This is a genomic window from Parashewanella spongiae (genome assembly GCF_004358345.1).
In the GTDB taxonomy this organism is placed as follows: domain Bacteria; phylum Pseudomonadota; class Gammaproteobacteria; order Enterobacterales; family Shewanellaceae; genus Parashewanella; species Parashewanella spongiae.
Window position 1 is genome coordinate 5,421,123 of record NZ_CP037952.1, and the last position, 47,627, is coordinate 5,468,749.

The 47,627-nt window shown below is 39.6% G+C and carries 51 protein-coding genes and 2 pseudogenes (1 of these 53 only partly in view); 12 read left to right on the forward strand and 41 right to left on the reverse strand.

Going from position 1 to position 47,627, the window contains the following annotated elements:
- Positions 1–236: the 3' end of a hypothetical protein gene (locus E2I05_RS21600; protein WP_121853195.1), read on the forward strand. 1,180 nt of this gene lie to the left of the window's left edge; only the last 236 of its 1,416 coding nucleotides appear in the window; its start codon lies beyond the left edge, outside the window; it ends in the stop codon at positions 234–236.
- Between the two features lie 57 nt (positions 237–293).
- Here the strand turns inward: E2I05_RS21600 and E2I05_RS21605 are convergent, their stop codons facing one another.
- The 14 genes from E2I05_RS21605 to mioC form a co-directional block, all read right to left on the reverse strand.
- Positions 294–722 carry a F0F1 ATP synthase subunit epsilon gene (locus E2I05_RS21605; RefSeq protein ID WP_121853196.1) on the reverse strand — a complete coding sequence of 143 codons (429 nt, stop codon included), beginning with the start codon at positions 720–722 and terminating at the stop codon, positions 294–296.
- Between the two features lie 53 nt (positions 723–775).
- Positions 776–2,164, reverse strand: a complete 1,389-nt coding sequence (gene atpD, locus E2I05_RS21610; protein ID WP_121853197.1) for a F0F1 ATP synthase subunit beta — start codon at positions 2,162–2,164, stop codon at positions 776–778.
- Between the two features lie 32 nt (positions 2,165–2,196).
- The gene (gene atpG / locus E2I05_RS21615; RefSeq protein WP_121853198.1) at positions 2,197–3,063 is read right to left on the reverse strand and encodes a F0F1 ATP synthase subunit gamma; all 867 of its coding nucleotides are present in this window, start codon (positions 3,061–3,063) and stop codon (positions 2,197–2,199) included.
- 50 nt (positions 3,064–3,113) lie between these two features.
- Complete coding sequence (gene atpA / locus E2I05_RS21620) at positions 3,114–4,655, reverse strand: F0F1 ATP synthase subunit alpha (RefSeq protein WP_121853199.1); 1,542 nt, start codon at positions 4,653–4,655, stop codon at positions 3,114–3,116.
- Positions 4,656–4,669: 14 nt separating this feature from the next.
- Entirely contained in the window at positions 4,670–5,203 is a 534-nt protein-coding gene (atpH, locus tag E2I05_RS21625) for a F0F1 ATP synthase subunit delta (protein ID WP_121853200.1), read from the reverse strand.
- A gap of 15 nt (positions 5,204–5,218) precedes the next feature.
- A complete protein-coding gene (gene atpF, locus E2I05_RS21630) occupies positions 5,219–5,689 on the reverse strand; it encodes a F0F1 ATP synthase subunit B (RefSeq protein ID WP_121853201.1) in 471 nt (156 codons plus the stop codon).
- Between the two features lie 37 nt (positions 5,690–5,726).
- Positions 5,727–5,978 (reverse strand): F0F1 ATP synthase subunit C, encoded by a 252-nt coding sequence (atpE, locus tag E2I05_RS21635; RefSeq protein WP_006083840.1) that lies wholly within the window; start codon positions 5,976–5,978, stop codon positions 5,727–5,729.
- Between the two features lie 65 nt (positions 5,979–6,043).
- On the reverse strand, positions 6,044–6,838 hold the full coding sequence (gene atpB / locus E2I05_RS21640; protein WP_121853202.1) for a F0F1 ATP synthase subunit A: 795 nt from the start codon (positions 6,836–6,838) through the stop codon (positions 6,044–6,046).
- A 12-nt stretch (positions 6,839–6,850) separates the two neighbouring features.
- A complete protein-coding gene (locus tag E2I05_RS21645; protein ID WP_121853203.1) occupies positions 6,851–7,234 on the reverse strand; it encodes an ATP synthase subunit I in 384 nt (127 codons plus the stop codon).
- Positions 7,235–7,461: 227 nt separating this feature from the next.
- Positions 7,462–8,361 (reverse strand): ParB/RepB/Spo0J family partition protein, encoded by a 900-nt coding sequence (locus tag E2I05_RS21650; RefSeq protein WP_121853204.1) that lies wholly within the window; start codon positions 8,359–8,361, stop codon positions 7,462–7,464.
- Positions 8,362–8,404: 43 nt separating this feature from the next.
- Complete coding sequence (locus E2I05_RS21655; RefSeq protein WP_121853205.1) at positions 8,405–9,175, reverse strand: ParA family protein; 771 nt, start codon at positions 9,173–9,175, stop codon at positions 8,405–8,407.
- Between the two features lie 94 nt (positions 9,176–9,269).
- Positions 9,270–9,902 (reverse strand): 16S rRNA (guanine(527)-N(7))-methyltransferase RsmG, encoded by a 633-nt coding sequence (rsmG, locus tag E2I05_RS21660; protein WP_121853206.1) that lies wholly within the window; start codon positions 9,900–9,902, stop codon positions 9,270–9,272.
- Between the two features lie 113 nt (positions 9,903–10,015).
- Positions 10,016–11,905: a tRNA uridine-5-carboxymethylaminomethyl(34) synthesis enzyme MnmG gene (gene mnmG / locus E2I05_RS21665; protein ID WP_121853207.1), complete on the reverse strand. Its 1,890-nt coding sequence runs from the start codon at positions 11,903–11,905 to the stop codon at positions 10,016–10,018.
- Positions 11,906–12,349: 444 nt separating this feature from the next.
- Complete coding sequence (mioC, locus tag E2I05_RS21670) at positions 12,350–12,790, reverse strand: FMN-binding protein MioC (RefSeq protein WP_121853208.1); 441 nt, start codon at positions 12,788–12,790, stop codon at positions 12,350–12,352.
- 177 nt (positions 12,791–12,967) lie between these two features.
- On the opposite strand from mioC, the gene E2I05_RS21675 reads away from it, so the two are divergent.
- The gene (locus E2I05_RS21675; protein WP_133309849.1) at positions 12,968–13,213 is read left to right on the forward strand and encodes a hypothetical protein; all 246 of its coding nucleotides are present in this window, start codon (positions 12,968–12,970) and stop codon (positions 13,211–13,213) included.
- A gap of 403 nt (positions 13,214–13,616) precedes the next feature.
- Here the strand turns inward: E2I05_RS21675 and E2I05_RS21680 are convergent, their stop codons facing one another.
- The 6 genes from E2I05_RS21680 to E2I05_RS21705 form a co-directional block, all read right to left on the reverse strand.
- A complete protein-coding gene (locus tag E2I05_RS21680; protein WP_121853209.1) occupies positions 13,617–15,104 on the reverse strand; it encodes a Fic family protein in 1,488 nt (495 codons plus the stop codon).
- Between the two features lie 128 nt (positions 15,105–15,232).
- Positions 15,233–16,639, reverse strand: coding sequence for a Fic family protein (locus E2I05_RS21685; RefSeq protein ID WP_121853210.1), 1,407 nt, complete (start codon positions 16,637–16,639; stop codon positions 15,233–15,235).
- Between the two features lie 191 nt (positions 16,640–16,830).
- Positions 16,831–17,157 (reverse strand): helix-turn-helix transcriptional regulator, encoded by a 327-nt coding sequence (locus E2I05_RS21690; protein ID WP_243641067.1) that lies wholly within the window; start codon positions 17,155–17,157, stop codon positions 16,831–16,833.
- A 46-nt stretch (positions 17,158–17,203) separates the two neighbouring features.
- A complete protein-coding gene (locus tag E2I05_RS21695; RefSeq protein ID WP_121853211.1) occupies positions 17,204–19,861 on the reverse strand; it encodes a toprim domain-containing protein in 2,658 nt (885 codons plus the stop codon).
- 41 nt (positions 19,862–19,902) lie between these two features.
- On the reverse strand, positions 19,903–20,157 hold the full coding sequence (locus E2I05_RS21700; RefSeq protein WP_121853212.1) for a helix-turn-helix domain-containing protein: 255 nt from the start codon (positions 20,155–20,157) through the stop codon (positions 19,903–19,905).
- A 304-nt stretch (positions 20,158–20,461) separates the two neighbouring features.
- Positions 20,462–21,106 (reverse strand): hypothetical protein, encoded by a 645-nt coding sequence (locus E2I05_RS21705; protein WP_121853213.1) that lies wholly within the window; start codon positions 21,104–21,106, stop codon positions 20,462–20,464.
- A 183-nt stretch (positions 21,107–21,289) separates the two neighbouring features.
- Here E2I05_RS21705 and E2I05_RS21710 point away from each other — a divergent pair, with 183 nt between their 5' ends.
- A complete protein-coding gene (locus E2I05_RS21710) occupies positions 21,290–21,592 on the forward strand; it encodes a flagellar transcriptional regulator FlhD (RefSeq protein WP_121853214.1) in 303 nt (100 codons plus the stop codon).
- On the forward strand, positions 21,589–22,125 hold the full coding sequence (locus tag E2I05_RS21715) for a FlhC family transcriptional regulator (RefSeq protein WP_121853215.1): 537 nt from the start codon (positions 21,589–21,591) through the stop codon (positions 22,123–22,125). The genes E2I05_RS21710 and E2I05_RS21715 overlap by 4 nt, the downstream gene beginning before the upstream one ends.
- Here E2I05_RS21715 and E2I05_RS21720 read toward each other — a convergent pair whose 3' ends face one another.
- Entirely contained in the window at positions 22,126–22,839 is a 714-nt protein-coding gene (locus E2I05_RS21720) for a queuosine precursor transporter (RefSeq protein ID WP_121853216.1), read from the reverse strand.
- Positions 22,770–23,270: a hypothetical protein gene (locus E2I05_RS21725; protein WP_121853217.1), complete on the reverse strand. Its 501-nt coding sequence runs from the start codon at positions 23,268–23,270 to the stop codon at positions 22,770–22,772. The genes E2I05_RS21720 and E2I05_RS21725 overlap by 70 nt, the downstream gene beginning before the upstream one ends.
- Positions 23,271–23,531: 261 nt before the next feature.
- Here E2I05_RS21725 and E2I05_RS21730 point away from each other — a divergent pair, with 261 nt between their 5' ends.
- From E2I05_RS21730 to E2I05_RS21745, 4 genes are all read left to right on the forward strand, one after another.
- Complete coding sequence (locus tag E2I05_RS21730) at positions 23,532–23,975, forward strand: IS1096 element passenger TnpR family protein (RefSeq protein WP_121853218.1); 444 nt, start codon at positions 23,532–23,534, stop codon at positions 23,973–23,975.
- Positions 23,976–24,100: 125 nt separating this feature from the next.
- Positions 24,101–24,397: a hypothetical protein gene (locus E2I05_RS21735; RefSeq protein WP_121853219.1), complete on the forward strand. Its 297-nt coding sequence runs from the start codon at positions 24,101–24,103 to the stop codon at positions 24,395–24,397.
- Between the two features lie 283 nt (positions 24,398–24,680).
- A complete protein-coding gene (gene mobC, locus E2I05_RS21740; RefSeq protein ID WP_207805275.1) occupies positions 24,681–25,223 on the forward strand; it encodes a plasmid mobilization relaxosome protein MobC in 543 nt (180 codons plus the stop codon).
- Positions 25,216–25,851: a relaxase/mobilization nuclease domain-containing protein gene (locus E2I05_RS21745; RefSeq protein WP_243641068.1), complete on the forward strand. Its 636-nt coding sequence runs from the start codon at positions 25,216–25,218 to the stop codon at positions 25,849–25,851. Before mobC ends, E2I05_RS21745 begins: the two co-directional genes overlap by 8 nt.
- Positions 25,852–25,857: 6 nt before the next feature.
- Here E2I05_RS21745 and E2I05_RS21750 read toward each other — a convergent pair whose 3' ends face one another.
- Positions 25,858–26,637, reverse strand: a complete 780-nt coding sequence (locus tag E2I05_RS21750) for a M48 family metallopeptidase (protein WP_121853221.1) — start codon at positions 26,635–26,637, stop codon at positions 25,858–25,860.
- Positions 26,637–27,635 (reverse strand): hypothetical protein, encoded by a 999-nt coding sequence (locus tag E2I05_RS21755; protein ID WP_207805276.1) that lies wholly within the window; start codon positions 27,633–27,635, stop codon positions 26,637–26,639. The genes E2I05_RS21750 and E2I05_RS21755 overlap by 1 nt, the downstream gene beginning before the upstream one ends.
- A 103-nt stretch (positions 27,636–27,738) precedes the next feature.
- Here E2I05_RS21755 and E2I05_RS21760 point away from each other — a divergent pair, with 103 nt between their 5' ends.
- Positions 27,739–28,866, forward strand: a complete 1,128-nt coding sequence (locus E2I05_RS21760) for an IS4 family transposase (protein WP_133309613.1) — start codon at positions 27,739–27,741, stop codon at positions 28,864–28,866.
- A gap of 55 nt (positions 28,867–28,921) precedes the next feature.
- Positions 28,922–29,107 (forward strand): hypothetical protein, encoded by a 186-nt coding sequence (locus tag E2I05_RS21765; protein ID WP_133309406.1) that lies wholly within the window; start codon positions 28,922–28,924, stop codon positions 29,105–29,107.
- Between the two features lie 3 nt (positions 29,108–29,110).
- On the opposite strand, the gene E2I05_RS21770 is transcribed toward E2I05_RS21765, so the two are convergent.
- From E2I05_RS21770 to E2I05_RS21810, 9 genes are all read right to left on the reverse strand, one after another.
- Positions 29,111–31,423: a type I restriction endonuclease subunit R gene (locus tag E2I05_RS21770; RefSeq protein ID WP_243641158.1), complete on the reverse strand. Its 2,313-nt coding sequence runs from the start codon at positions 31,421–31,423 to the stop codon at positions 29,111–29,113.
- Positions 31,424–31,429: 6 nt separating this feature from the next.
- Complete coding sequence (locus E2I05_RS21775; RefSeq protein WP_121855095.1) at positions 31,430–32,230, reverse strand: retron system putative HNH endonuclease; 801 nt, start codon at positions 32,228–32,230, stop codon at positions 31,430–31,432.
- A complete protein-coding gene (locus E2I05_RS21780; protein ID WP_121855096.1) occupies positions 32,230–33,609 on the reverse strand; it encodes an AAA family ATPase in 1,380 nt (459 codons plus the stop codon). The genes E2I05_RS21775 and E2I05_RS21780 overlap by 1 nt, the downstream gene beginning before the upstream one ends.
- 96 nt (positions 33,610–33,705) lie before the next feature.
- On the reverse strand, positions 33,706–34,332 hold the full coding sequence (locus E2I05_RS21785) for a DUF6933 domain-containing protein (RefSeq protein ID WP_133309850.1): 627 nt from the start codon (positions 34,330–34,332) through the stop codon (positions 33,706–33,708).
- A 201-nt stretch (positions 34,333–34,533) separates the two neighbouring features.
- On the reverse strand, positions 34,534–35,001 hold the full coding sequence (locus E2I05_RS21790) for a hypothetical protein (RefSeq protein ID WP_121855098.1): 468 nt from the start codon (positions 34,999–35,001) through the stop codon (positions 34,534–34,536).
- Positions 35,001–35,699, reverse strand: a complete 699-nt coding sequence (locus E2I05_RS21795; protein ID WP_121855099.1) for a DUF3800 domain-containing protein — start codon at positions 35,697–35,699, stop codon at positions 35,001–35,003. The genes E2I05_RS21790 and E2I05_RS21795 overlap by 1 nt, the downstream gene beginning before the upstream one ends.
- On the reverse strand, positions 35,699–35,878 hold the full coding sequence (locus E2I05_RS21800; RefSeq protein ID WP_243641159.1) for a restriction endonuclease subunit S: 180 nt from the start codon (positions 35,876–35,878) through the stop codon (positions 35,699–35,701). Before E2I05_RS21800 ends, E2I05_RS21795 begins: the two co-directional genes overlap by 1 nt.
- A 17-nt stretch (positions 35,879–35,895) precedes the next feature.
- Positions 35,896–36,081 carry a hypothetical protein gene (locus E2I05_RS21805; RefSeq protein ID WP_133309851.1) on the reverse strand — a complete coding sequence of 62 codons (186 nt, stop codon included), beginning with the start codon at positions 36,079–36,081 and terminating at the stop codon, positions 35,896–35,898.
- A gap of 55 nt (positions 36,082–36,136) precedes the next feature.
- On the reverse strand, positions 36,137–37,264 hold the full coding sequence (locus E2I05_RS21810; protein ID WP_133309407.1) for an IS4 family transposase: 1,128 nt from the start codon (positions 37,262–37,264) through the stop codon (positions 36,137–36,139).
- Between the two features lie 92 nt (positions 37,265–37,356).
- Between E2I05_RS21810 and E2I05_RS21815 the strand changes: the two are divergent.
- A pseudogene (locus tag E2I05_RS21815) lies at positions 37,357–37,626 on the forward strand (ATP-binding cassette domain-containing protein); the annotation flags it as partial.
- A 24-nt stretch (positions 37,627–37,650) separates the two neighbouring features.
- Positions 37,651–37,956, forward strand: a pseudogene (locus E2I05_RS21820) (integrase core domain-containing protein); the annotation flags it as partial.
- A 435-nt stretch (positions 37,957–38,391) separates the two neighbouring features.
- Here E2I05_RS21820 and E2I05_RS21825 read toward each other — a convergent pair.
- The 8 genes from E2I05_RS21825 to rpmH form a co-directional block, all read right to left on the reverse strand.
- Positions 38,392–39,000, reverse strand: a complete 609-nt coding sequence (locus tag E2I05_RS21825; protein WP_121853583.1) for a hypothetical protein — start codon at positions 38,998–39,000, stop codon at positions 38,392–38,394.
- Positions 39,001–39,863: 863 nt separating this feature from the next.
- On the reverse strand, positions 39,864–40,904 hold the full coding sequence (locus tag E2I05_RS21830; RefSeq protein WP_121853582.1) for an IS110 family RNA-guided transposase: 1,041 nt from the start codon (positions 40,902–40,904) through the stop codon (positions 39,864–39,866).
- 1,091 nt (positions 40,905–41,995) lie between these two features.
- Entirely contained in the window at positions 41,996–43,135 is a 1,140-nt protein-coding gene (locus tag E2I05_RS21835) for a site-specific integrase (protein WP_121853581.1), read from the reverse strand.
- A 182-nt stretch (positions 43,136–43,317) separates the two neighbouring features.
- Positions 43,318–44,709 (reverse strand): tRNA uridine-5-carboxymethylaminomethyl(34) synthesis GTPase MnmE, encoded by a 1,392-nt coding sequence (gene mnmE / locus E2I05_RS21840; RefSeq protein ID WP_207805282.1) that lies wholly within the window; start codon positions 44,707–44,709, stop codon positions 43,318–43,320.
- A gap of 89 nt (positions 44,710–44,798) precedes the next feature.
- Entirely contained in the window at positions 44,799–46,433 is a 1,635-nt protein-coding gene (gene yidC, locus E2I05_RS21845) for a membrane protein insertase YidC (RefSeq protein WP_121853580.1), read from the reverse strand.
- Between the two features lie 3 nt (positions 46,434–46,436).
- Positions 46,437–46,691 (reverse strand): membrane protein insertion efficiency factor YidD, encoded by a 255-nt coding sequence (yidD, locus tag E2I05_RS21850; protein ID WP_121853579.1) that lies wholly within the window; start codon positions 46,689–46,691, stop codon positions 46,437–46,439.
- Positions 46,658–47,014 (reverse strand): ribonuclease P protein component, encoded by a 357-nt coding sequence (rnpA, locus tag E2I05_RS21855; RefSeq protein ID WP_121853578.1) that lies wholly within the window; start codon positions 47,012–47,014, stop codon positions 46,658–46,660. Before rnpA ends, yidD begins: the two co-directional genes overlap by 34 nt.
- An 18-nt stretch (positions 47,015–47,032) precedes the next feature.
- Positions 47,033–47,170, reverse strand: coding sequence for a 50S ribosomal protein L34 (gene rpmH, locus E2I05_RS21860; RefSeq protein WP_006083827.1), 138 nt, complete (start codon positions 47,168–47,170; stop codon positions 47,033–47,035).
- Positions 47,171–47,627 lie beyond the last annotated feature (457 nt).

Sequence of the window (47,627 nt, forward strand, 5' to 3'; positions counted from 1 at the left end):
TTCCACCTAAACCCGTAGAAGAAACTGCTCCTTTAAGTCGCGCACAATGTAATTCAATTGAACAAGCCCTCGCTTCATACATTGAAAAGCAGGGGCAAGAAATTCAGCAAACCACAGAACAAGCTCAGCAAATTCTCACTGACAGTAAAGCCACAGCTAGTCAGTTGAGTGGAGTGCAAAAAGATTTACCTAATTTGAGCGGGTTAAGTGAAATAGATAAGATTTTGAACTTTTAATGACTTAAAAACAAAAAGGGTGACTAATCGTCACCCTTTTTCATTCAAACAATAACCTTATCTGGCAATGTTTTTCTTGATGGTTTCAACAACGCGGAGCTGCGCCATGGCTTTAGATAACTCAACCATTGCGGCTTCATAGTTAAAATCTGCACCGGCTTCTGCCATTAAGGCTTCAGCACGTTTTTTAGATTCCAACGCTGCTTGTTCATCAATTTCGTCGGCACGCATAACGACATCAGCCAAAACAGAAACTGAAGAGTGTTGTACTTCTAGCATTCCGCCAGATAAATAAAACACTTCTTCTTCTTCGTTTTGTTTGATGATGCGCGCCATGCCAGGTTTGATCATCGTTAGTAGCGGAGTGTGACCAGGCATAATGCCCAATTCACCTTCAGCACCTGAAACCTGTAAATGACTTACTCGGCCATTAAAGATGCTTTTTTCTGCACTAACAATATCAAGATGTACTGTCATGGCTGCCATCGGTTCTCCTTAAGAAATCAGGCTTAACTCCGTAAGCTAAGCCCAAACTCTAATTATTTCTTGTTGGCTTTCTCAACGGCTTCGTCGATTGAACCAACCATGTAGAACGCTTGCTCTGGAACATGGTCATAGTCACCCTTCAACAAGCCTTTAAAGCCTGAGATGGTATCTTTCAGAGAAACGTACTTACCTGGAGAACCAGTAAAGACTTCTGCCACAAAGAATGGTTGCGATAAGAAACGCTCAATCTTACGTGCGCGGAATACGGTTGTCTTATCTTCATCAGATAATTCGTCCATACCCAAAATCGCGATGATGTCTTTTAGCTCTTTGTAACGTTGCAATACAGTTTGCACACCGTTTGCTACATCATAATGCTCTTGACCAACAACCAATGGATCAAGCTGACGTGAAGTCGAATCCAATGGGTCAACCGCCGGGTAAATACCCAGTGACGCAATTTGACGTGACAATACAACCGTTGCATCTAAGTGAGCGAACGTTGTAGCTGGCGATGGATCCGTTAAGTCATCCGCAGGTACGTATACAGCTTGGACAGAAGTAATCGATCCTGACTTCGTCGACGTAATACGTTCCTGAAGTACACCCATCTCTTCAGCAAGAGTAGGCTGATAACCTACCGCAGAAGGCATACGGCCCAATAGTGCAGAAACTTCTGTACCAGCCAAGGTATAACGATAAATGTTGTCCACGAACAACAATACGTCTTTACCTTCATCACGGAATTTTTCCGCCATGGTTAGACCGGTCAAAGCAACACGTAAACGGTTACCTGGAGGCTCATTCATCTGGCCGTAAACCATGGCTACTTTATCAAGTACGCCTGATTCTTCCATCTCGTAGTAGAAGTCGTTACCCTCACGAGTACGCTCACCTACACCAGCGAAAACAGATAAACCTGAGTGGGCTTTTGCGATGTTGTTAATTAATTCCATCATGTTGACGGTCTTACCAACACCAGCACCACCGAACAAACCAACTTTACCACCTTTAGCAAACGGACAAACAAGGTCAATAACCTTGATACCGGTTTCTAAAAGTTCAGTAGAACTTGATTGATCTTCGTATGAAGGAGCGTCACGGTGAATCTCATAACGATCATCAGCGCCGATTTCGCCAGCTTCATCAATTGGCTCACCTAAAACGTTCATGATACGACCAAGCGTGGCCGTACCAACAGGAACAGTAATTGGTGATCCAGAGTTTTCAACCTCGATACCACGACGCAAACCATCTGATGAACCCATTGCAATGGCACGTACTACGCCACCACCAAGTTGCTGCTGAACTTCTAGCACCAACCCGTTACAAGTTCCTTCACCAGTGATTTTTAAAGCGTCATATATCTGAGGTACAGCAACTTGTGGAAACTCAACGTCCACAACCGCGCCAATAACTTGGACAACAGTACCTGTGCTCATGATTAATCCTCTAAATATCTATTTAACCTTGCTTAAACCGCAGCTGCACCGGAAACAATTTCCGACAATTCTTGCGTAATCGCAGACTGACGAGCCTTGTTATAGACCAGTTGCAAATCGTTGATGAGATCACCCGCATTGTCTGTCGCCGACTTCATTGCTACCATTCTGGCAGCCTGTTCAGAGGCAATATTTTCGACAACACCTTGGTACACTTGAGACTCAACATAACGAACCAATAACGTATCCAAAAGGCTCTTTGGATCTGGCTCATAGATGTAATCCCAATGATGTCCGATGTACTCATCTTCTTTCTCAGGTTTAGGCAAAGGCAGCAGCTGTTCGATCACAGGAGTCTGTGCCATAGTATTCACAAATTTGTTGAATACTACATACAGACGATCCAATTTGCCTTCATTGTAAGCTTGCAGCATAACGCGCACTGTACCAATCAAGTCAGCCAATGCCGGAGCATCACCTAAACCAGAGGCATTAGATACGATATTGCCACCAAAACTTTTGAAAAACTGAACACTTCGAGCACCGATTGGACAGAAGTCCACTTCGACGCCTTTGTCTTGCCAATTTTTCACGTCTGCCGCAACTTTCTTAAATAAGTTAACGTTCAGACCACCACAAAGACCACGGTCGGTTGCCACAACAATGTAACCAACTCGCTTGGCCTCTCTCACCTCTAAATAGGGGTGTTTATACTCGAGAGAACCTTGTGCTACGTGACCGATCACCTTACGCATGCTATCCGCATAAGGACGACTAGCAGACATGCGATCCTGCGCTCTGCGCATTTTGCTTGCTGCTACCATCTCCATCGCGGAGGTGATCTTCTGAGTGTTTTGTACACTCGCGATCTTAGTTTTAATCTCTTTAGCGCCGGCCATCTTTACTCTCCAATCTGGACCAGAGGTGCCTTAAGACACCTCGGTAGTATTTACCAGGTTTGGGTTGCTACGAACTTGTCGAGGCCAGCCTTCAAACCAGCTTCGATGTCAGCGTTATAGTCGCCAGTCTCGTTGATGGTTTTAAGAAGATCTGCATGCTCGCTGTTCATATAAGAAAGCAGAGCGGCTTCGAAATCACCGATTTTATTCAGCGCAATCGCTTGAAGGTAACCTTTTTCAGCTGAGAAAATTGACACAGCTTGATCGGCAACGCTCATAGGGGCATATTGCTTTTGCTTCATTAGTTCGGTAACACGTTCACCATGCTCAAGTTGAGCACGAGTTGCATCATCTAAGTCAGATGCAAACTGAGAGAACGCGGCAAGCTCACGATACTGTGCAAGTGCAGTACGAATACCACCTGACAGTTTCTTGATGATTTTGGTCTGCGCTGCACCACCTACACGAGATACTGAAATACCTGGGTTAACCGCTGGACGTAGTCCTGAGTTAAACAGATCAGTTTCAAGGAAGATCTGACCATCAGTAATCGAAATTACGTTAGTCGGTACGAATGCAGATACGTCACCTGCTTGGGTTTCAATGATAGGAAGCGCGGTCATAGAACCGGTCTTACCTTTCACTTCACCTTTGGTAAATTTCTCTACGTACTCTTCGTTGACGCGTGATGCACGCTCAAGTAAACGAGAATGTAGATAGAATACATCACCTGGGTAAGCTTCACGGCCTGGTGGACGCTTAAGCAGCAATGAAATTTGACGGTAAGCAACAGCTTGCTTAGACAAATCATCATATACGATTAGCGAGTCTTCACCACGATCACGGAAGTATTCACCCATTGAGCAACCAGAATACGGTGCCAAGAATTGAAGAGCGGCGGCTTCAGAAGCCGTTGCTACTACAACAATGGTGTTTGACAATGCGCCATGCTCTTCCAATTTACGAACTACGTTCGCAATGGTAGAAGCTTTTTGACCAACCGCAACATAAACACAAGCAATACCTGAGTCTTTTTGGTTGATGATGGCATCAATTGCCATCGCTGTTTTACCAGTCTGACGGTCACCAATGATCAATTCACGTTGTCCACGACCAATTGGGATCATGGAATCAACGGCTTTATAACCGGTTTGGATTGGTTGTGATACTGACTTACGTTCAATAACACCTGGTGCAATCACTTCAACAGGAGAGAAACCATCATTATCGATAGGTCCTTTACCGTCAATAGGTTCGCCCAGTGTATTCACAACACGACCAAGTAGACCACGGCCTACAGGTACTTCCAGAATACGACCAGTCGTTTTTACTTTTACGCCCTCTGCCAATCCGGCATAAGAGCCCATCACTACGGCACCTACAGAATCACGTTCTAAGTTCAACGCGATTGCATAACGGTTACCTGGCAATTCGATCATCTCACCTTGCATCACATCGGCTAGGCCGTTGATGCGGATGATGCCGTCACTTACCGCAACGATAGTACCTTCGTTACGTGCTTCGCTGACAACTTCGAACTGCTCGATCCGCTGTTTAATCAGATCGCTGATTTCAGTGGAATTCAGTTGCATGCTCAAACTCCCAATTACGACTTAAGTTCATCGTTCAGTCGCGATAATTGACCGCTTACTGAACCATCGATGACTAAATCGCCTGCTTTGATGATGACACCAGCCACTAAGCTAGCATCAGTGCTGCAATTCAGCTTTACTTTGCGTGACAAACGTTTCTCTACAGAAGCGCTGATCTGCTCGAGTTGTTCTGAGCTAAGTTCTGTTGCTGAAATGACTTCAGCTTCGACTTCTTTAGCCCACTCATTACGATATTGAATGAATAATTCAGACACCGCAGGCAGAACTTCTAAACGTCCGTTTTCAGCCATTACCTTGACCAGATTTTGACCGTGCGAGTTGATTTGCTCACCACAGATCCCGATAAAAAACTCGGCGACTTGTTGAGGGGCTACTGCACCTTTCAACATAGGTTGCACCTGTGGGTGTGCACTTACCACTGCAATAAAATCAAGCATTTCAGCCCAATTATCTACAGTGTTTTTCTCAACCGCAACATCAAATGCTGCCTTTGCGTAAGGGCGAGCAATGGTGGTTAATTCAGCCATAACTCAACTCCCTTATCAAATTTCAGCAACAAGTTTTTCAACAATGTCACTGTGAGCTGCTGGATCAATTGAACGAGCAAGGATTTTTTCAGCACCTTGAATGGCTAAAGAAGCAACTTGCTTACGCAGGTCTTCTTTCACACGATTACGCTCAGCTTCAATTTCTGCGTGACCTTGAGCGATTATTTTCGCACGCTCAGAGTCTGCTTCAGCTTTTGCTTCGTCAACGATTTGAGCTTTACGCTTGTTAGCAGCTTCAATAATTTCGTTAGCATTAGCTTTAGCTTCTTTTAGTTGGTCAGTAGCTCTCGCTTGAGCCAACTCTAGGTCTTTTACTGCACGATCTGCATCGGCAAGACCATCAGCTATTTTCTTTTGACGATCTTCAATGGCTTGCATTAAAGGTGGCCAAACAAACTTCATGCAAAACCACACGAAGACGAGAAAAGCGACTGACTGACCGATTAGGGTAGCGTTGAAATTCACAACAGCCTCCTAGTTAGAGTTAAGACAGAAGCGCGTGTTACAGCATGGCACCCAAAGGGTTTGTAAATAACATAAACAATGCAATACCAACACCGATCATAGTTACGGCATCAAGAAGACCCGCTACAATGAACATCTTAACTTGAAGCATAGGTGCCATTTCTGGTTGACGAGCTGCGCCTTCCAAGAACTTACCACCCAATAAACCGAAACCGATTGCTGTACCTAATGCACCCATACCAATCAGTAGAGCAACAGCGATAGCTGTCATGCCTAAAATCGTTTCCATCATTATCTCCGATATCTAAATCTAATTTAGTTGTTGATTTAGTTTTAAAATTTCTTCAGCGATCCTTAGTGATCTTCATGCGCCATGCTTAAGTAAACAATGGTCAACATCATGAAGATGAACGCCTGTAGGGTAATAACCAAAATATGGAAAATTAACCAGCCAAGTTGTAATGAAACACCTAAAGCGGATAACGCCAAGTTAGTACCATACATCAACGCAATAAGGATGAAGATCAACTCACCTGCGTATAAGTTACCAAACAAACGCAATGCCAATGAAATCGGCTTTGCAATCAAGGTAACAGACTCTAGCAAGAGGTTGACGGGTATCATTGCCTTATGGTTAAAGGGCTGTAACGTCAATTCTTTAACAAATCCTGATACACCTTTGACTTTAATGCTGTAATAAATAATCAGCACAAACACACCAATAGCTAAGCTAAAAGTAATGTTAACGTCAGTAGTCGGAACTACTTTCATGTATTCGATACCCATTAATGAAGCTAACCAAGGCAGCCAATCAACAGGAACCATATCCATGAAGTTCATCATGAAAATCCACACAAAAATAGTCAGAGCAAGAGGTGCAATCACAGGATTGCGACCATGGAAAGTTTCTTTCACGCTACTATCAACAAATTCCACTATCATTTCGACAAAACATTGAAGTTTGCCAGGAACGCCAGTGGTTGCTTTTTTAGCAACACTACGGAATAACCATAGAAACAAAACGCCAAGACCAACCGAAAAGAACAATGAATCAATATGCCACGTCCAAAAACCTTCACCAGCACTTAAGTTGGTAAGGTGATGTTGGATATAGCCTTGCGAAGTTAGTTCTTCACCAGTTGAAGACATGATTCATCCCACTTAACTTTGCTTGAAATATAAAGGAGCCGCCCAATGAACCATCAAACACAACACATAACCAACAAATATCGGCGTAAATGCCGCTTTCAGTTGACTAAATGCCAGCGAGAACAATCCAATTGTTAACAGCAACTTTACCGCTTCCCCCCAGTAAAAGTTTTTTAAGACTTTATCTGTTTGACTTGCTCCCGAATGAGAGAAAGCGAGGGTTACGAATACAAAATTAGGAAGCACAGCAATCAGGCCACCTGCAAATGCAGAATAACCGAACTGAACTCCCCACACGGTGAAAAAGAAAACTGAGCAAACCACTGCCATAGCAGCTTGAGCTAACACTAATTTATAGGCAGCTAAGCGACCTCGACGAGCTATTTTATTGGTCAATTTACCTTCTCCACATTGGTACTTTTTAGCTCTGCTAAATCAGTTTTATTTGACTGACAACAAGGCAAAGGCTAAAAAGCTTGCGAAAGTATACCCTTTCAAGCTTTCAATGCAACTTTGAGATGAGTAAAAATGAGACTTTCCTGATGGAATAGGGAGCTACAGAGTGTCATGTCACATTAACAATTGCTTGTTATGTTTCACTAATCACTGTAACAAAGCCTTTCCTAGTTAATTTTACTGAGAATACCGTCTAATTCAGCGAGATCTTGGTAATTAATGACAATTTTTCCTTTTCCCTTGCGGTTATGACTAATTGAAACTTTAGCACCTAGTCGCTCAACTAACTCTGACTCTAGGCGGGTCACTTCATGATCTTTTACTTGAGTTTTCGCTGTTTGAGCAGGATTAAGAGCTTTAGTCACTAAACGTTCGGTTTCTCGCACCGTCATCTCTTTAGCTACAACGGTTCTAGCCATTAAGGTTTGCTGTTCACCTTCAATGGCGAGTAACGCCCGAGCATGTCCCATATCTAAATCGCCATGTTCCAATAATCGCTTAACCGGATCATTCAATAAGTTAAGACGCAGCAAATTGGATATTGTTGCCCGAGATTTTCCAACCGCATCGGCTGTTTGCTGATGAGTTAAATCAAATTCTTCAATTAATCGATTTAAGGCCACCGCTTCTTCCATAGCATTTAAATCTTCACGTTGAATATTCTCAATCAAAGCGATGGCTACAGCAGAGTCATCAGCAACTTGCTTAACTATACAGGGCACTTTTTCAATGCCTGCCAACATTGATGCACGCCAGCGCCGTTCACCAGCAATAATTTCATAATTGGTAGAAGCATCAAGTTTGCGTACCACAATGGGTTGAATGATTCCTTGGACACGAATTGATTCCGCTAACTCATCTAACGCATCGGCAGACATGTCTTTACGTGGCTGATATTTCCCTGGCACTAATTTATCAATATCAAGCTGTAGCAAATCACTGTCAGCTGCGACTTCTATAGGTTCGGAGACTTGCTTATCCGCTTGTTGACGTTTTTGAGTCGCGGCATGGCTAGTACTGAGTAAGGCATCCAATCCTTTACCTAATCCACGTTTTCTTAATGTCATCTTGTTCCCTTAACTATATTTTATGCCAACTCAATAATTACAATTACTTTTGCTCAGCGCGACGAATAATTTCTCCCGCTAATGCCAAATATGCTTTAGCTCCTGGGCTACTTTTGTCGTAATACATGGCTGGTGCACCAAAACTCGGAGCTTCGGCTAAACGGACATTTCTCGGGATCACGGTACGGTACACCTTGTCACCAAAATGGTTTTTAAGTTGATCAGATACATCATTGGCTAAACGATTGCGTGGATCATACATGGTACGTAATACGCCTTCTATGCCAAGCCCAGGATTCACCATACTAGCTAATTGTGAAATAGTATCCATCAACGCTGTAAGGCCTTCGAGAGCATAATATTCACATTGCATTGGAACCAATACTGAATCCGCGGCAGACATGGCATTAACCGTCAACATATTTAACGAGGGTGGGCAGTCAATAAAAATAAAATCATAATCATCTTTTATCGGGGCAAGTGCGCTACGTAATCTCACTTCCCGAGCAAAAAACTCCATTAATTTTATTTCAGCCGCAGTAACATCACCATTTCCGGCGATTAAATCGTATTTCCCTACGGTATCTTTTACCACAACTTTGTCGAAAGGTTTTTCATCAACCAGTAAATCAAAAGCGGTTGTCGCCACATCATATTTATCAATGCCACTGCCCATGGTTGCATTACCTTGGGGATCTAAATCTATTAATAACACTCGGCGCTTTGTGGCTGCTAATGAAGCAGCAAGATTTACACAGGTTGTAGTTTTCCCTACACCACCTTTCTGATTGGCTACGGCAATTATTTTTCCCACAAGCGTTTCCTGTTATTTTTCAGCCTGTAACTGCGGCGATAAATGTTGTTTAATAATAAATACTGAGACGATTCAGAATTGAATATAACAAAGATTATTTATTTTTAACTAATTTTAATAGATGACGTTGCTCTATTAAATTAGGAACTTTGAGCTCGATGGTATCAATTACAGTAAATTCTTGAGGAATTTGTTGCATTTCTTCTTCAAGTAATTGTCCCTTCAAGGCGTAAAATACCCCATCAGTATTGGGTAAGTGCTTACACCAATCTAACATATCTTTTACCGATGCAAAGGCTCGACTTAATACACCATCAAAACCGTGCTCTACAGTATAGTCTTCAACTCGATTTTCTACCGAAATGATATTATGAATCCCCAACTCAAACTGAACTTGCTTTTGAAAACGGATCCGTTTTCCCAAACTGTCGAGTAATACAAATTCTTTATCTGGGTTAATAATAGCCAACGGCAAACCAGGAAAACCAGGCCCAGTACCTACATCAATAAATAGCTCTCCTTTAAGATAAGGAGAGACAACTAGACTGTCCATGATATGGCGGATCAACATCTGCTTAGGATCCCGTACCGAAGTAAGGTTATAAGCTTTATTCCATTTATTGAGCATGGCGACTAAACCAAGCAACTGCTGTTGCTGCTGCTCAGTAATCGATAATCCTGATTGTTGTAAATAACTGGAGAGTAGCTGTTTTAACTCAGATGTCATGTTGAGCGCCTGATCTGCTAATACTGATTATAATGTCAATGATATTATGAAGTGCCTAAAACAACAAAGGAAGCCTTATGCTTCCTCTGTTCGTCATTTTTGCGATAAGAATATCACGCGCTTTTACGTAACAGTCCTCTTTTTTTCAAATGTACCAGCAAAATAGAAATGGCGGCCGGAGTGATCCCCGAAATCCGAGAAGCTTGACCAATCGTTTCTGGTTTACTGTCATTCATTTTAGCGATCACTTCATTCGATAATCCAGGCACTTCGCTATAATCAAGATCTAATGGCAATCTGGTTTTTTCATTTCGAGTCGCTTTTTCAATTTCTTCTTGTTGACGCTGAATATAACCCGAATACTTCACTTGAATTTGCACTTGCTCGGCAGCCAATTTATCAACAACTGCAGGGCCAAATCCTTCAATGTTGGTTAATTTGACATAGTCCATTTCAGGACGGCGTAATAATTCTTCGAATGTCGCTTCACGTGAAATAGGCGTATTTAAGTGTGGATTTAATTTTTCAACCAATGGAGAATTTGGATGTATCCATTGACTGCGTAGACGCTGAAGCTCAGCTTCAATCGCCTGTTGTTTATCATTAAATGCTTGCCAACGCTTATCATCAACCAAGCCCAATTCACGGCCTTTCTCTGTTAACCGCATATCTGCATTATCTTCACGTAATAACAAACGATATTCAGCACGGCTGGTGAACATACGGTAAGGTTCTTTGGTGCCTAAAGTGGATAAGTCATCAACCAGTACGCCAATATAAGCCTCATCACGACGTGGACACCAACTCTCTTTACCTTGTATTTGCAATGAAGCATTCATACCAGCCAATAACCCCTGCGCGGCAGCCTCTTCATAACCAGTCGTGCCATTGATCTGTCCAGCGAAGAACAAACCTGAGATGTATTTAGTCTCTAATGAATTCTTTAAATCCCGCGGATCAAAATAATCATATTCGATCGCATAACCGGGACGAATAATTTCAGCTTGTTCCATGCCTTTAATTGATCGAACAAGATCAAGTTGAACATCAAAAGGTAAACTAGTTGAAATCCCATTAGGATAAATTTCATTTGTATGAAGACCTTCAGGTTCAATAAAGATCTGATGCGAATTTTTATCGGCAAAGCGCATGATTTTATCTTCGATTGAAGGACAGTAACGCGGTCCAATACCTTCAATCTCACCTGAATACATAGGGCTGCGATCAAGCCCACTTCGAATAATATCATGGGTTTTTTCATTGGTATGAGTGATATGACAACTCACTTGAGAAGGATGTTGATCCACATGGCCAATGAATGACATTACAGGTAATAGAGCATCGCCTTCTTGTTCTTGCATTTTAGAAAAATCAAGACTATTTGCATCTAATCGAGGTGGTGTTCCTGTTTTTAATCGTCCAACTCGCATTGGTAATTCACGTAATCGTTTAGCTAAACTGATGGCGGGTGGATCACCAGCACGACCGCCACTGTAGTTTTCTAAACCAATATGAATTTTACCACTGAGAAAAGTACCGGTAGTTAACACAACACTCTGTGCTGTGAAGGTTAATCCCATTTGGGTCACTACTCCGGTAACTCGAGCATTATCTATGATCAAATCATCAACTGATTGCTGAAATAAACGTAAATTAGGTTGCTGTTGTAAAATGGTTTGAATTTTTTGACGATATAAGGTTCGATCGGCTTGTGCTCGTGTCGCTCGAACTGCTGGCCCTTTGCTTGAATTTAAGGTGCGAAATTGGATGCCAGCATGATCCGTTGCGATCGCCATCGCCCCACCTAATGCATCGATCTCTTTGACTAGATGTCCTTTTCCAATACCACCTATGGCTGGATTGCAGGACATTTGCCCTAAAGTATCAATGTTATGGGTAAGTAATAATGTTTTTGATCCCATTCGAGCAGCCGCCAAAGCGGCTTCTGTACCGGCATGACCACCACCAACAACTATAACATCAAACCGTTCATTAAATTGCATTAGAAACCTTAAATCTACATCGACGATCAACTAAGTTTGAGTTGAGTAGTTTACCACTTCAAAGCAAATAGGTGAATGATCAGTTTCAAGTCAAAATATTAAAGCGATCGAGTTAATAGATCTTAAGATCTTTTTAAAGATCTATTTATTATGTTTATTATTAAGGAAGCTCTTTTCTGTGGGTAACTAAAATAGTTGTTTATAATCAATAAATAGAGTGTTTTTGATCTTGTGATCAATCCGCGATCAACTTTCCTATAAGTTGGGGATAGATCGTTAAGTTATCCACAGATGCGATCGTAAGTTTTTTGAGGATTTTATTAAACCCAACTTGATCAAGGGATGATCAAAGATTACTCACAGAGTTATCCTATAGTGTATAACTCTGTGTAAAATGATCCGGTATGTTGTGGGAAATATTGATCGTGTTTGGAGTTAAAGCAATTAAATATTTTCGATCCATTGCTGTAACCACTCAATGGCAAGGTCTTCTGGCAAAGAAGATTTTTGTATGTCGATTTGGATCTTATCCACAAACTGGGTAGCACCTTGCTGTTGAAAAAGTTCGATCAAGACTTCTGGTCCTTTACAAAAAGTATCGTAACTTGAGTCTCCGATCGCACAAACGGCAAAATTAATTTTAGAAAGATCGGGTTTTTGAGTGCGGATCTGTTCGAAAAGTGGCTGAATATTGTCTGGAAGATCTCCGGCTCCATGTGTAGAACAGACTAATATCCAATATTCATCAGCTTGTATTTCATCTAAATTAGGTTGTAAATGTTGCTCGGTTTGATGGTTCTTTTGTGCAATATGAGTGATTAATTCATCGGATACATACTCTGCGTTACCTAATGTTGTGCCGACTAATACTGCTATTTTGGTCATAAATTTAACTCCATATTGTTTAGTTGGATATTAACATTGATAGATTGAATCGAAGATGATTAAGGAAGAGATGTGTAAAGGTAATAACAAAAATTGTTGTTTATTTTGGTTTATATTCAAGCAAAATTAAGCTTCTAAATGTTAAAATTTTTTATCGTTCTAAAGATAATACTATTTATGTCACTATGTTTAACCACAGAGTCAAGTCGGCGCATAGAAGCTTATTGTAATAACCCTACTCGTTTATGTAGACCTATGATTGTGTCTGTGATTAAAGGCTTTGATCGAAGCAAAGCCTACTATTATTACATCGCATTACACGGTAAAAGAGTGCTAACAGTATCAAATAGTGTGAGTAATTTTTTTGAAAATAGCCCAAGTCCTAAACATGTAAAAGGTTTAGTTAATAACAAAATGTGTTAATTGAACGTTATTTGCCAATACATAAAGTGTAAAAGCCTTATATATCAAGGTGGTTATATAGTGTCAGTGGGGCATTGGTGGGACACTTTGAGAAAAAAGCCCAGATGAAAATAAATCATGTGAGTATTTCAGCTTCATGCCTGAAGCTATAAATTTAGAAATTGTGTACTCAGTGTTGGTAAAGGCTTTTTTCTTTTACTCAAATTTGCTATTGCCCTATTTCTTGAGTCTGAGTGTTTATCCATCACTGATATAAATACTTGTATAGGGGGAGCGCAAACCAGTAATTTAGGTGATTTTGTGATAAACCTAATATTTACTTATTTAAAATCAGCATCATATTTTTGAAAAACGATCACCTATAAAAGGTGATTTACAGTGATCAAAAGGGAATTTTTGACTCTTATCCCACTGGTAGTTCAATTCTGTATTTGGATATTTGTTTATTGAAAACAGCTACACCTTGATCAGGCAATTTATCGGCGTAGTCTTTTTCTAGCTGATATCTGGCTTCGGCATAGTCACTCCAATTGACACTGCTGGTATAACCATGAAGATCAGAAAATACTTTAGTCAACGTTCGGAACTTACCATTGCGAGTAGCTTGCCTTAATCCATTCAAGTAACTTTCTCTGTGAACTGTTGGTACTATTATTTTAAATTGCTCAGCATAGGCCAACTCTGCATTCATCATTATTCGAGATAACCTTCCGTTACCATCATCAAATGGGTGACACTCTGATATTAAAAACTGCATGAAAATGGCTCTTGGTAAACCTTCAGGTAATTCACTGTAAACTGAAAATGCCTGCGATATTGTTCCTTCGACCTGCTCTGGTTTAACAAACACAGAATCACCGGCTTTATTAATACTTAATTTGAGTTTGCCTGGTCTCTTCTCTGGCCGAGCCTCCATAATTAATGCATGTCTTTGTGAGAGTAAGTTCATCAATTCATCGGCATTATTGGGTACTGTAATCATTTCGGTATAGTCTTGAACCACATCAAAAACTGACATTACATCATGACTATCTTGATGGCGGTGGTTAATCTCATTTTTTTCAAAAATGATTTTTTCTGCTTCATCTATTTCAAACTCAGTGCCTTCAATATAGTTTGAGAAATAGCTTTCAAAAAATGATAAATGACGCCAACTTGCTGTATTGTAGTTATAAGGATGGCCTTTCAAGCTACATTGTTTAAGGTAATCAGCCAAAGCATTAAATAAATTTATTCTATTAGGATCAAAAGGTTCATTTTTTGCTGTTGCAATGGCGGTTGCGGTTGAAAGTGTATCAATAGGTTGAGTGGATAAAATAGCTCCAATCAAACCGCATAAAATATCAGACTCTTTCTTCATATTCAGTGATTGGGCGTGGCTTCGTGCTGTATCACGAATTCGGTTTAACTCCTGCTCACCATAGCGCTCAAGCAGTCGGCAAAGTTCTTTTTCTACCCAAGCTTTTCCTAGTGACTTCACTGAATCGACATCTTTATGACTAATCTGCAAGTTTTCCAGCAAATAACGGGCTGGTGAGCTTCTGAAGGCGTTCGGCTGGAATGGCTCTTTTAGTAACTCTACATTTCCCGGTAAAACTTCAATCGTCAGTAGATCACTGATCTTTACCTTTTTACGGATCTTAACTGGGGCGGTAATGAAAATGACATTTTCTTTAGGGAGCAAATAAACGGCAGAAGAATGTGAAACCATTGCATCTGGGTATAAATAAGTCACAATTTGGTGCCACTTACTGTTAATCAGATTTGGAATATCTTCCCATTTGGCATCTGTGTAAATCCCTGCTCTAAGTCTTTTAAGCTTTCCCTCTGCAACAGATTTAGCCAGTTTTTTTGATTCGACTGTATTTTCAGCAAAGATAAGTTGAGACATATTTATTTAGGAATAATTTGATATAAAACGTAATTTTAGTGAAAAACTTGATATAAACAACTGTTTTTGTGAAAAACTTGATATAAACAGTGCTCTTTATCTGAAAAACTTAATATAAACTGTAATTACTACGTTGATTGACCTACAAAACGGTCGTTATTACGCTTCCATTCATCAAACGTATTTTTTGTTATTCCTAAACCGATAATGGCTCCGCTGTGCAGTTGTTTTAAGTCATTCTCGGTCATCACAATAAATTTATCAGGCGATTCAATATTATTTTCGATACAAAATTGCTTTAAAAAATCTTCTATCGCTTTCCCTTGTAATTGTTGGCGAATGACTTCACCCATTGCTTGTTTGCGTTCGTTTCTATATTGAATACGATAAGTGTCGATTTCCCCAAGTGATGCTTTAACTACTTCGTATTGTTGACAAGATCTTGAATATGCCCACTCAAACAATTCTAATGCGGGTTGGACATTATTCTTTTCATAAAAATAGAGTAGGGCTTTAAAGTAATCTTCATTTGGGACATCAATAAAGCTTAAAGGACATAAGTTGTCCTTAATAAAGGCAATGTTGCAAGCCAGTCGTGCAGTACGTTTATTTACATCTTCAAAGGTTTGTAAATAGGATAAATGCAGCAATAAAAAGAAGCTTTGCTCAAACGGATCAACAATCTGCTGGGCTTTTCTAAGTAAAACCTCAAGATACTCTCGCAATTGATGAGGGTTATTCAGCGGCAGATAAGCACTCTTTCCTATTGTCACTTCAACTTGCCTTACGTTTCCGCAGGCTTCAGGATTTTTGAGTAAATCCTGCGATAATAAATAGTGGAGATTGCGGATGGTAAAACTATTTAGATCAATTTCTTCTGCATTTTCAACTAAAAAAAGAATGGCCTCTTTGTGATTAAGGATCATCACTGTTTCTTCGTGGATCTTACCATCAGCCGTTAGTCCACTTTCAATTAGTCTTTCTGTATCAAGCTTTGAGTAGGTATTTCCTTCCAATCGGCTTGAGTTATAAGACAAATCAATGAGTAAGCGTTGCTCAATATTTTTGGCATAAGTTCCCGCAGCCAAGCGTTTATCAAATCGTTTCCCTAATGAAAGCAGTTTAGCTCTCAAATCATCAGAAACATATTGGGTTTCATTGGGGATGTAGTCATTCAGTAAGTTAGGATTGTAACCACTTTGTACTCTTGCATAAGAAGGTGTGTCTAAATAACTGAGTAGTGACAATGCTGTTTGTGAATAAATTGGGTGCTCAATTATCTGATATTCAGCTTTATCTTCAGATAATTGTCCTAATAATTCTGATTTTTTGTCCTTATTAAAAGCATATTTGGTATTTCGGCGTTCACCTGTCTTTAAAACGAATCCATCATCGACTAATTGAACTAAACGACGTTGTAGTGTTTTTTTATGGATAGAAATAGCAAGCTTATCTTCTAGCTGTCCAATACTCAGAGGAACACCTGACTTTTCAAGTGATTCTAATATTAATATATTTTCTTTTTTTAAGGACATTGTATAAGACATTGTTTTTTGTAGTTGTCCTAATTATAAGGACATACCACCGGTTTTTACAACTTTTATACTTAAGTTTGTCCTTATTATTTATTTCTGCAGTAGTTTTAGTCATGATTGCTAATGGTAAAAATAGCCTGAGATATTTTCTATTTTATAAACTCAGGCCACAGTCACAGCGAGGTATATTTTCATGGCTTTATCAGCTCATTAAGTTCAAAGACTTTTTCCATTGCACGTTCATCAAAATCATTTTGAGAATCGACTTTATTACTGAGTAGCCAGTTATCGATATCTTGCCTCTTAAAAAAGAGCTTTTTGCCATTAGGTTTGAAGTGAGGGATCTGTTTATTATGAGTAAGCTTATACAGGTAATTTTTTGTCAATCCGGTGTATTCACTGCACTCATCCATAGACAGAACGGTTTTAATGTTCAATGACATTTTATAAAACTGAGCTTTGATAAGTTTCTCTAAGTCTTGCTGGGTTTGGTTAAATTCATTGGTGTCAGTCATCATTTTATCTCTCAGGTTGTAATCCGTTAAATTGATTGGAGGTCGTCGGTTATTCGTCTTTTCTTTTGAATATCCAGCATTTCGCCGTTAATGGTTTTTTTGCGTTGGGGTAGGATCTATTCAGCCTTGAATTAACAGCACTGTTAACAGACTTTATTTCGATAAATGGATAAGTCTTGCCAAATTTCAATAATCGTTTGAGGTCGACAAGCAGTGGGATATTTTGCTTTCTGTGGAGTGCTTCTTCCGTAAATTGGTTCAGGTTAATAGCAACAAGCTGCGGATCTTTTGAATGGTCTACAGTATGTGGTTGTTCAGATTCTAAAAAATCAACAACATCCCAGAAGGTCTGAACTTCAGGAGGATCGACAGCAATTGCTTGTTGTCGGTCTCTGGCAAGTTTTGGGATAAGTTCATTTACGCAAGCGACCTGTTGTTTACTCAATGGTATCACTAACTTTAAAGCATCAAATATTGCCCAAAGTTGGGCATGGACTTTTAATATTCTCTCTGTACGAATTTTTGGATCATTAGCCAGTGTTTGATAATGAATAGGAAATTTACGTTCAATTTCCTGTAAGACTTTATGCTCTGATTTTATCGCTTGCAAAATAAACCCTGAAACCTGCCTAATATCGATTCGCTCTAGCCATTCAGCTGCTTTCTTTGTTTCAGTGGAATAACTTATTTTGTCAGTTTGTACGTGAATAAGGCGCTGAAGTATTGCTTCAGATGCTTGTACTGCGGTGTTTTGGCTAATCACTACAGAAGCCTTAAATGGCGGCTCGTAGGTATCATTGCCGCAGTTTTTTATCCCTCTAGCAAAAATACATCGGCCGTTATAAATATCTTTTAAATCTTCCCAATGAAAATCACTTTTCTTGGCATCTTTTCCCATGCTCCGGTCGCCTTCGTTAAGAACCACTGGAATATTAGCGACCCGAGCTAAATTTCTACCAATCGCTGAACTGGTCGATTTACTCGGATCGAAACCTTCATAGTTACTCCTTCCAAGCAATTTCCATAAAAACTCGATCATCGTCGATTTACCTGTTCCCGGCGCACCAATAATCTCAAGAAAAGGATAGGTCTTATGAAGTTGCCTAATTTGCTCAGCGAATAAGCTACCAAACCAAAAACTGAGAGTGATTAATCCTTTTGCGCCGAAGGCTAACCAATATTGGTTGAGCCAATAAGGGCTATACTCACTTTCTATGGTGTTTATGGATAGTTTAATGGGTTGTTGCGATTTTATGCCCATTGACCTTATATCAAAAAAATCTTCTTCATTGATGGAATATTCGATACCGTCTTTTACGGCTACACTATTGAATACATAACACTTGTGCTCACGACTGTAGCCGATAAAATCGATTACATTGACTCGCTTGATATTGAATAAGTGCTTACGAAACCATTTGTTGAGTTGATGAGTATTACCTTCATAAATTGCGCCTGCAGCAACACTAGATAACCGTTTTTTAAATTCAATATGGGAAGTGATCTGTGCTCCAGTAAAGGTTTTTTTAACACTTAAACCGTGAGAAAAATCAATTTGAAAGTAATACCAGCTTTCGTCTGTAGTTAAGTTTTCTTGGAAGTACAGTGCATGGGGATAACACATACACAGCAGTTGTACGCTGGTAGCTTCATTTAGTGCAGCTAAATTATCATCAACTTTTGTGGTCTTATCATATTTATTCGCATGAAATTTAAACCAATACATACAAAGCTGAAACTCAAACGGAAACTCGTGTTGATTGGTTTTCTGGTATATTAAAACGCTTTTAGCTTTGGCCGAAGGCGCTATCAACAGCGCACCCAAATAGCGGTAATGCTGTATGTGTTCAGGTGTTAATAGTTCCCGTTGCAGTAATTCATTCCAATCCAACCTAGATTTACCTGATGACGGCTGAGCTGCGGTGGCATTCCAACCCAATTTTCTGGCTTTTTCCACAAATTTTATAGTATGATATTCACCTGCTTTACCAGCATCAAAGGCAAACACTAACGTTGGTGGAGTAGTATGGCGCAACTGGTCTCGGAGTGTTTTTAGCGATTCAGAGGGAAAGTTATTGCAGCTCATCACACTGACAGCGGATATGCCAACTTGAAGCAACGACAAAGCATCAAATATGCCTTCAGTTAGCCACAACTCTTTAGCTGTTACGACTTGGTTGAGATCAAAATCAGGTGCTTGCCACCAATAACCTTTATAACTTCCTGAGAAACGAGCCTTCATAGTGCCAAATCGTTCAGGCTTATCGATAAACCGTTCCCACGTAGCGCCATTCGTTAAAGTAAACTTTACCGTAGCCGTCCCAATCTGCTTTTCACCACAATAATAAGATCCTTGTTGATACCAGCCTTTAATCTTAAAAAACTTTAAACCTCTGCCGTGAGAAAGGTAAGCATCTGCGGCCGCATTAGGGTTAGTTACAAAGCCTGTTTTTTCATCTGTTTTGCTTGGAAAACGTTCACTCCATGACTCGAACAAATCATGATAAATATCTTTGATATGCAGCTCATTACCACACTTATTCAAACGACCACAACGCAATAACCAAGGGTGTTCTTTGTGGGTGTAAAGCTCACGCTCTCCACAGTTGGGACAAACTCCTTGTTGTAAAAAATCACCACTCTGTTTTTTAAAGTCGAAATCAAGCGGCAGTCGACGCAGTATTTCTGAATGGAGTTCTGAATACATTTCTTGCCTCCTTTAAGCTAAGGTTTAAGGAGATAAGTTTGTTAGGAAAGCTGTAACTTATGTAAAAAACGCTCAATCTTACGAATGTCATATCGCCCAGTGCATAAATCTTTCAGTTCCATCAATGGGAATCTCTTATGTTTTTCCCAGCGCTTTAATGTGTTGTAAGTGATGCCGAAATGGCGACATAAATCGGCTTTGGTGTACCAAATTTGTGGTACTTCATTTTGTAACTCTCGTTGAGCTTTGAGCTGTTCTAGTGCGTTGATTAAGTCGTTTGTATAGGCTGTTCTCATGGCATGTTTCTCCGCAATTGGATTCAAATATAAACTGGTTTCCAAAGTTAAAATAGAAATAACACAGAAATAAGAAAAGTCAGAGCACGAAAATTGACCGTTTTAGCCGTTTTAGATTAATTCAAACGTTACCTATTGTATTTTAAGTAAAATAAATAGCACTCTTGTTCAGATTTTGTTCAGTATATAGGCTTGATTTTGTAGATATTAAGCGGAAATTAGAAAAAAACTGTATACTCGTTAGTGCTGGTGATTCTTTAATTTATTTCATTTCATAAACTGGAAGCTTGCGAAATGTTATCAATTAAACATGAGTTACGTAGGTTGAAGATTGAGTAACAATGATAGGTAGAAGAGTTTCGTTATTTTTGAGTTTAACTACATCACCATTATTGGTTGTTAGATGATGGTCATCCTCATAGCGGACGATCTGTGGTTCATTACCGACTAGAATGCAAAAGTAGCCTTTAATTTTGTTGGCGGTCACATTGAAGTACAACGTATCACTTGCTGAGATAGAAGGTTCGAAGTCGAGACCACTGGATACTACGGAGTAAGTTTTTTCGATTTGTCTTATGTGCTGGACTAACTGAGGGCTGAAGTTGATGGTAAGCCTGCCCTGCACTGGTAGGGGATCGATACCTTGTAAGCAAGGCAGTTGTGAAAGCGAAAGCTCAGGGACGAGATAGCAATTCAAAGACTCGTCATATTTCGTGATTGGTAAGCTGTACGAAGCATTGCCAAACAGATAATCGTTGTCGACACCAAACTTATCAGCGACACTCAAGCGTCGGCCTCTTGACGGCATTTTATAGTTGAACAGCCAGTTACGAACGGTTGTCTCTTTCTCTCCACTTACCTTGGCCACACCAACTTGCTTACTTTGAATTTCAGGCGCAAGCTTTTTTGCAATGGCAACTGCTTTAATGTGAAAGTCGTAGTTTGACAATATGTGACCTCGTTCAAATTTGTAGCCGTTTCTATTGTTTACTCAGAAATGGCATGTTACCAGTAAAGTTTGGCTTAAAATGGTCTACAACCATTTATGATTCAATCGCCGTTTTCATTTGTTACAACATGGAAGTCTATCAAGTAAACCGCGATTTGGCTGTGTTTGCTAGGAGTGTTAACCATGTTTAATGACAATCTATTATGCGATCTTAATCTACGCTACCTTTCTGTGGCAAAAGATTTAGCGCTTACCGATCCTAAACTCGCTCAACTCAAGCTTGGCTTATCTGAGTTTCTAATTAGCATCATAGCAAACAGTAGCTTTCAACAGCTGAATAATATGGCGAAACAAAAAGCCATCTATTTCCATTTTCTTCCTAATGAAGAGCTCTTTGCCCGTTTGCTGGATGATCCAGACAACGAATTACTACAAGTATCACTGGTTGTGTCGAGTAACCTTGCTGTATTTAGAGTAAATCAATGAACCATCTACAGCAAAGCCAACAAACGCTTAAAGCAGCTAAGTACATAGAATACGGGCTCAAAACCAGTATTATTGAGCATTACACTCAGCTACCTGTTAAATACCTTCGGACTCTATGTAAAGATGTCACAGGCAAATCGCCCACGTCAGGGCAACTCATTACCGTCCCTCGACTGTTTAAAAATAAACGTGCAGCTATTGCTTGTATCTTGTTTGTGTCTATTTATTTAAAAGCGAATCATTCCTCAAGTCGAAGAGTAGATCTAGAATTGCTGCTTAGTGCATTTGACTGTTTTACAAATCAATTAGTTCAACTGGATGAAATGAATGAAGATAAATTAAGTTTTAATATTAACGATGCGTGGGTACTGATGAATGCTTATATGAATCACATTATTGAGTTTGTGCCTTGTTGCTGTGGCAGTGTTTCTGTCTCGTCACAAGTTTTTGATGTTGAAACCAAATGCCCATTTTGCGCCTTTGGTGGGCATTTTCGTTATGGGCTAGAAGATCTTGATGTTTTATTGGGATAATTAAGCTTCTCGTATCTTCATAGCCTCACTTTTCTTCAGGTGTTTCATCAGGACCATAGTGGGAAATACAAATATCAGGCTGTATATCACTTTCAAAGACCAAGTAGATATCATCATATGGAGCAATTCAGCGTGACTCAATTTGTCATAAAAGCCGATAGCGTCGACGATGATACTTAAAAAAGCCTGACCGATGGCAGTGCTGCAAATACTTCGCAAGATGAAATATTTGCCTGATAATCTAATTCTCCAATTGTTCATCAAGTAGATATTAAAACGTTCACCAACATAAAAACCAGCCAGCGCTGCCAGCGATAAACGAATAGTAGGATCAAAAACAGCATGGTAAGCCGAACCATCACCTGCAGCATCAGACGTTGGCATCAATAAAAAGAGTTGGGCAAGTAGGACAAACATCCCTTGGGCAATGAAACCATACCAAATGAATGCCTTTGCAAGAGCATAACCATAGGCTTCACTAATGATGTCGCAAATCAAAAAAGTAAGTGGAAATACATAAATTCCACCGGGTAACACCATGCCAGCAATAACGTTGACATTGTTCCCAAACGCAAGAGAAATACACAGCATCACGATATAACAAACCAGCAGAAGTGACAGTTTATCTAACTGTACAAGTTTAATTAGTGCATTTTTTTGTTGTTGCTCTCTCTGCCCTTGCTCTTGTCTTCGCTCTTGTTTTTGTCGCCACATAGAAACCCCACCTTGAATTGGTCGCCGTCTTTAATCTTGTTGAAAATGTCAGGATTATTTAATATACCTTCAGTAGTTAGCTGAATGAATGAGTCAGTTTTTTTATCTTTGAAGTTGAAGTATTTTTCGTCTGATTGATGGTATTCCACTGTGTCGAGTTCATAACGACGTTGGAGCTCAAGGAATAACGTATACATGGATAAGTTTTGGACATCTCGAGGTGATAACCCTGCTAGTATCTTGTCGTCATCTGCCGCCTCTTCTAGCGGAACTATGCGGTAATAATGGGAGTAGCGCTGGCCAATGACTACCATAGGTATATTGTCTTTTTTAATGAATTCCACTATAGGGTATGGAACTTCGCAATCTTCATGACATTCAACATAAGCCGATTTTATTTTTGCGAAAATCCCTTTGTTCTTTTTGGACATGTTCACCACCTTGAGTAACGAACTCACGTTTTAATGTAAATAAAGCTGTGAGATATACTGATGGTTGAAAAAAGTACATCTAGTGAAAATAAATAAACGATTTCAGCTGGATAATACAAGTTAATTTTTACTTTTAGAAGGTTCGTTCAGTTTGTATTCAATATGTTGTGTTGGAGAATTGAAACATTGAGATATTGCTAGTAGTAACGACAAAATGCCAGCAACGCATATACTCAAGTGCTTTAATAAATTGGTGCCACTATGATCATCACACTTTCAATAGAATGTTTGCCACACCCCTTTTTTGATGATGAGTTTCAACGGGTCATCGAAATTGATGAAAGTACCACGCTTGAAGAGCTTCATCATTGTATTCAGGAAATCATTGATTTTGAAAATGATCACATGTACGAATTCTTCATTGCTAGAAATCCTCATGAAAAGCGAACGGTCGTTTTTTGCGATGAAGAGATGGTATATCATGATAATGTTATGAGCATTGATGATACCCAACTTGATGGTGCTTTTCCTTTGGAGTCAAAGCAGAACTTTTTCTATTATTTCGATTTTGGCGATAGCTGGATCTTTCAAATCAAACGAACTAGGCATAAGGCGAAAACTGTTGAGAAAGGCATCAACTACCCAAGAGTTGTAAAGAGTATTGGCGAAGCACCAGTGCAATATCCTGATTGGGATGATGAATAGATTAACCATAATAATGACAAAATCATCGCTTAAAAGTGCGTCATACAGTTAATATTTAGTTGTTGTTTGGGAAATAGCCGCTTAATATCCGCTTTAAATAAGCACTATTCCAACAGGATGTTGAAATGAACAACAAGGAATCGTTTATAAAAAACGACGGTGAGATTTGTAATTTTAGAACGGCCAGATCAAACTCGGCTGACAAAGAAGTCGAAAGAAGCAGTAAAAATCCAACGTGCATTTGTAACAATCAAGAAACATCAGAGCTAGAAGCAATAAACTATCTTGAGCAAATGGAATCAGCACAAACCATCATTATTGATACTCAAGCGTCGTTTTTGGATAAAATTTCCGACATGAAACGCCGTCGAAACCTTCCCTTTAATCGCTTCAAAAAGTGGGTCGTCAGCAAGTTTAAATAGTCGATTTATGCCTTTTTTGGCGTAAAAGCGGTCACACCAATCCGAGTTAATGAAATACAGGCTAAAAGTGGGAAATTGTACTTAATTGACTAATGCAGAATTCGCAACTTGCCAGTAAACCGACCCACTTCTGCCAGCGAATAGACCCAATATCGCCAGCCAGTGGTACCAATAGTCACCATTTCAGAAAATATTTACCTCACCTCAATCTAAGCACTAGCAATTCGATTTTAAAAGTGAAATAACGGATGAGTAGTATGAATATCACACAAAGGTGCTGCTTGTGGCAAAGCATATTGTAAAAACAAGATTGGATGATGAAGATAAACAAAAATGGCAACAATTTTGTCAGCTCAATGGCATGATCGAATCCGGCATGGTGCGGATGATGATCAATCAAGTGCTCCCAGATACTGGAAATGATGAAGAATTGCATCAAGCAAAAAGCAATAAAGTCACTATCCGATTATCAGAACATGACATACAAAAGCTCACAACCCAAGCCATCGAAGAAGGCTACGTTTATCGCACCAGTTGGGTAACTGCTTGTGTTACTGCAAACCTTACTCGAACGCCAGTGTTAACCAATGAAGAGATAAAAACACTCAGAGAATCAAATCGACAACTGGCTGCCGTTGGCCGTAATCTAAATCAAATCGCCCGAGTGCTTAACATTGACTTCAGACACAGCGATAAGGTCACCAGAGAAATGATTGAAATACTCGACAACAAAATCAGCGACCATAAAACGATGGTGAATACTCTTATCAACAAAAACTGCCGCCGCTGGGAGTTAGAATTAACAGATGAGCAAAGCGATGGCTGATTCTATTTCATGTCTACTCAACGGCGATGTAAGAACCAAATCCAATCGAGTTAGGGCAAATGGTAGATACAATAAAAAGCCACCGGAAGTCATGGTTAAAATTAGCGGCTTTGGTTACAGCAAGATCCATACAGCAAACCACTTTGATTACATCAGCCGTAATGGAAAACTAGAGATTGAAGATGAAGCAGGGCAAGTTTATCAAGAACAAAATGCTATCAATCAACTGGCACAAGATTGGAGCGATACTGATGTCCAACAACGTAAAAGAACTCGACATAGTACACATCTTATATTCTCTATGCCGGATGGCACTGAACCTAATGCCGTAAAACAAGCAGTAAGATCACTGGCTAAAAAGACCTTTGCACAGAATCATCAGTATGTATTTGCACTGCATACTGACACTGACAGCCCACACGTTCACCTCACCATTAAAAATTTGGGTTTTGATGGTAGGCGACTACATGTCAGAAAAGGCTTACCACAAGTGTGGCGAGAGCAGTTTGCAGTGGAATTAGAAAGGTTAGGCGTAGCAGCTGAGGCGACACCTTGTTTTAACAAAATAAGACCTATTAAAACCATTCAAACGATGCAAAGTGATTCTTTTGCAACTCATGAGCATTGAACCTAATCACTCATTTAAATACAGTTCCGCCATACCATCTAATCGAGTTTTAACCTGTTTCCAGTTAGGCATTACACTGGTTAGTAAACGCCAGAATTTTTCACTATGGTTATATTCTGAAATATGACAAAGCTCGTGCAGGATCACGTAATCGATGCACTCTTTAGGCGCTTTGATTAAGTGAGGGTTAAACATCAAATTGCCCTTGGCTGAACAACTTCCCCATTGTTTTACCATTGTAAGCACACGAAAGCTTGGAATACCTTTAATCCATGTTGTTTGTGGTAACAGTTCAGCAAGCCGCTCATGAAAGATGATTTCTGCGCGAGTTCGATACCATTTGTTCACTAATGTCTTAACTTGGTTTGCTTTGTCTTTATTCAGCGTTGAAAGTGTAACCAGCAACTTTCCTCGGTATAACTTTATTGATGATGTCGCTGTATCGGAATCTTCAATGACTTTTAATACATACCTTCGTCCCAAATAAAACTGCATTTCACCACTAATGTATTGTTTAGATTGAATGAACTCTAAATGGCTACGAAATTCTTTAAGGGCGACGTAAATCCACCTTGCCCGTTTCATTACCGCTTCGTGAATATCGCTTCGCTCGGCATCTTCGGGTGAGGTAACAATAATTTCGCAATTAGGGTGAACTTTGATAATGATCTTGCGTTTTTTATCTTCAGACTGAGGTTTTCTTATCACCTCATAAGTGACAGCCTCATCACCATAGACAAAACTGTATTCCTCTTTAATTACGTCGTTAACGCACATTGAAGTCATTATTGATAACCTGCAACACCTAAGCGAGTGATTTGAATGACATCAGTGATCACTTTCTTTGCCGCATCCATTCCGATGGACTTATACAACATAGGCAGTAATTGGCGATTGATTTGTTTTTCAATTTCTTGTGGATTAATGGAAAATTCAGCAACGGCTGCGGTAACGATACTGTCAATCTCAATCGAAAAATCAAATCGTTCGTCTTCTGATAGCGCGTTTGCATCGCTTAAGTGTTTTAAAAACAACCCATAATAAGCTTGAACATGACGTTTGATTTTGGGTGCTAAGTGAGAAAAACGATTACTCGGTAAGCCTTCGACCTTTCTCTCTTTCACTTGTTCTTCAAAGTCAGCAAATAAAAGATACTGTTTTACAGGCGCATCGAACATTTCTTTCGCTTGTTGTATGGCTTGCTTCAGAAGCTTTGAAAAATATTCTTGAGCATAAGGATCATCCGCTAAATCTTGCTCAATCATTTTGGTAACACGGCCAGTGATGGCATCTTTCTTATTGCGAGCTTCGTCGTCCGTCATTTCTTCGGGTTTGGCTTCTTTCCCCATATTGCCTACAAGGTATGCGCCTGCAGATTCTTGAATCTCAACACCGCCAATATGTTTATCTAACATAGTACGAATGTTCTCAGCGTATTCATCGTAATTAACCGTTTCTTCGGCATCTTCACGAACTTGCTTCCTAAGCTCTGACATAGATTTCAATGTTTTTTTATACAATTCACGCTTATCGTCAAAGCTCTTATCTTCAAAATAGGTTGCTGACTGCAGTGCTACCTTTAAACAGTTTGAAAATGAGGTAAGTACAGAATAGAAATCTTCACGTTTTTTCTGGTTTGTATCAGTAAGCTGATCATCAACAGTGTCAATTTTAGGCGCCAATACTTGACGAAGCGCTTGACCATCTTGCTTATTCTGAACTTTGTCAAAAGTTGCCCAAAGCTCACGATATAAACTCGGTAATTTCTTATATTCAGTATCCATTCGGCTATAAAGCAATGGCACTAACTTAAGATTTAGCTGAAGGTTTACTAATTGAACAATAGAGAGTAAATCATACAGATTAAGGTTTTTCTAGTGTCATGCCATGAATACTACAACTCGCCAATTCTTCAATGATGCCCCAGAATTGTTACGTCGCTTTGCTCAAACGGAAGAAGATGAACTTTCTTCAATTCTCACTCTGCAAGATTTAGAAGATTTTCAAAAAGATAATACTCAAAGAGTACGCAAATATCCCGCTTGCCACACTCTTTCGCTTTTCATGAAGCAAGTTGCCAGTGAAAACAAATCTTGTCGTTGCACACTAATCAGTGACGCTAGAGATCAAATTGCTATAGGTCGAGAGAAAAACAGCACAATTACAGGTCCCTACTGCAAAGCAAGAAAACGGTTATCTCCAGAATCAATTAAATCGCTATTGAAGAAATCAGGAAAAAACTTAGATGAAGCGATTCAAGGGAAATACTTATGGCATGGCCGTAGAGTGCTATTAACTGACGGCTCAACACTATCTATGCCTGATACGCACGAGAACCAAGCCCAATTCCCTCAACCTAAATCACAAAAAGAAGGGCTGGGCTTTCCTCAGCTGCGGATTTTAGTGTTAATTTCTTTGGGAAGCGGTGCAGTCATTGACTCGGCTGTTTCACCTTGTAAAGGGAAAGGTACTGGCGAGCAGGCACTATTAAGAAGTATGCAGTCAGACTTGAAACAAGGTGACATTGTGCTGGGAGATGCTAATTTCGAAAACTACTTTGTTCTTGCAGGACTAATGGGGTTAGGCGTTGATGCTGTTTTCGAAAAAAACGGAGCCAGAAATGTCGATTTCAGAACCTGTGAAGAAAAGCTGGGTAAGCGAGATGGTTTATTTAAGCTAATTCGTCCATCCTGTCCAGAATGGATGACCCCAGAGGATTACGCTCAAGTGCCAGAAGAGCTTATCGTCAGAATGGTAGGAACAAAGAAACGTATCATTGTTACCACGCTCACGGATAAAGAAGTCTATCCGAAGCAAGATATTATTGATTTATACGTTTCACGATGGCATATCGAGTTGGATTTTAGGTCAATCAAGACCATGATGAAAATGGATATTTTAAGGTGTGGTAGTCCAGATATGGTGCGTAAGGAAATTGATGTTCATTTGTTAGTTTACAACATGATAAGGGCACTTATGTGCCGAGCGGCAGAAAAAAAAAGGAATATCGCCTAGAGAGGCAAGTTTTAAAGCCGCACATGACGCATTACAAGATTTTCAGATATTACTTTTGCAAGCCACCGAAGGGATCATTGACACTTTATTGGATGTGATAGCAGATATTATCGGCGAGCATATCGTTGGCAATCGCCCAGGGAGAAAAGAACCGAGAGCAAAGAAAAGGCGACCGAAACCGACACCAAGGTTACAACATTCAAGAAAGCAAGCACGTAGGCTTAAGGTATATCAGAAGTAATTCTTAAGTTAGTGCCATTGGGCTATAAAGACCTTTAAGATCCTCAATGTCGAATCCACCTTGAGTTCGTTCAGCCAGATCTTGGTAGTCAGCTATCGTAGAGTCTAACTCCTTAAGAATACCCCTATAATCAATCAAATAGCCAAACTGCTTCTTTTGATGCAAGCGATTAACACGGGCAATGGCCTGAATTAAATTGTGTTGTTTTAAAGGCTTATCGATGTAAAGTACAGTGTTTTTGGGTTCATCAAACCCAGTTAGAAGCTTATCGACCACAATCATAATATCCGGGCCTTCTTCCTTACTGAACTCATCGATGATGTGCTTGGTATAAGCTTTTTCATCATTGCCAAAATCAGAAGAAAGCACATGCTTTTTCCACCAGTTTTGAACTAAGTCTTTGCTGTCGCCATCCACAGTATTTTGACCTTCACGGGTATCTGGCGATGAAATCGCGACAACAGATGTCACTTTACCTATTTCATCTAACAGCGTTTTATATTTAATTGCTGATGCTTTTGAATCACAAGCCAGCTGGCCTTTTAAGCCTTGTTGTTTGAAGTTCTGAAAATGATCCGAAATATCATGAGCAATCAACTCCAAACGACCCTCTGTTTGATAGATCTGACCTTTTTGAGCAAACTTATTCTTTAGATCTGTACGCTGTTTTTCAGATAACTTATCCGTTATTCGGTTAAACCATGCGTCAATCGCTTTATCGTTAGTGCTTAAATCAGGAATGCGTTCTTCATATAACAGTGGTGTAACGGTTTTATCTTCAACCGCTTGCTGCATGGTGTATGAGTGAATGATCTTACCGAATTTATTTTCAGTCTTATCGTTTTGAAGTAATGGTGTACCCGTAAAACCAATATAAGCCGCTCTTGGCAAAGCTTGCTGCATGCGAACATTATTTTCACCGTTCTGACTGCGATGTCCCTCATCAACCAAAACTATAATATCAGCGCTATTGTTGTAGCACTCAGGCAATTCGATTGCGGTACCAAACTTGTTGATGATAGAAAAAATAATCCGTTCGTTACCTTTTCCGATTTGCTCAGCCAAACGGCGTCCAGTCGTTGCCATGGCTAACTTCTTGTCTCTGTCAGACAATGCACCGCCTGAAGCAAAAGTTCGTGACAATTGGTCTTCCAAATCGACTCGGTCAGTAACCACAACAACTCGGCACTTTGCCAACTCTTTTAACCAAATCAGCGCTTTTGATAAAAACACCATGGTGAAGGACTTACCAGAGCCTGTTGTATGCCATATCACGCCACCATTGCGAGCGCCTTTTCTTGAACCCGTCAAAGCATCATCAAATGTAGTTACACGTTCAACCAATGCTTTAATACCAAACACTTGTTGATAACGAGCAACAATCTTGCCTGCTTTTTTATCAAATAAGGTATACAGGCGAACCATTTCTAGCAGGCGATCATGACGAAGCAGTGATACCAATAAACGGTCTTGATCCGTCACAACAAGATCACCGCCGTCAACCAAGGCTTGATACTCATCAAACATGTGAGCAGGGCGATGATTAAAGATACGTTCAAGGTTGGCTTGGGATAATGATTTATTCTTCAAACGCTCAAACGTGGTTTCAGTAATTTGCTCTTCTTTCCACCTTGCCCAAAACTTTTCAGGTGTGCCGCAAGTGCCGTATAACCCCTCATGGCCATTTATCGACAGCAATAACTGGCCATAAGCAAATAGGTGAGGAATTTCATCCACCTTCTGGTTGCGAATATTTTGCGAAATACCTTCTGATACGGTCGGTTTACCCGCTTTTGATGAATCAGGACGTTTCGCCTCAATCACCACCCAAGGCAAACCATTTACAAAACACACAATGTCAGGGATACGCTTACCTGTGCCATAAGCATTTTCAACTTCCAGCTCTTCGGTAAAGTGAAACTGGTTATTACTTGGTGTTTCCCAATCAATAATTTCAATGGTTGGGCTTGCTTTCTTACCCTCAACAAATTCAGTAACACCAATACCATAGGTTAATGCATTATAAATCTTCTCATTTGCCGCCTTTAAACCTTCATTCATTGCTGGGTTCGCCAGCTGCTGAATGATCTTGTCGATTCCGGCATCTGAAAGTTTTTGTTGTTGCCCCAAAAAAGAATAGTTTTTGTGTTTTAATACACTGCGCAATACATCAGGCAGTATCACCGTAGATAAATTGCCACGTTGCACTAAGCATTCGCTTGGTGGAATAAAGGTATAACCAAGATTTGTCAGCAAGGTCAGTGCAGGAATTTTTGCGCTTTGTTCTTCTTTAAAATTGGCAATGTGTATGGTCATAACAATCTAATTTATCTGAGGACAATATTGTTGAATCACATTTTCACCAAGTTGGCCAAACAAAGCTCGTGTGGCAGAGTGAAAAGGGCGAAGCTGTGGAAATGCTGTCTTATTTAATTCTGGGTGAGGTAAGTTTGTTAGCGTCAACTCACATTCAGCAAGGTTTTCTCTGTCTTGGCGGGTCGCTGCTTTGTCGATTAATTTATTTATCTCTTCATCTATCTCTTTAAGCCACCGTTTACGCTCAGCTTTCAGAAATGAAGCATTTAAGTTCAAAATATCAATCGTATATTGAGCCTTCATATTATCTTGTGCAGAAAGCCCAGCTTTGGGATGAATAGAACCATCAGAAGTCAAATAAACAAAGAAGTCTCGGCAATTTGCCGATTGAGGGGATATAAACTTGGCGGCATCATAATCAAGTTGTTCGTTATTATCTTTGTAGTGGCCACCAAACCGATTTTCGCCTGAATATTTTGATAGATCTTCACTATCAAGCGCACACCTTAGTAAATTGGCTTCATCAAATGTTCTATGGGGAAACGTATGCTTAGGTTGCTCATGTTCAAAATGTGAGCCAATACCATGGGTGTTTTTCAAGTCCGCTAGATTCAACTCTGTATAACAACACAGACCAAATTGCTCTGTCAGTAATTTTTGCAACAGCTGTTGGTCAGTGTCTTTAAATCTTCCCCAAGCTCTTGTTGCTTCATCAGCGGTTAAAGGAGCACCATTTCTTTGTTGAGATTGTTGCGCAGCGTTAAGGCTTCTAATATTTCCACCATTGGCCTTTTTTATGTACCTCATTAGCCAAGTAACTCCTTACGCTTAATCATCCTGTCAGCTGCCATAAGGTCGGAGTGATGTTCGCCCAGAATGTTTTCTAGTTTTCTCCGTAAGCTTTTAGCTTCTATTGTTGTATTCAAACCAGATTCGATTAGCACATAGTATTTTTTTAGTGTTTCTGTATGTTTAAGTGGTGGCTTAGATTCAACATCAAACAGATGATTTAGAACGTAGTTACTTTCTTCTCCGTATGTATTACCAAGCACTTCAACTTTTTCACTGTTTTCTAGTTTTACAATTTGCTCTTTCTTCACAGTAGTTAACACTTGAGGACTATGGGTACTCACTACAAACTGGATATTAGGGAAGGTCTTTTCCAAGTTTTGCAGAACAAGTTGCTGCCATTCTGGGTGCAAATGCATATCAACTTCATCAATTAAAATGATGCCGTCACCTTTAAGTGGATTATCAAAGTTTGGATTCATCACCGCTAGTCTGCGAGCAATGTCACCCACTAAAGCCATTAATGACTTTTCGCCTTGTGAAAGCTGAGCGACATCAAGTGTTTCACCATTTTTATCAATCGACATATGCAACCTTGGTTTTCTTCTTACTCGTAAATTAGAAAACTCAGGCATAAAGGTATAAATAGCACTTCTTACAGCGGTTAATTGCTTGTCTCGGGTGGACGCTTTTAATGTTTTTAGCTTTTTCCAAGTATCGTTGTCTTGACCAAGCATGTTTTTAATTTGTTCAAGAACATCATCTCCGATACCTGATTCATTCTCAGTATCTTCTCGTTTTCGATACCATTCAAAAAAACGTCTGAAGTCAACACCTTGATTTAATGCATTATCATAACCGTCAAGTTGCAGGAAGCTGTGTTTACCTCTGATTTTTAGTGGGATATCAATAACCACTCGCTCTACGGAATAAAATGCAATAAGTGGCAGATTGGTATTTTCATCTGTAGATAAACGGGTGCGATAATGGTCAGCCATGAAGGTAAGGTCAGAGTAATCACTCTTGAAATGTCCTTTACGGCCTTTTCGAGTTTTAGCGATGCGCCAAGAAAAATAATTTCCATCATCGGACTCAACATCTCCATCTTCTGCAACACCATAAATGTGGTGAAAGACATCTACATCAACAGCCGCTGAGTTTTCACCATTTTTTATGACTAACTCAGGGATTTGACTGCCAGAACCTCTTTCTGTTCGTATGCGAGCGACTAGCCAACTTAAAGATGTTGCTAACGAGCGTAAGATTGAAGTTTTACCAGAGCCGTTATTACCAACTAAAACAGTAACGTTACTCTTTGCTTCACCATGTGGGGCAAGCAGCACTTCAAGCTCTTTAAATCGCCCAACGTTATACAGTGTTAATTTCTTAACTTCCATTTACTGGCTCCAGAGGTGTAATATTATTCAAAACATTTAACGCAGTGATTAACATCACATAGTTGATTGTATTCAATGAGTAATCATTTTGCATTACTAATATTCAGGCTTAAACGTGTTTAACCAATATTGATAAAACGCCTTATGAGCACGAAAGTAAACCGTTTCTCCTTTACGAGTTCTCGGGATATCCGCTGCAGTTGCCCCAAACAATAAAAAGTCCATATCGGTTTTAACCGTATCATTAATGCTTACCAGTGACTCTAAATGCCAAACAACCTCTTTAATGTGCGACATTACGCTGCGATCACTGCGCTGATAAAAAGTCGCATCTGGTACACATCTATCATAAGAGTGTACATACTCAGTGGCTTGCTCTTGCGTTAAAGTTTCGTTTTGGGTGATCCAATAACGAAAACTGCCTTTTAGCTGTTTTTCAAAGGCATTTAAAAAAGCGTTATCATCCCCTTTTTTCGGTGCAGAAAATACAAGGCAATAACGGGAATGATAATCCATAGCCAGCAGATATTTTTTACGTTTAATTGAAACGCAATGTAATACCCAATGCCATTGATAGTTATCATCGCAACCACGTTTACCAGCGTATTCCAAATCCTCAGCAAGGATTTTATGTGGCGGCTGTTGCACAAGTGAATACTGCGTACCTTGTCGTGTAATGGTAAAAAAATCTACAGCGGCTTTGGTGCAATTAAACATTAACATTCTGAGTTGCCTTGTATCCTTCGGGTGTTGATTTGTATCAATCAAATTTTTACTACGAGTAATTTATTAACGTTACATGAAATAAATCAAATTTGATTTATTGACCTTCTGGTCATATACTCTGCTTGGATTCATTGCCTAACGGCAGCTGAATTTACCGAGGCTTCTGCCAGCTGAGCCAGCGTAGCGAATCAGCGGCAGCTATTTCTTTAGCTTATTTAGACATAATGCCATATCCCATTCAGGTGAGGCTTCAATTTTTCCAATACTTTTATCAGCCACATAACAAGTGACAAAGTTCCCTTTGAGTACTTTTTTATTGTTTAAGCTGAGTTCAATGACCACAACAAAATCGTCAAATACCACACTTACTCTTCTATTATCTTCATAACATTTCTTATCTTTGTTCCAACCTTTGAAAACTTTAGCGTTAGGGTGAATCAAAGTGGCCTTAATCCAATCCATTCTTTGTGCTCGAGTGGGAGAAAACTGATCTTTAGCCCCTTTAATTCCTTTCGTATTCTCATAAAAAGCATGACCAAATTTCTGTGGTTTAAAGTACACCCGAATATTATCAAAAGTTATGATCTCAGCCCTTTGGTAATGCTTTTCATAATGACGTTTGTATTCAGCAACAGTGTCATATATCAGAAGTGGAGGTAAGTTCATTACCAGCCACCACTCAAGTTGATTTCAAAAATATTAAACTTATGCTCGCCTCGAAATGTCGCTCCAACTTTTCGATTCAACTTATTTTCTAGGTGCTCAACTAACAGTTCTTTGGCTGAACCATGATTAAGTGTTTTATTCATTCGTGCTGATGCTATTCCGAGTAAAAGATCAGACATTTGAATGAGCACGACTTGTCTTGAAGGTAATGCTTGAATCGAGTCTATTGATGCCATCAAATTAGCGTTGTTTAGACAGTCCTTCAGTATGCTCCAACGATCGAGTTCTCGATTAACTTTTAAATCACAAAATATGTCATATTGGTTATAGTCAAAAATCCAATGATGCAAAACTTGATAGTAAAATTTATAAAAACCTAATTCTTCGTCTTGCTGACACCTATTTCCATCAAACTGTTTGTGATTAATGGCGATACTTCGAAAGCGTAACTGCTCTCCGTAGCTGATAAATAAATCAATTAACGCCTTATAAAATTCAAGCCTACTTTGACTCACCTTACGCCATTTGATTTCGCCCCAAACATTATGAGTTTCACGCAACTGCCAAATTTTTAGTTTGAGCTCTTTACGTAACTCTGCTGGTAACCACAAGCTGCCAATCATCAAATAATCAACAGACGGTTTTTTAGACGTGAATAGCTCTGGGTGATTTTCATCACAGTAGACTTCAAATTTCATTATGCAACGTCCTTTAATGTCACTCGACGTTTACCCGTTAACAACTGCTGCATCAGTGCTTTTTTCTCTTGTTTCAGATGGTCGAGTTTGGTTGTTAATATTTCGATTTCTTTATCGGCAGCCGTGAGCACTGAGGCGATTTTTTGTTGTTCTTTTAAAGCTGGGAGTCTAAAGTGCAATGGCACTAACTTAAGAATTACTTCTGATATACCTTAAGCCTACGTGCTTGCTTTCTTGAATGTTGTAACCTTGGTGTCGGTTTCGGTCGCCTTTTCTTTGCTCTCGGTTTTTTTCTCCCTGGGCGATTGCCAACGATATGCTCGCCGATAATATTTGCTATCACATCCAATAAAGTGTCAATGATCCCTTCGGTGGCTTGCAAAAGTAATATCTGAAAATCTTGTAATGCGTCATGTGCGGCTTTAAAACTTGCCTCTCTAGGCGATATTCCTTTTTTTTTCTGCCGCTCGGCACATAAGTGCCCTTATCATGTTGTAAACTAACAAATGAACATCAATTTCCTTACGCACCATATCTGGACTACCACACCTTAAAATATCCATTTTCATCATGGTCTTGATTGACCTAAAATCCAACTCGATATGCCATCGTGAAACGTATAAATCAATAATATCTTGCTTCGGATAGACTTCTTTATCCGTGAGCGTGGTAACAATGATACGTTTCTTTGTTCCTACCATTCTGACGATAAGCTCTTCTGGCACTTGAGCGTAATCCTCTGGGGTCATCCATTCTGGACAGGATGGACGAATTAGCTTAAATAAACCATCTCGCTTACCCAGCTTTTCTTCACAGGTTCTGAAATCGACATTTCTGGCTCCGTTTTTTTCGAAAACAGCATCAACGCCTAAACCCATTAGTCCTACAAGAACAAAGTAGTTTTCGAAATTAGCATCTCCCAGCACAATGTCGCCTTGTTTCAAGTCTGACTGCATACTTCTTAATAGTGCCTGCTCGCCAGTACCTTTCCCTTTACAAGGTGAAACAGCCGAGTCAATGACTGCACCGCTTCCCAAAGAAATTAACACTAAAATCCGCAGCTGAGGAAAGCCCAGCCCTTCTTTTTGTGATTTAGGTTGAGGGAATTGGGCTTGGTTCTCGTGCGTATCAGGCATAGATAGTGTTGAGCCGTCAGTTAATAGCACTCTACGGCCATGCCATAAGTATTTCCCTTGAATCGCTTCATCTAAGTTTTTTCCTGATTTCTTCAATAGCGATTTAATTGACTCTGGAGATAACCGTTTTCTTGCTTTGCAGTAGGGACCTGTAATTGTGCTGTTTTTCTCTCGACCTATAGCAATTTGATCTCTAGCGTCACTGATTAGTGTGCAACGACAAGACTTGTTTTCACTGGCTACTTGCTTCATGAAAAGCGAAAGTGTGTGGCAGGCGGGATACTTGCGTACTCTTTGAGTATTATCTTTTTGAAAATCTTCTAAATCTTGCAGAGTGAGAATTGAAGAAAGTTCATCTTCTTCCGTTTGAGCAAAGCGACGTAACAATTCTGGGGCATCATTGAAGAATTGGCGAGTTGTAGTATTCATGGCGTGACACTAGAAAAACCTTAATCTGTATGATTTACTCTCTATTGTTCAATTAGTAAACCTTCAGCTAAATCTTAAGTTAGTGCCATTGGGATATGGGCACAAACCTTTCTGGCGGGCAAATTCAAAGAATATTACTTGCTAGGGCTCTTTATAAAGAACCAGCTATATTATTTATGGATGAAGCGACAAGTCATTTGGATAGCGATAATGAGTCATTGATTTCTAAACAAATCGGCGGGTTACAAATGACACGTATATTTATAGCGCATAGAAGTGAAACAATAGCCAGAGCTAATTATATATATAACCTTGAACAAGGAGCATTGCAATTAATTTGTACTAGTTCAGACAAGATGTGACACTGTTCTGGTCGAGTTGAATAACATGATTACCAATTATATCTAGCTGTAGCTGATATCGACCATATGAAGACGAAAGCCCGATCACCACAGACAAACGGTATTTGTGAACGCTTCCATAAAACCATATTGCAGGAGTTTTACCAGGTCACATTTAGAAAGAAACTCTATGAATCAATGGAAGAACTACAAAAAGATCTGGACGAATGGATGAATTACTATAACAATCACCTAACTCATCAAGGAAAAATGTGCTGTGGAAGAACTCCAATGGAAACTTTGTTTGATGGAAAATCAATCTGGGCAGAGAAAAATCTAACCCAGATTTAATGTGACAAATACCTCATAAAAAGTTGGTAACTGTCACATCAGGTCTGAACTACTACATGTTAACGTAACGTTAGTTTTCGAACGCTAAACTCTTCTAGTGAGGCAGGTTCCCTCCACCATACTTCTTGGACTGTGGAAAATACGCATGTCCTGACCATGATTCACCTGAGGAACTAGTAGCTTGACCAAGCCGCTCCCCAAAAGTGTCCGTTAAAATCCAACGAACCCTGCAATCACCGTTATTACCGCCACATAATTGTTCTTCAGCCCATCGTTGATGTCCTTCATCACGTCTTTGACGCTCTCTTTCATCTTGTTGGCAGAGATAATCACATATTTCTTCACTTTCCTTGGGAGGTAAATCATCGTCATCATCCCCCCAAAAAAAAGTACTTATTGCACCACCAGAAAAATAATCATTTACTTTATTGAGTGTTATAGCTTTTTTTTACCTGTAATAACATAATTAACAAGCTCTGCTAAATTAGAATCAACCATACTTAAGGTAGTTACATGGTTAATATATTTTTTATTGATCTCCGAGTTAAACATCATCGAAGGAAATAAATTAATGATTTCCCCTGTTGCAGTATTATCGCTTTCATATTTAGCTAGCAATCCCAAAGTCACTTGACCGTTCTCTCTTATAAAGTCATAAGAAACAGGATTGTTTATTGAATATTTTTTCAAAAATAAATCTACGAAAGCAAATTTATCTTCATGAGATTCTATAGATAAAAAGCTATTGATATATCTGTTTCTAATGCTGATAACATTTCCAACTTCAGGAAAGTGTTTTGAAATTTCAATATCATCACTCGAATTTTTAAAGTCTATTCTATCAATACAATATTTCTTATTTAATAAAAAAGTTGCCTCTTTTATGTAAAGTTTTTCTTCTTCTGAAGTTAATCCATTAGCTTTTCCATGACTACAAAAAGATTCAAGATTATCTACTGATTTATCACCAGCATATGCAGGGCTAAAAGAGAGTACTAACCCCATAGTCCAAACAGGAATAAAAGATTTGATTAAGCGCAGCATAAATATCCTTATTTATTATCTGAAAGTAGTAACTAATCATGTAGTTACAATTAATAGCAAGTTAAAACCAACAAAATGTTAATTAAATGTAAATCGGTCTATTTACCATAACGCCTTCTTATGCGCATTACGAAAAGACACTCGACACCGATTCAGTGCGAACGGCCTGAAAAATTCAATTATCTAGGCGAAAAATAGCCTAATTAAGCCAGTTAACAAATGATGATTTTCACCAAAACAGCGCTTGATGCAAATTTATAGCACGAACCACTCTATAAATGTTAATCATTAGGACTGGATTGTCACAACACAGCCAGTTAAAAGAACATAACTTTTAACGACTAATCATTAGAAATAGTATTGCAGTAAATGTTCGTTGTCAGCACGCAATGGGGCATAAGCGTCACAGCAATCGGAAACCATATCTAAAATCGCACACATCATGTCCGAACGCTTTAATCGAGGAGCCAGTCTTTTTTTTGATGTTACTGTTATCAATTAACGGCATCAAATTTCTTCGAAATTTTCAAAGGCACTGGATTCCTTCCTTCGCTGGAATGACGTTAATGTATTGAGTTATCGTTATTGTAATCGACTCACTTCGGTCGGATAAGCGACACCTGTTGCCAGGTGCCGCTCTCCTCAGAACCTATGTGGACTCCCCCGTGTCAACAACAAATTACTATTAATCGATGAATAAATGCGTACTTATGTACGAGCTCTATTGAGTAGCGAACTCAGGCTCTCTGATATTTACGCGAACCAGTAAACAATCCTGTACGACGAGCTCGAAGCTCTTGGTTCTTATCTGTTTTTACTGGTTGATTTTTATCTTCGATTAAGCATTTTGTTGTTTAAACTCATTAACTGGCTGAAATCAATTCAGCTCTGTACTCCGTTCCTTGGGTTAACATAGCGAAAGCCGTTCTCACCGTTTTGTTTGCTAGCGCTACAGCGGCACATTGCTTCCCACGTCGTTCAACTAGCCCTTGTAACCACTTTTCTTTGGTAGTTCGAGCTTCTCTTTTCACGACTTGGATTACGCAGGACATTGCGCCAGCAATAAGTAGACTACGAAGCATGCTGTTTTTAACATACTTTCCTATAGAGCCTAGCTTTGTCTTACCACCGCTGGAATGCTGTAAAGGTGTTAACCCAATACATGCAGAAGCATCTTTCCCTTTTTTGAATTGACCTAACTCAGCACACCCTAATGCAATGTAAAGGTTGATGGCATTTATGGTTCCCACCCCCTCTATTTTTAGTAATTTTTTGCACTCTGGGTGGTGACTGATAGATTGTTCAAGACAATCATCATAAATGGCAAGTGATTCGATGGTTTCGACATAAAGTTTCCCGGCAGTATCTAATGCTTGCCTAAATAAATCGGAGCACCCATTCTCAGCATCTTCGAGTGTTGACTCAACTGCACCTTTTAAACCGCCATTACGTTTAGCCGTGCTGATATTGAACTCAGCAAGTAATCCGTCAAGTTGATTACTAAGAGCTGTTTTTTGCTTAATGCATAGCTCTCTAAAGCGTACTATGGATTGTAACTCTTGCTGTTTAACCGACTTACCAACAACAAAATTAACTTCTGGTAGCATAGCTGACTGAACAATAGCCAAAGCATCATTTTTATCTGTTTTCTGATTTTGTCTAACGGAGGCAACTAATTGTGCAGAGATAAGCTTTGCATCATGCTTAAAATCTAAGGCTTTCTGCAGCCAATAATTTGAAGTGCCACATGCTTCAAATACAACCGTCATCGGTTTTGATTTAGCGAGAAATTCAGTGAATTCGTTAGGTGTCATTTCTTTATTAGAACGCACAGCTTTGTTTGTGTATACACAAACTTGAATTACACGTTTTGCCAAATCAACTCCAACAATTGTACTTTTCATCATAGACTCCAATTACCACTAACGGTGAATATCTAAGACACACCATTCGTTGAGGGGGAGGGAGTCCAATTATCTGTACGTGCAACTTTCACTGCATACGGCTCAAGCCTCCACTAAGGCGTACAACGTTACCCGGCAACTACAAAGAGTTACCTTTGCAATACACACTTGAAGCTTTAATATCTGCAACATAATGGATTCCATTTATTACAGTCAGGAGAGGCACTAACCCCATATGAGGTCATCATTTGCGTTTCTCCATTAATAAAGTTCTTCAACTTTTCTTGCAACGGGAGACCAGCTGGAAGTGGGCTCACTTTCGTGACCAGATATAAATCTGTATCTGCATCATTACAACGCAGCATTTGCTTTCTCCAGCCTCCTTTACCTGCATAACTATCGGCCACCTTCACAGATGGCTTTCCCAGAAGGGGCTATACAGGCTTACCGTTTTCCGTATGTTGTGCAATATCAGGTTAGATGCCCACTCTAATGCGGAGAGTCCTATTGATCACGAAAGAGTACTGCCCAACCTCTTTCCAACTCTCGTTGCCCTTTGGCCACAGCGTAACAACCACTTCCGCTGCTTCACGTATAACGCACCTTTCATGGGTTCACATATGTTCATCATACTGATTCCCTAGCGCTTACCCGATTTGTGGTTATCAGGAGGAACGTCCTCTCACGATTCGTTTCCCGTCTAATAAATAGACTTTGCTACATTGTCAGGCTCGCTACTTTATTCAGAGCCCTAGGGTCATCTGGTGACACAGATGGTTCACTCTATAGTGGTGAACAGCACTTCATACGACTTCACGTCGCACAAGCATAAACGCATTACGTACTGCAATTATCGAGTATGAAAAAGAATGAATCTTTCAAATTTTAACTACACATTATTTGGTTAAAAAACTAAAAAACTAATAAACTAAATTGAAAGGTGATCTGATCCCCATTTAGTTATCTAAAAATCACCTTTCAATGAGTTAGCTAAAGAACATTTAATCAATAAGATAAAGATAGATATCAATCATCATTACCTTTATTACTCAGTTCCGATGCCCCCCATAAACTATTCAAGCCAGTGTTTATTACTGAAAAATACTTGGTAGTGATTGCATCGCTTGTTTACGCTTTAATTCAATAATATCGCTGTAAATTTGAGTGGTTTTTAGCTCTGAATGGCCGAGAAGCTTTGATACGGTATAGATATCATGGCCGTGGGTAAGCATACGAACGGCGAAGGTGTGGCGTGCGCAGTGGAAGGTGATGTTTTTAGTTATGCCTGCTTCCATCATCCAGCGACTAATGGCGACATTCATGTAAGCAGAATATTTGAGTTTTTTAAATACTCGCTCTTCTGGCTTTTGCGGTTCACCCATGAGTTTTAATGCATCTTGAGGCAAGTCGAGATATTGCTGATAAGCCGTTTTCTTGTGACTGAATATGGCACGATAGCCATCGTCACTTATATGAATGTCTTGCCAGGTCAGCTTTTGAATATCACTCCAGCGAATGCCTGTTAAGCAGCTAAATAAGAAGGCTCTTTTTAGTACATCGTAACGACATTCAGTTCTGCTGATTGCGGTGATTTCAGAATCAATAAGGTAGTTACGTTTGTTCTGTTCAGGCTTAATCCCTGGGACTTGATGAACTGGATTTTGTTTGATAATACCAAAGCGGTGGGCTTGATTAATTGAAGCTCTGATCTTGTTAAAATAAGATGAAGCTGTGTTTTTGGATAACAGTTTTTTTGATTTGGTCACCGCTTCGTTGGATAAGTAGTGTTTAAAACCTTTAAGTAAGTTTACAGTCATATCTTCGAATGATAAATCGTTGGTTTTGGTGTAGCGCTTTAGATGGATTAATGCTGATGCCCAGATTGAGTGATTGGATATGCTGCCTGTTTTTTCTTTTTCATCAATGATGCTTTGCATGAATTTTACAAAGCTTTGTTTAAGCTTTTCTTCACTTTCAAAGTGGTGTTTGTTCTTGGCTAATTCGACTAGGGCTTTAGCACGTATTTTCTCGGCTAAGTCTAATGTCTTGCGGTTATGATCACGTTGGCTTTTATCTTTTGGTGTATGGTAAATGTAGAGGTTAAGAGATTGTCTTTTCCGTTTCTTCTCACGTTTTCCTTTTTCGTTGATGAAGGTTCCATCGTATCGTGTGAGAAGTAATATTTGTCGACCTTGGCTATCTGGAGTTTTACGTTCGATAGTGAGTTTCATGAGATTTTCTCCTACTGCTAGAAATTGGCCACCTATGTCCCACCTAATTTTGTGAGTGGGCTATGGGTGGCCAATTATTAGCAAATAAAAGAAACTATAGAAATACAAAGATAAGATTAACTATATACTTATATTAGATATTTTAACTTTGTTTGGCTTTTTATTGACCTTGTTTTACCTTGTTATTTTCCTATACAAAATGACGAAAAAATCTTTCCCAATAAATCATCAGAGGTAAATTGACCGGTTATTTCTGATAATGCCAATTGCGTCATGCGCAATTCTTCAGCTAATAATTCTCCTGCTTGATACACTTCTAACTGTTCTTTACCAATAAATAAATGCTGATTGGCAAGCTCTAAAGCTTGTAAATGGCGTCTTCTGGCAATGAAACCACCCTCTAAATTGCTTTGATAACCCATCAAGGACTTAAGATACTGTTTTAGCTCGTGCATGCCGTCGCCATTTTTAGCTGAAATACGATGTACGGGATAACTTAATTCATTGGATGTTTTGTGATTGCTGATACTGATGGGTTCTTGGGTTACATCCGCTTTATTTCTAACAACCGTCACCCCTAAGTTTTTAGGTAAACGATCAATAAATTCAGGCCAAATATCATGAGGATCGACCGAATTTGTGGTAGTGGCGTCCACCATAAATAAGACTTGATCCGCTTGATTGATTTCATCCCATGCCCGTTCAATACCTATTTTCTCGACAGCGTCATCGGTATTTCGAAGTCCTGCAGTGTCAATAATATGCAGTGGCATACCATCAATGTGAATATGCTCTCTCAGTACATCACGTGTGGTGCCAGCAATTTCGGTTACAATGGCTGATTCTTTACCAGCAAGTGCATTTAATAAACTTGATTTTCCGGCATTAGGGCGTCCAGCAATCACTACTTTCATGCCTTCGCGGATCAAAGCGCCTTGCTCGGCACTGTTTTGTACTTCACTGAGACGATCAATAATTTTATAAAGTGAATTCGCTATTTTTCCGTCACTTAAAAAGTCGACTTCTTCATCAGGAAAATCAATGGCGGCTTCAACGTAGAGGCGTAAATTGGTCACTTGGTCGACAAGTTGATGTATTTGCGCTGAAAACTCACCTTGTAACGAGTGGAGTGCGCTTTTAGCCGCTTGTTCACTGCTGGCATCAATGAGATCGGCGATGGCTTCAGCTTGAGTGAGATCAAGCTTATCATTCATAAAAGCTTGTTCACTAAATTCGCCGGGTTTGGCGGTACGTACATTGTTGGTTTCGAGGACGCGTTTTATCAACATATCCAGTACGACTTGACCGCCATGGCCTTGAAGTTCTAATACATCTTCACCTGTGAAGGAGTTTGGTGCTTTAAAAAATAATGCGATGCCTTGATCAATGACTTGGCCATCGGAGTCTTTAAATTCACAATAATCAGCGTAACGAACTTTAGGTGTATAACCTAATATAGATTGAGCGACACGAGTCACTTCAGGGCCGGAAACTCGAATAATACCTACACCACCACGACCAGGAGCTGTGGCTTGAGCTACGATTGTATCTGTTGTCACTTGGACCTCGTTCATTAGCGCATATTAAATTTAAAAACAAAAAGGCGACTTAAAAAAGCCGCCTTAGATTATATCGTATTGTGCCTAAATTAAGCCATTGAACCTTATTTAGCGGCTTTTTTGGCTATACCAGCGTAAATGATTTTTTGCTGTGTAATCGCGACAATGTTACCTACTACCCAGTAGAGTACGATACCAGCTGGCATCCATAGGAAGAATATACCGAAAATTAATGGCATATACTGCATCATTTTCTGCTGCATCGGATCCATAGATGGTGACATTGGCTGCATTTTTTGCATTAGCCACATGGTCAATACCATGAGTGCCGGCAATACGAAGTAAGGATCAAGTACTGAAAGGTCGGTGATCCATAACATAAATGGTGCATGACGCAGTTCATAACTTTCGATCAATACCCAATATAGGGCTATAAAAATAGGCATTTGCAACAAGATAGGTAAGCAGCCACCCATAGGGTTTACTTTTTCCTTCTTGTACAATTCCATCATCGCCGGACCCATCTTCTGACGATCATCACCAAAACGTTCTTTCAATGCGGCTAATTTAGGTTGTAAATCGCGCATTTTCGCCATAGAAGTGTATTGCTTTTTAGTCAGCGGATACAGACCACCACGAACGGTTAGGGTGATTAAAATAATGGCAACGCCCCAGTTTCCAACAAAGGATTGATAAAACATCAATAACCAGTGAATTGGAATAGCCAACCACCAAAGGAATCCATAATCCACCACTAAATTCAGTGATTCTGAAAGGGCTGATAAGGCTTCTTGATCTTTAGGACCAACATAAAATACGGCGCTTATTTGTTGGCTATTACCAGGTGCAATATCATAAATAGCGCCGCGAAAGCCAATATTGGCTAAACCGCCGGCACTGGCACGGGTAAAAATGGTGTTCTTATCGTTAGCTGGCGGTACCCATGCTGAAACAAAATAATGCTGCAGCATGGCAACCCAACCACCGAGTGTTGGCTGGTTTAAATCACTTTTAGTGATGTCTTCAAAGTCATATTTTTCATAACGAACATCTTGAGTAGAGTAGGCTGCACCACGGTAAGTTGGCATTATCATGCTTGATTCATGATCAGCAATGCTTTCTTTTAATTGGCCATACATTTGCACTTGCAGTGTTTCTGATGAGGTATTGTTGATTTGATAATCAACACCAACATTAAATTTTCCACGAGTAAAAGTGAATGATTTAACGTATTTAACACCGTTTTCTGCGACGTAAATTAGAGGGACGATTAATTGCTCTTGTCCATTCGCTAATGTGAAATCTTGCTGGCTAACATTAAATTGAGCGCGGCCGGAACGACTGCTGTCAATACCACCATTTTTGCCAATCAATCCACTTTGAGCTATGTAAGTAAAGTCTTTGCTTTGTTCTAATAAAACAAAGGGCTCATCTTTACCTTGTTCAAGCTTATGAGAGACCAATGCCGCGTAAACAATATCGCCACCAGTTGGATTAATTTTTATTTCTAATTGATCTGTAGTAACAGAAATAAGCTTAGTGGCGTTCGTTACAGCGGTTACAGGAACCGTGTTGTCAGCTTCTGGAACATCAGCAGAATGTGATTGTGAACCTGTTGACTGCGTTACATTTGTTTCTGCTACAGTCGGTTGAGGGTTTGTGTCCTGTTGCCACTGTTGCCACAACAAATAGCTGACAAAAAGCAGTCCGATGAGCAATATATTGCGTTGAGATTCCATAGCCTATTTATTACACCTATCATTTTTGTGAGGGACGGGATCATTTCCGCCGGGATGTAAATGGTGACATTTTAATATACGTTTTAATGCAAACCAACTCCCTTTCACTGTTCCGTGAACTTTTATAGCGTCAATGGCATAGTGAGAGCAAGTTGGAGTAAAACGGCATCTTGGCCCAAGCAATGGGCTGATAAAAATTTGATAGCCTCTAATGAGTATGGTAATTAGCCGTTGTAGCGGCGACAAAGTTTGCGCCATAGCTTTTCTACCAATTTATGTAAGGCTGCATTATCCATATCGACTACACCATGTCTGACCAACACCACAATGTCAACAGGCGGTAAGTCATGTTGTTTAAGACGAAAACTATCACGGATCACTCTTTTTATGCGGTTACGGTCATGGGCAAACTTGACAAAACGTTTAGCCACAGTTAATCCGACCCTTGGATGGTCAAATTGATTTTTTACAGCAAGTAAAGTGATTTCAGCTGAAGAAGCTTTAATAGGATTGGAAAATACGGTTTTAAATTGCGCGGGAGTTAACAGACGTAACTCCCGCGAAAAGGTGTAGCTAGTCACAAATTTACCTACTTAGGTTTAAGCAGATAAACGAGCGCGACCTTTGGCACGACGACGCGCCAAAACCTTACGGCCGCCTACTGTAGCCATACGAGCGCGGAAGCCGTGAGAACGCTTGCGCTTCAGGTTGCTAGGTTGAAAAGTACGTTTACTCATTATGGCAATCCGTCTTAGTTATCGTTAATAAACCTTATCCAAAAAATAATGCTATTTCAGGTAAGGGCAAAAAAGAGGCCGAATTGTAATCACTTTATAGCAAGGCGTCAATAACCATTACTAAGATAGTGCACAATTAACCAAAATAATTACTTTAATTTATTGACCAATAACCCTTATAGCTTGTGGATAACTCTGTGTGTTATCACAATATATAGTGGCTTCATGAGATCTTATTCACATCAAAGTGGCCGCAGTATAGATCATTTTAGATCGATTATCTATGCAGTAATTAGCCTAATTACGCGGGATTAAACAGGTATGAAGATCAAAATTGATCAATGTAGAATTAAGTAAATAATTCAATCTGGGGATAATTGTTTTTTTAAGGATGGCGATCTGTCAGTTCTCACTATAGAATATGGATCCTTTCGGATGATCTTTTGGAGATAATTAG

What these genes read in the sequence shown, in the direction of transcription:
- E2I05_RS21605 (WP_121853196.1), bottom strand. Translation starts at nt 722, where the DNA reads ATGGCAGCCATGACAGTACATCTTGATATTGTTAGTGCAGAAAAAAGC.
- atpD (WP_121853197.1), bottom strand. Translation starts at nt 2,164, where the DNA reads ATGAGCACAGGTACTGTTGTCCAAGTTATTGGCGCGGTTGTGGACGTT.
- atpG (WP_121853198.1), bottom strand. Translation starts at nt 3,063, where the DNA reads ATGGCCGGCGCTAAAGAGATTAAAACTAAGATCGCGAGTGTACAAAAC.
- atpA (WP_121853199.1), bottom strand. Translation starts at nt 4,655, where the DNA reads ATGCAACTGAATTCCACTGAAATCAGCGATCTGATTAAACAGCGGATC.
- atpH (WP_121853200.1), bottom strand. Translation starts at nt 5,203, where the DNA reads ATGGCTGAATTAACCACCATTGCTCGCCCTTACGCAAAGGCAGCATTT.
- atpE (WP_006083840.1), bottom strand. Translation starts at nt 5,978, where the DNA reads ATGGAAACGATTTTAGGCATGACAGCTATCGCTGTTGCTCTACTGATT.
- atpB (WP_121853202.1), bottom strand. Translation starts at nt 6,838, where the DNA reads ATGTCTTCAACTGGTGAAGAACTAACTTCGCAAGGCTATATCCAACAT.
- E2I05_RS21650 (WP_121853204.1), bottom strand. Translation starts at nt 8,361, where the DNA reads ATGACATTAAGAAAACGTGGATTAGGTAAAGGATTGGATGCCTTACTC.
- rsmG (WP_121853206.1), bottom strand. Translation starts at nt 9,902, where the DNA reads ATGACATCTGAGTTAAAACAGCTACTCTCCAGTTATTTACAACAATCA.
- mnmG (WP_121853207.1), bottom strand. Translation starts at nt 11,905, where the DNA reads ATGCAATTTAATGAACGGTTTGATGTTATAGTTGTTGGTGGTGGTCAT.
- mioC (WP_121853208.1), bottom strand. Translation starts at nt 12,790, where the DNA reads ATGACCAAAATAGCAGTATTAGTCGGCACAACATTAGGTAACGCAGAG.
- E2I05_RS21675 (WP_133309849.1), top strand. Translation starts at nt 12,968, where the DNA reads ATGTCACTATGTTTAACCACAGAGTCAAGTCGGCGCATAGAAGCTTAT.
- E2I05_RS21680 (WP_121853209.1), bottom strand. Translation starts at nt 15,104, where the DNA reads ATGTCTCAACTTATCTTTGCTGAAAATACAGTCGAATCAAAAAAACTG.
- E2I05_RS21685 (WP_121853210.1), bottom strand. Translation starts at nt 16,639, where the DNA reads ATGTCCTTAAAAAAAGAAAATATATTAATATTAGAATCACTTGAAAAG.
- E2I05_RS21690 (WP_243641067.1), bottom strand. Translation starts at nt 17,157, where the DNA reads ATGATGACTGACACCAATGAATTTAACCAAACCCAGCAAGACTTAGAG.
- E2I05_RS21695 (WP_121853211.1), bottom strand. Translation starts at nt 19,861, where the DNA reads ATGTATTCAGAACTCCATTCAGAAATACTGCGTCGACTGCCGCTTGAT.
- E2I05_RS21700 (WP_121853212.1), bottom strand. Translation starts at nt 20,157, where the DNA reads ATGAGAACAGCCTATACAAACGACTTAATCAACGCACTAGAACAGCTC.
- E2I05_RS21710 (WP_121853214.1), top strand. Translation starts at nt 21,290, where the DNA reads ATGTTTAATGACAATCTATTATGCGATCTTAATCTACGCTACCTTTCT.
- E2I05_RS21715 (WP_121853215.1), top strand. Translation starts at nt 21,589, where the DNA reads ATGAACCATCTACAGCAAAGCCAACAAACGCTTAAAGCAGCTAAGTAC.
- E2I05_RS21720 (WP_121853216.1), bottom strand. Translation starts at nt 22,839, where the DNA reads ATGTGGCGACAAAAACAAGAGCGAAGACAAGAGCAAGGGCAGAGAGAG.
- E2I05_RS21725 (WP_121853217.1), bottom strand. Translation starts at nt 23,270, where the DNA reads ATGTCCAAAAAGAACAAAGGGATTTTCGCAAAAATAAAATCGGCTTAT.
- E2I05_RS21730 (WP_121853218.1), top strand. Translation starts at nt 23,532, where the DNA reads ATGATCATCACACTTTCAATAGAATGTTTGCCACACCCCTTTTTTGAT.
- E2I05_RS21735 (WP_121853219.1), top strand. Translation starts at nt 24,101, where the DNA reads ATGAACAACAAGGAATCGTTTATAAAAAACGACGGTGAGATTTGTAAT.
- E2I05_RS21745 (WP_243641068.1), top strand. Translation starts at nt 25,216, where the DNA reads ATGGCTGATTCTATTTCATGTCTACTCAACGGCGATGTAAGAACCAAA.
- E2I05_RS21750 (WP_121853221.1), bottom strand. Translation starts at nt 26,637, where the DNA reads ATGACTTCAATGTGCGTTAACGACGTAATTAAAGAGGAATACAGTTTT.
- E2I05_RS21755 (WP_207805276.1), bottom strand. Translation starts at nt 27,635, where the DNA reads ATGGATACTGAATATAAGAAATTACCGAGTTTATATCGTGAGCTTTGG.
- E2I05_RS21760 (WP_133309613.1), top strand. Translation starts at nt 27,739, where the DNA reads ATGAATACTACAACTCGCCAATTCTTCAATGATGCCCCAGAATTGTTA.
- E2I05_RS21770 (WP_243641158.1), bottom strand. Translation starts at nt 31,423, where the DNA reads ATGACCATACACATTGCCAATTTTAAAGAAGAACAAAGCGCAAAAATT.
- E2I05_RS21775 (WP_121855095.1), bottom strand. Translation starts at nt 32,230, where the DNA reads ATGAGGTACATAAAAAAGGCCAATGGTGGAAATATTAGAAGCCTTAAC.
- E2I05_RS21780 (WP_121855096.1), bottom strand. Translation starts at nt 33,609, where the DNA reads ATGGAAGTTAAGAAATTAACACTGTATAACGTTGGGCGATTTAAAGAG.
- E2I05_RS21785 (WP_133309850.1), bottom strand. Translation starts at nt 34,332, where the DNA reads ATGTTAATGTTTAATTGCACCAAAGCCGCTGTAGATTTTTTTACCATT.
- E2I05_RS21790 (WP_121855098.1), bottom strand. Translation starts at nt 35,001, where the DNA reads ATGAACTTACCTCCACTTCTGATATATGACACTGTTGCTGAATACAAA.
- E2I05_RS21795 (WP_121855099.1), bottom strand. Translation starts at nt 35,699, where the DNA reads ATGAAATTTGAAGTCTACTGTGATGAAAATCACCCAGAGCTATTCACG.
- E2I05_RS21810 (WP_133309407.1), bottom strand. Translation starts at nt 37,264, where the DNA reads ATGAATACTACAACTCGCCAATTCTTCAATGATGCCCCAGAATTGTTA.
- E2I05_RS21825 (WP_121853583.1), bottom strand. Translation starts at nt 39,000, where the DNA reads ATGCTGCGCTTAATCAAATCTTTTATTCCTGTTTGGACTATGGGGTTA.
- E2I05_RS21830 (WP_121853582.1), bottom strand. Translation starts at nt 40,904, where the DNA reads ATGAAAAGTACAATTGTTGGAGTTGATTTGGCAAAACGTGTAATTCAA.
- E2I05_RS21835 (WP_121853581.1), bottom strand. Translation starts at nt 43,135, where the DNA reads ATGAAACTCACTATCGAACGTAAAACTCCAGATAGCCAAGGTCGACAA.
- mnmE (WP_207805282.1), bottom strand. Translation starts at nt 44,709, where the DNA reads ATGAACGAGGTCCAAGTGACAACAGATACAATCGTAGCTCAAGCCACA.
- yidC (WP_121853580.1), bottom strand. Translation starts at nt 46,433, where the DNA reads ATGGAATCTCAACGCAATATATTGCTCATCGGACTGCTTTTTGTCAGC.
- yidD (WP_121853579.1), bottom strand. Translation starts at nt 46,691, where the DNA reads ATGGCGCAAACTTTGTCGCCGCTACAACGGCTAATTACCATACTCATT.
- rpmH (WP_006083827.1), bottom strand. Translation starts at nt 47,170, where the DNA reads ATGAGTAAACGTACTTTTCAACCTAGCAACCTGAAGCGCAAGCGTTCT.